Annotated in this window: 39 protein-coding genes and 1 pseudogene; 19 read left to right on the forward strand and 21 right to left on the reverse strand. The window is 71.3% G+C overall.

Annotated elements, in window-relative coordinates; all coding sequences use genetic code 11:
* Together EAO75_RS21090 and EAO75_RS21095 are read right to left on the reverse strand one after the other, a co-directional pair.
* Positions 1 to 1,032, reverse strand: a 1,032-nt coding sequence (locus tag EAO75_RS21090) for a DEAD/DEAH box helicase (protein ID WP_261989369.1), incomplete at its 3' end; no start/stop codon positions are given.
* A 4-nt stretch (positions 1,033 to 1,036) separates the two neighbouring features.
* A complete protein-coding gene (locus EAO75_RS21095; RefSeq protein ID WP_147996616.1) occupies positions 1,037 to 1,876 on the reverse strand; it encodes a class I SAM-dependent methyltransferase in 840 nt (279 codons plus the stop codon).
* Between the two features lie 415 nt (positions 1,877 to 2,291).
* Here EAO75_RS21095 and rpsA point away from each other — a divergent pair, with 415 nt between their 5' ends.
* The 4 genes from rpsA to EAO75_RS21115 all read left to right on the forward strand — a co-directional run bounded on the left by rpsA (position 2,292) and on the right by EAO75_RS21115 (position 6,112).
* Positions 2,292 to 3,797 carry a 30S ribosomal protein S1 gene (rpsA, locus tag EAO75_RS21100; protein ID WP_147996617.1) on the forward strand — a complete coding sequence of 502 codons (1,506 nt, stop codon included), beginning with the start codon at positions 2,292 to 2,294 and terminating at the stop codon, positions 3,795 to 3,797.
* Positions 3,798 to 4,049: 252 nt separating this feature from the next.
* Positions 4,050 to 4,988 carry a PAC2 family protein gene (locus EAO75_RS21105; protein ID WP_147996618.1) on the forward strand — a complete coding sequence of 313 codons (939 nt, stop codon included), beginning with the start codon at positions 4,050 to 4,052 and terminating at the stop codon, positions 4,986 to 4,988.
* Positions 4,989 to 5,045: 57 nt separating this feature from the next.
* Positions 5,046 to 5,681 carry a dephospho-CoA kinase gene (coaE, locus tag EAO75_RS21110; protein ID WP_147996619.1) on the forward strand — a complete coding sequence of 212 codons (636 nt, stop codon included), beginning with the start codon at positions 5,046 to 5,048 and terminating at the stop codon, positions 5,679 to 5,681.
* 50 nt (positions 5,682 to 5,731) lie between these two features.
* Complete coding sequence (locus EAO75_RS21115; protein WP_147996620.1) at positions 5,732 to 6,112, forward strand: tetratricopeptide repeat protein; 381 nt, start codon at positions 5,732 to 5,734, stop codon at positions 6,110 to 6,112.
* Between the two features lie 31 nt (positions 6,113 to 6,143).
* Here the strand turns inward: EAO75_RS21115 and EAO75_RS21120 are convergent, their stop codons facing one another.
* Positions 6,144 to 6,482: a DUF6343 family protein gene (locus EAO75_RS21120; RefSeq protein WP_187284530.1), complete on the reverse strand. Its 339-nt coding sequence runs from the start codon at positions 6,480 to 6,482 to the stop codon at positions 6,144 to 6,146.
* Positions 6,483 to 6,537: 55 nt separating this feature from the next.
* On the opposite strand from EAO75_RS21120, the gene EAO75_RS21125 reads away from it, so the two are divergent.
* On the forward strand, positions 6,538 to 7,449 hold the full coding sequence (locus EAO75_RS21125) for an acyltransferase domain-containing protein (RefSeq protein WP_147996622.1): 912 nt from the start codon (positions 6,538 to 6,540) through the stop codon (positions 7,447 to 7,449).
* 87 nt (positions 7,450 to 7,536) lie between these two features.
* Complete coding sequence (locus EAO75_RS21130; RefSeq protein ID WP_147996623.1) at positions 7,537 to 7,983, forward strand: DoxX family protein; 447 nt, start codon at positions 7,537 to 7,539, stop codon at positions 7,981 to 7,983.
* Positions 7,984 to 8,078: 95 nt separating this feature from the next.
* Here the strand turns inward: EAO75_RS21130 and EAO75_RS21135 are convergent, their stop codons facing one another.
* A complete protein-coding gene (locus tag EAO75_RS21135) occupies positions 8,079 to 8,639 on the reverse strand; it encodes an RNA-binding S4 domain-containing protein (RefSeq protein WP_147996624.1) in 561 nt (186 codons plus the stop codon).
* Between the two features lie 49 nt (positions 8,640 to 8,688).
* Between EAO75_RS21135 and EAO75_RS21140 the strand changes: the two genes are divergently transcribed.
* Together EAO75_RS21140 and pip are read left to right on the forward strand one after the other, a co-directional pair.
* Complete coding sequence (locus EAO75_RS21140) at positions 8,689 to 9,375, forward strand: uracil-DNA glycosylase (protein ID WP_147996625.1); 687 nt, start codon at positions 8,689 to 8,691, stop codon at positions 9,373 to 9,375.
* Positions 9,376 to 9,414: 39 nt separating this feature from the next.
* On the forward strand, positions 9,415 to 10,377 hold the full coding sequence (pip, locus tag EAO75_RS21145; protein WP_147996626.1) for a prolyl aminopeptidase: 963 nt from the start codon (positions 9,415 to 9,417) through the stop codon (positions 10,375 to 10,377).
* On the opposite strand, the gene EAO75_RS21150 is transcribed toward pip, so the two are convergent.
* The gene (locus tag EAO75_RS21150; RefSeq protein WP_147996627.1) at positions 10,374 to 11,033 is read right to left on the reverse strand and encodes a GntR family transcriptional regulator; all 660 of its coding nucleotides are present in this window, start codon (positions 11,031 to 11,033) and stop codon (positions 10,374 to 10,376) included. The two genes, pip and EAO75_RS21150, sit on opposite strands and share 4 nt — an antisense overlap.
* Before the next feature lie 193 nt (positions 11,034 to 11,226).
* Between EAO75_RS21150 and EAO75_RS21155 the strand changes: the two genes are divergently transcribed.
* Both EAO75_RS21155 and EAO75_RS21160 read left to right on the forward strand, forming a co-directional pair.
* Positions 11,227 to 12,693: an NCS1 family nucleobase:cation symporter-1 gene (locus EAO75_RS21155; RefSeq protein WP_147996628.1), complete on the forward strand. Its 1,467-nt coding sequence runs from the start codon at positions 11,227 to 11,229 to the stop codon at positions 12,691 to 12,693.
* Positions 12,694 to 12,698: 5 nt separating this feature from the next.
* A complete protein-coding gene (locus EAO75_RS21160; RefSeq protein ID WP_147996629.1) occupies positions 12,699 to 13,418 on the forward strand; it encodes an aspartate/glutamate racemase family protein in 720 nt (239 codons plus the stop codon).
* Positions 13,419 to 13,420: 2 nt separating this feature from the next.
* Here EAO75_RS21160 and EAO75_RS21165 read toward each other — a convergent pair whose 3' ends face one another.
* Positions 13,421 to 13,879, reverse strand: a complete 459-nt coding sequence (locus tag EAO75_RS21165; protein ID WP_147996630.1) for a GNAT family N-acetyltransferase — start codon at positions 13,877 to 13,879, stop codon at positions 13,421 to 13,423.
* Positions 13,876 to 14,370 (reverse strand): RidA family protein, encoded by a 495-nt coding sequence (locus EAO75_RS21170; protein ID WP_147996631.1) that lies wholly within the window; start codon positions 14,368 to 14,370, stop codon positions 13,876 to 13,878. The genes EAO75_RS21165 and EAO75_RS21170 overlap by 4 nt, the downstream gene beginning before the upstream one ends.
* On the opposite strand from EAO75_RS21170, the pseudogene EAO75_RS21175 reads away from it, so the two are divergent.
* Positions 14,333 to 14,536 (forward strand): annotated as a pseudogene (locus EAO75_RS21175) (VOC family protein); the annotation flags it as partial. The gene EAO75_RS21170 and the pseudogene EAO75_RS21175 overlap by 38 nt on opposite strands.
* A 26-nt stretch (positions 14,537 to 14,562) precedes the next feature.
* On the opposite strand, the gene EAO75_RS21180 reads toward EAO75_RS21175, so the two are convergent.
* From EAO75_RS21180 to EAO75_RS21190, 3 genes are all read right to left on the reverse strand, one after another.
* Positions 14,563 to 15,720, reverse strand: a complete 1,158-nt coding sequence (locus tag EAO75_RS21180) for a glycosyltransferase (RefSeq protein WP_147996632.1) — start codon at positions 15,718 to 15,720, stop codon at positions 14,563 to 14,565.
* Between the two features lie 144 nt (positions 15,721 to 15,864).
* Positions 15,865 to 17,118, reverse strand: coding sequence for a nucleotide sugar dehydrogenase (locus EAO75_RS21185; protein WP_261989370.1), 1,254 nt, complete (start codon positions 17,116 to 17,118; stop codon positions 15,865 to 15,867).
* A 114-nt stretch (positions 17,119 to 17,232) separates the two neighbouring features.
* Complete coding sequence (locus EAO75_RS21190) at positions 17,233 to 18,768, reverse strand: glycosyltransferase family 4 protein (RefSeq protein WP_147996634.1); 1,536 nt, start codon at positions 18,766 to 18,768, stop codon at positions 17,233 to 17,235.
* On the opposite strand from EAO75_RS21190, the gene wecB reads away from it, so the two are divergent.
* From wecB to EAO75_RS21205, 4 genes are read left to right on the forward strand one after another with little or no spacing between them, the layout of a single operon-like run.
* On the forward strand, positions 18,767 to 19,855 hold the full coding sequence (gene wecB / locus EAO75_RS21195) for a non-hydrolyzing UDP-N-acetylglucosamine 2-epimerase (protein WP_147996635.1): 1,089 nt from the start codon (positions 18,767 to 18,769) through the stop codon (positions 19,853 to 19,855). The genes EAO75_RS21190 and wecB overlap by 2 nt on opposite strands.
* The gene (locus EAO75_RS21200) at positions 19,848 to 20,504 is read left to right on the forward strand and encodes a class I SAM-dependent methyltransferase (RefSeq protein WP_147996636.1); all 657 of its coding nucleotides are present in this window, start codon (positions 19,848 to 19,850) and stop codon (positions 20,502 to 20,504) included. The genes wecB and EAO75_RS21200 overlap by 8 nt, the downstream gene beginning before the upstream one ends.
* Positions 20,504 to 22,312 (forward strand): hypothetical protein, encoded by a 1,809-nt coding sequence (locus tag EAO75_RS45995; protein WP_187284531.1) that lies wholly within the window; start codon positions 20,504 to 20,506, stop codon positions 22,310 to 22,312. The genes EAO75_RS21200 and EAO75_RS45995 overlap by 1 nt, the downstream gene beginning before the upstream one ends.
* Positions 22,309 to 24,504: a glycosyltransferase gene (locus EAO75_RS21205; protein ID WP_147996637.1), complete on the forward strand. Its 2,196-nt coding sequence runs from the start codon at positions 22,309 to 22,311 to the stop codon at positions 24,502 to 24,504. Before EAO75_RS45995 ends, EAO75_RS21205 begins: the two co-directional genes overlap by 4 nt.
* A gap of 359 nt (positions 24,505 to 24,863) precedes the next feature.
* Here the strand turns inward: EAO75_RS21205 and EAO75_RS21210 are convergent, their stop codons facing one another.
* Together EAO75_RS21210 and EAO75_RS21215 are read right to left on the reverse strand one after the other, a co-directional pair.
* Positions 24,864 to 26,210 carry an MFS transporter gene (locus EAO75_RS21210; protein ID WP_147996638.1) on the reverse strand — a complete coding sequence of 449 codons (1,347 nt, stop codon included), beginning with the start codon at positions 26,208 to 26,210 and terminating at the stop codon, positions 24,864 to 24,866.
* Between the two features lie 189 nt (positions 26,211 to 26,399).
* Positions 26,400 to 27,065 carry a TetR/AcrR family transcriptional regulator gene (locus EAO75_RS21215; protein ID WP_147996639.1) on the reverse strand — a complete coding sequence of 222 codons (666 nt, stop codon included), beginning with the start codon at positions 27,063 to 27,065 and terminating at the stop codon, positions 26,400 to 26,402.
* 169 nt (positions 27,066 to 27,234) lie between these two features.
* Here EAO75_RS21215 and EAO75_RS21220 point away from each other — a divergent pair, with 169 nt between their 5' ends.
* Positions 27,235 to 28,131, forward strand: coding sequence for a shikimate dehydrogenase (locus EAO75_RS21220; protein ID WP_147996640.1), 897 nt, complete (start codon positions 27,235 to 27,237; stop codon positions 28,129 to 28,131).
* A 149-nt stretch (positions 28,132 to 28,280) separates the two neighbouring features.
* Positions 28,281 to 30,113: a bifunctional sugar phosphate isomerase/epimerase/4-hydroxyphenylpyruvate dioxygenase family protein gene (locus EAO75_RS21225; protein ID WP_147996641.1), complete on the forward strand. Its 1,833-nt coding sequence runs from the start codon at positions 28,281 to 28,283 to the stop codon at positions 30,111 to 30,113.
* Here the strand turns inward: EAO75_RS21225 and EAO75_RS21230 are convergent.
* The 9 genes from EAO75_RS21230 to tkt form a co-directional block, all read right to left on the reverse strand.
* A complete protein-coding gene (locus tag EAO75_RS21230) occupies positions 30,100 to 31,566 on the reverse strand; it encodes a pentapeptide repeat-containing protein (protein ID WP_147996642.1) in 1,467 nt (488 codons plus the stop codon). The genes EAO75_RS21225 and EAO75_RS21230 overlap by 14 nt on opposite strands.
* 52 nt (positions 31,567 to 31,618) lie before the next feature.
* Positions 31,619 to 34,480: a peroxidase family protein gene (locus EAO75_RS21235; protein ID WP_147996643.1), complete on the reverse strand. Its 2,862-nt coding sequence runs from the start codon at positions 34,478 to 34,480 to the stop codon at positions 31,619 to 31,621.
* Between the two features lie 267 nt (positions 34,481 to 34,747).
* Positions 34,748 to 35,335 carry a histidine phosphatase family protein gene (locus EAO75_RS21240; RefSeq protein WP_147996644.1) on the reverse strand — a complete coding sequence of 196 codons (588 nt, stop codon included), beginning with the start codon at positions 35,333 to 35,335 and terminating at the stop codon, positions 34,748 to 34,750.
* A gap of 6 nt (positions 35,336 to 35,341) precedes the next feature.
* On the reverse strand, positions 35,342 to 36,220 hold the full coding sequence (gene gnd / locus EAO75_RS21245) for a phosphogluconate dehydrogenase (NAD(+)-dependent, decarboxylating) (RefSeq protein ID WP_147996645.1): 879 nt from the start codon (positions 36,218 to 36,220) through the stop codon (positions 35,342 to 35,344).
* A 1-nt stretch (position 36,221) separates the two neighbouring features.
* A complete protein-coding gene (pgi, locus tag EAO75_RS21250) occupies positions 36,222 to 37,877 on the reverse strand; it encodes a glucose-6-phosphate isomerase (protein WP_147996646.1) in 1,656 nt (551 codons plus the stop codon).
* Positions 37,870 to 38,805 carry a glucose-6-phosphate dehydrogenase assembly protein OpcA gene (opcA, locus tag EAO75_RS21255; RefSeq protein WP_147996647.1) on the reverse strand — a complete coding sequence of 312 codons (936 nt, stop codon included), beginning with the start codon at positions 38,803 to 38,805 and terminating at the stop codon, positions 37,870 to 37,872. Before opcA ends, pgi begins: the two co-directional genes overlap by 8 nt.
* A complete protein-coding gene (gene zwf, locus EAO75_RS21260) occupies positions 38,802 to 40,346 on the reverse strand; it encodes a glucose-6-phosphate dehydrogenase (RefSeq protein ID WP_147996648.1) in 1,545 nt (514 codons plus the stop codon). The genes opcA and zwf overlap by 4 nt, the downstream gene beginning before the upstream one ends.
* Positions 40,343 to 41,515: a transaldolase gene (gene tal / locus EAO75_RS21265; RefSeq protein WP_147996649.1), complete on the reverse strand. Its 1,173-nt coding sequence runs from the start codon at positions 41,513 to 41,515 to the stop codon at positions 40,343 to 40,345. Before tal ends, zwf begins: the two co-directional genes overlap by 4 nt.
* A gap of 19 nt (positions 41,516 to 41,534) precedes the next feature.
* On the reverse strand, positions 41,535 to 43,610 hold the full coding sequence (tkt, locus tag EAO75_RS21270) for a transketolase (protein ID WP_147996650.1): 2,076 nt from the start codon (positions 43,608 to 43,610) through the stop codon (positions 41,535 to 41,537).
* 195 nt (positions 43,611 to 43,805) lie between these two features.
* On the opposite strand from tkt, the gene EAO75_RS21275 reads away from it, so the two are divergent.
* Together EAO75_RS21275 and EAO75_RS46000 are read left to right on the forward strand one after the other, a co-directional pair.
* Positions 43,806 to 44,696, forward strand: coding sequence for a helix-turn-helix transcriptional regulator (locus EAO75_RS21275; RefSeq protein ID WP_147997999.1), 891 nt, complete (start codon positions 43,806 to 43,808; stop codon positions 44,694 to 44,696).
* A gap of 63 nt (positions 44,697 to 44,759) precedes the next feature.
* A partial coding sequence (locus EAO75_RS46000) for a spore germination protein GerW family protein (RefSeq protein ID WP_261989371.1) occupies positions 44,760 to 45,031 on the forward strand: 272 nt, incomplete at its 3' end.

The following is a 45,031-nucleotide window of genomic DNA, read 5'->3' on the forward strand; positions in this document are numbered from 1 at the left end:
GCTGGGGGCTCTCGGGGACGTCGAGGTGCTCCAGGTGCACGGGCGGGCGCCGGCGGCGGTGCAGGACGCGGTGCTGGCCGGCGGGGAGCGGCGCCGGGTGGTGCTGGCGACATCGGTGGCGGAGTCGACGACCACACGCACCCCGGGGACGGTCAGCGACGACTCCGCCACCGATGTCGCCAGCACCACCCGGCGCCGCTCCCCGCCGGCCAGCACCGCGTCCTGCACCGCCGCCGGCGCCCGCCCGTGCACCTGGAGCACCTCGACGTCCCCGAGAGCCCCCAGCTGCCCGGCCACCCGCGCGATCTCGCCCACGCCGGGCAGGAAACACAGCACGTCCCCCGCCCGCTCGGCCAGCGCCCGCCGCACCGTCGACGCCACATGCGTCAGCAGGGCCGGGTCGACCCGCATGCCGTGCGGCGGCCGTACGGGACGCGTGGGCGGTGCCCACACCACCTCCACGGGGTGCGAGGTGCCCTCGGCCTCGACCACAGGCGCGTCGCCCAGCAGCCGCGCCCACCCCTGCGCGTCCGTCGTCGCCGACGCGGCCACCAGCCGCAGCTCCGGCCGCAGCGTCTGCCGTACGTCGCACAGGAACGCCGCCACCGTGTCCGCGTCCAGATGCCGCTCGTGGCACTCGTCGAGCACCACCACGTCCACGCCCGCGAGCTCCTGGTCGCGCTGAAGGCGCTGGAGCAGCACCCCGGTCGTGACGACCTCCACGCGCGCGTGCCGACCGACGACCCGCTCCCCGCGCACGGTGTAGCCGACGCTCTCACCGACCTTTTCGCCCAGCAGCCACGCCATCCGTCGCGCGGCGGCCCGGGCCGCGATGCGCCGCGGCTCGGCGACGACGACCCGCCGGGCCGTTCCCTCGCCGAGGAGCCCCGCGAGCGCCGGCGGCACGAGAGTCGTCTTGCCGGTGCCGGGCGGCGCCACGAGCACCGCCGCGCCGTGCGCGTCCAGCGCGTCGGTCAGAACGGGCAGGGCGGCGCGTACGGGCAGCGCGTCCAGAGCGTCGTAACGGATCACACGCTCAGTCGCTTCGCTCGCAGACGAAGATCGCCGTCCCCGGAATCAGGTTCCCGCGCAGCGGCGACCAGCCGCCCCACTCCGAGCTGTTCCAGGCCGGCCACTCCGGCTCGACCAGGTCCACCAGCCGGAACCCGGCGGCCACGACGTCCCGCACCCGGTCGCCGATCGTGCGGTGATGCTCGACGTACACGGCGCGGCCCTCGTCGTCCTGCTCCACGTAAGGCGTGCGGTCGAAGTAGGAGGCGGCGACGGACAGGCCCTCGGGACCCGGCTCGTCGGGGAACGCCCAGCGGATGGGGTGGGTGACCGAGAAGACGAAGCGGCCGCCGGGGCGCAGCACGCGGCGCACCTCTTTGAGGACCAGCACCGGGTCGGCGACGAACGGCAGCGCGCCGTACGCCGAGCACGCCAGGTCGAAGGAGGCGTCGGCGAAGGGAAGGGCGCCCGCGTCGGCGCACACCAGGGGGAACGCGCCTCCGATGCGCAACGCGTGCTGGAGCTGGCGGTGGGAGAGGTCCAGGGCGACCGGGCGGGCCCCCTGCGCGGCCAGCCAGCGCGAGCACTGCGCGGCGCCGGCGCCTATCTCCAGGACCTCCTTGCCCTTGAGGTCCTCCGGCGAGCCGAGCAGCTCGGCCTCCACCTCGTCGAGGCCCTCGGGGCACCACACGAAACGGTCGTCGCCGAGGAACGTGCCGTGCTCGATCTGGTACTCGTCCGCGTTGCGGTCCCACCAGCCCCGGTTGGCGCGGGAACTCTCGGCGACATCGGCCTGACGCCGGGTGGCCTCCGGTTCGAAGGAGTCGTCGGAGGTGTCAGTGACGCCGGAGACATCGGCCGACACGTCGGACGCGATCTCGGGCGATACGGGCTCTTGGATGATCGGCTCCCTCGTCGTACTCTTCCGTCACCTGAATGGCGCTGCCCCTCCCGGCGGTGTCACGAAAGGGACTGCCCAAGGCCTACGTGGCCTCTAGAGACAGGTTTTGTGCCGGGAATGGGGCGATCCGCCCCGGGTGTGCGGCTTCGCGCATTGACCCTGTCCGGCTGCCCCCGTATGCTACAAGTTGCGCTGCGGGCCTGCGCACCTCAGACGTAGCAGGTCGCGCTCGCATCTGTTGTATGTCCCCTCGGTTTTCGAGGCGCCACCAGTGGTTTGTGTGGCGCTTCCTTGGCTGTCCGGCTTCTTCAGAGCGAAACGGGCTCCCGGCGTAAGCAGTACCTACGACTTCAATGTCCGTACCGGAGCCCTTTCCCACATGACGAGCAGCACCGAGACCACCGCCACCACCCCGCAGGTAGCGGTCAACGACATCGGTAACGAGGAAGCCTTCCTCGCCGCGATCGACGAGACGATCAAGTACTTCAACGACGGCGACATCGTCGACGGCGTCATCGTGAAGGTCGACCGGGACGAGGTCCTGCTCGACATCGGTTACAAGACCGAAGGCGTTATCCCGAGCCGCGAGCTCTCGATCAAGCACGACGTCGACCCCAACGAGGTCGTCGCCGTCGGTGACGAGATCGAAGCCCTTGTTCTCCAGAAGGAGGACAAGGAAGGCCGCCTGATCCTCTCGAAGAAGCGCGCCCAGTACGAGCGTGCCTGGGGCACCATCGAGAAGATCAAGGAAGAGGACGGGATCGTCACCGGTACCGTCATCGAGGTCGTCAAGGGTGGTCTCATCCTCGACATCGGCCTCCGCGGCTTCCTCCCGGCCTCCCTGGTCGAGATGCGCCGTGTTCGCGACCTCCAGCCCTACGTGGGCAAGGAGCTCGAGGCCAAGATCATCGAGCTGGACAAGAACCGCAACAACGTGGTCCTGTCCCGCCGTGCCTGGCTGGAGCAGACCCAGTCCGAGGTCCGCCAGACGTTCCTCACGACCCTCCAGAAGGGTCAGGTCCGTTCCGGCGTCGTCTCCTCGATCGTCAACTTCGGTGCCTTCGTGGACCTGGGTGGCGTCGACGGTCTGGTCCACGTGTCCGAGCTGTCCTGGAAGCACATCGACCACCCGTCCGAGGTTGTCGAGGTCGGCCAGGAAGTCACCGTCGAGGTCCTCGACGTCGACATGGACCGCGAGCGCGTCTCCCTGTCGCTGAAGGCGACCCAGGAAGACCCGTGGCAGCAGTTCGCCCGGACCCACCAGATCGGCCAGGTCGTGCCCGGCAAGGTCACGAAGCTGGTTCCGTTCGGTGCGTTCGTCCGCGTGGACGAGGGCATCGAGGGTCTGGTCCACATCTCCGAGCTGGCCGAGCGCCACGTGGAGATCCCGGAGCAGGTCGTCCAGGTCAACGACGAGATCTTCGTCAAGGTCATCGACATCGACCTCGAGCGTCGTCGCATCAGCCTCTCGCTGAAGCAGGCCAACGAGTCCTTCGGTGCCGACCCGGCCTCGGTCGAGTTCGACCCGACCCTGTACGGCATGGCCGCGTCGTACGACGACCAGGGCAACTACATCTACCCCGAGGGCTTCGACCCCGAGACCAACGACTGGCTCGAGGGCTACGAGTCCCAGCGTGAGGTGTGGGAGAACCAGTACGCCGAGGCGCAGACCCGCTTCGAGCAGCACCAGCAGCAGGTCATCAAGTCCCGCGAGGCCGACGCCGCTGCTGCGGCCGAGGGCGGCGACGCTGCGGGTGCGGCTCCGGCCGCGGGTGGCGGCGGCGGTGGTTCGTACTCTTCCGAGGGTGCGGACAACTCCGGTGCGCTGGCCTCGGACGAGGCGCTTGCCGCTCTGCGCGAGAAGCTCGCGGGCGGTCAGAGCTGACGCTCACTGAGCAGTAGTTCCTGACTGAGGGGCCGTACCTTTCGAGGTGCGGTCCCTCAGGCGTTTGCGGGTCGCCTTTCGGCCGCGGGACGGTGGGGGCTTGTCGCGCCCACGTGGCGGAGCCGCATACCGATACAGCCCCGCGCCCCTGAAGGGCGTTGTCCGACCCGGCGTGATCATTTGTCCTCCCTTCGGGAATGCCCGCGTGCGTAAGGGCGTTGTGACGTACGGACACGAGGAGGAGCGGTCACAGTGCTTGATCCGCAGGGTTTGTACGCATGGGAGCCGAAGGGCCTCGCCGTGGTGGACATGGCGCTCGCCCAGGAGTCGGCCGGTCTTGTCATGCTCTACCACTTCGACGGATACATCGACGCAGGTGAGACCGGCGACCAGATCGTCGACGGGCTGCTGGACTCGCTGCCCCACCAGGTCGTCGCCCGCTTCGACCACGACCGGCTGGTGGACTACCGCGCCCGCCGACCGCTGCTGACGTTCAAGCGCGACCGCTGGGCCGACTACGAGGATCCCGCCATCGAGGTGCGGCTCGTGCAGGACGCCACCGGCGCGCCCTTCCTGCTGCTGTCCGGGCCCGAGCCGGACGTGGAGTGGGAGCGCTTCGCCGCTGCCGTCAAGGAGATCGTCGAGCGGCTCGGGGTGCGCCTGTCGGTGAACTTCCACGGCATCCCCATGGGCGTCCCGCACACCCGCCCGGTCGGCCTCACCCCGCACGGCAACCGCACCGACCTCGTCCCGGGCCACACCAGCCCCTTCGACGAGGCGCAGGTGCCCGGCAGCGCCGAGTCCCTGGTGGAGTACCGGCTGATGGAGGCCGGACACGACGTCCTGGGTGTCGCCGCGCACGTCCCGCACTACATCGCCCGCTCCCCGTACCCGGACGCGGCCCTGACCGTCCTGGAGGCCGTCACCGCGGCGACCGGACTGGTCCTGCCCGGTATCGCGCACTCCCTGCGCACCGACGCGCACCGCACGCAGAACGAGATCGACCGCCAGATCCGCGAGGGCGACGAGGAGCTCACCAACCTCGTCGAGGGCCTGGAGCACCAGTACGACGCCGTCGCCGGCGCCGAGTCCCGGGGCAACATGCTCGCCGAGCCGGTGGACATCCCCTCGGCGGACGAGATCGGCCGGGAGTTCGAGCGGTTCCTGGCCGAGCGGGAGGGCGACGGCTGAACGGCAGGGCCGGTCCTGCCCGGTGCGCTGTCAGTGGCAGGACCTAAGCTGTCCGTCATGCTGAAGGTGGGCCTGACCGGCGGTATCGGCGCCGGTAAGAGCGAGGTGTCGCGGCTGCTCGTGGAGCACGGCGCCGTGCTGATCGACGCGGACCGGATCGCACGGGAGGTCGTCGCACCGGGCACCCCCGGTCTCGCCTCCGTCGTGGAGGCGTTCGGCGAGGACGTGCTGGCTGCGGACGGCAGCCTGGACCGGCCCAAGCTGGGCTCCATCGTGTTCGCGGACGCCGACCGGCTCGCCGTGCTGAACTCGATCGTGCACCCCCTCGTCGGCGCCCGCTCCCGCGAGCTGGAGGAGGCCGCCGCCGAGGACGCCGTCGTCATCCACGACGTCCCGCTCCTCACCGAGAACGGCCTGGCGCCGCTGTACGACCTCGTGGTCGTCGTCGACGCCGCTCCCGAGACCCAGGTCGACCGCCTGGTCCGGCTGCGCGGCATGACCGAGGCGGACGCACGCGCGCGTATGTCCGCGCAGGCGACGCGTGACCAGCGGCTCGACATCGCGGACATCGTCATCGACAACGACGTACCACTGGAGGAGCTTCAGCGCCGCGTCAAGGACGTATGGGACGAGCTCGTGCGCCGGGCTCACGAGGCACATGAGGACCGGCCCGACCGATCGCCCCAGGAATAGCCCTGCTCCGTTCGCGCGTTGAACCCCCGCAGTGAGGGAAGGACTCTGCCGTGCCCGAGACCAGCGGATCGACCGGACGTACTCCGGAGACGCATGTCATCGACTTCCGCGCCGCCGAGCAGCTGCTCGCCGCGCGGGACCCGCGGGGCGCGGTGAAGCTGCTCGACGAGGTCATCGCCGTGCACCCCGAGAACACCGCCGCCCGGCTGCTGCGCGCGCGTGCCTTCTTCGCCGCCGCGCAACTGCGGCCCGCCGAGCTGGAGTTCACGATCGTCCTGGAGCGTGAGCCGGACAACGCGTTCGCGCACTTCGCGCTCGCCCGCACCTACGAACGGCAGGGCAGGGCCGCACAGGCCCAGCGCCACTTCCGACTGGCGGCCGCGCTCGACCCGAACCCGCAGTACCTGAAGGCGGCACGGTTCGACGGGTGAGCGGCGACTGGGGTGACGGCTCTCGGTGCGGCTAGGGGTGACGGTTCCCCGGCGGCCATTGCCGGCGGTTCTGCGGCGGTGGCCCGGACCGTGGTCCCGGCGGACGGTACGGACGGTTCTCGGGCGGGCGGTACGGCGGGATGTCGCGCCCCGGCTGGTAGTGCGGTCCCTGGTGGATGTGCCGCAGCACCATGGTCATGTCGATCGTGATCACCAGCCACAGCACCCCGCAGGCCACCGCCCAGCCGGGGCGTCCCGCCAGGGCGAACGCGGCGGTACCGAAGATCGCCCAGAGCACGCCCCACACGCACAGCCAGAAACGGGCCCGCAGTGCACTGCGCGCCGTCGTAGGCTCACTGCCCGTACGCATCCGGATCACCACTCCTTCTTGAAACGTACTCCTCGTTCTTCCCGCAGGGGGCCCAGTGCTGCCGGACACCGATGAACTGGCCGAGGTGCTGCTCGACCTCTCCGTACCCCATGAGGACGTCAACGACCTCGTACGGATGGGCCGGCGCGTGACGGACGACCCGGAGCTGCGGCCGTTCCTGGAGCGGTCCGTCGACGAGCTCGTCCGGGGGATGGGCCAGGTCGGCGGCCCGGTCGACCTGCCCGACCTCGACTGGGCCTCGGGTCCCCTGCAACGCTGCTTCCCGGTGTACGTGTTCGTCGCGGCGCTGCCGTACACCCGCGCCTACCACCGCGAGCACGGCATCCCGGCCGACGTCTCCCGGCGCACCCTCGCCGACCTCGGGCGGAACATGGCCGTGCACCGCAGGCGGTACGGCCGGGCCGGCGTGCAGGCGCCGTGGTGGCTCATCCATCATTTCCGCGGGGAGCTGTACCAGCTGGGCCGGTTGCAGTTCGAGCGGGCGCGGCTCGGCCAGCGCGCGGGGACACGGCTCGCGGCGGCCGGGCTCGACGTCGGTCCGGACTCGCTCTGCCTCAATGTGCACATACCCGACTTCCTCGGGCCGATGTCCCCGCCCGCGGTCGACCGTTCCCTGGCGCTGGCCCGGGAGTTCTTCGCGCTGCACTTTCCGCGGGAGCGGTACCGGGTGGCCACGTGCCACTCCTGGCTGCTGGACGACCAGCTCAGGAAGTACCTTCCCGGAGACTCCAACATCGTCCGGTTCCAGGAGCGTTTCCGCCTCACCCGCGAGGACCGCGAGCCGGCCGACACCGAGCCGGTCCAATTCGTCTTCGGCGACCCGGAGTTGCCGATCGAGGGCCTGCCGCGCCGTACGGCTGTGGAGCGGGCCGTCGGGGACCATCTGCGGGCGGGCGGGCACTGGTACATCGGGCACGGCTGGCTGCCGTTCGACGGGAACGGCTGAAATTCCTTCGTGCGGCGATGAGTTCGACAGGGAGTGCCGGTCTACCTCTGTGACAGCACCACGGACCGCTGAACACAGGAGACCCCCATGTCCGAGACCACCGCCTCCGTCACCTCCCGCACCGTCATCGCCGAGTCCGCGACCGCGCGCGGCCGCCGCGCCCGGATCGCCCTGCGCGGCCTTCAGATCCTGCTCGCCCTCTTCTACGCCGTCGCCAGCGCGCTGCCCAAGCTGATCGCGCACCCGTCGGCCGCCGATATGTTCGACGAGCTCGGCTGGGGCAGCGCGGGAATGTACACCATCGGCGCCCTCGAACTGGCCGGTGCGATCGCGCTGTTGATCCCGGTGCTCCAGTCGGTGGCGGCGATGGCGCTGAGCGCGCTGATGGTGGGCGCGTTCGTCGTCTCGATCACCGCCTTCGGCGGCGAGAACGCGGCTACGCCCCTCATCCTGATCGTGCCGCTCGCCCTGATCGCCTGGGCACGGCGGAGCTCGAACGGGGATCTGCTGCGGTTGGTGCGGCGACGCGCGTGACCTGACGGCGTGCGTGACCTGACGGTGTGCGTGACCGACGGTATCGGTGGCGTCCGGCCCGGGCTTTTCAGCCCGCCGGACGCCGCCGTCGTATGTCAGCCTCCGTGGGGGCGTCCCGCGCCGCCGTCCATGAGGCCGCGCAGGCGTTCCAGCTCGCGCCGGTCCCGCTTGGTCGGGCGGCCCGTGCCACGGTCGCGGATGCCGGCCGGGGCGACGGCCTCGCGCGGCGGGGGAGGGGGCGAGTTGTCGACGTAGCACTGGGCGGCCACAGGGGCGCCGACCCGCTTGCGGATGAGCTGCTTGACGATGACGATCCGCTCCCGGTTCTCATGCCGCAGCCGCACCTCGTCACCGACGTGCAGGGTATGGGAGGGCTTCACGTTCTGGCCGTTCACGCGGACGTGTCCGCCCTTGCAGGCGGTGGCGCCCATGGAGCGGGTCTTGACCAGACGTACGGCCCAGATCCAGCTGTCGACCCGCACGGACTCGCCGCTGTGCACAGCGGCGGCCTCGGCCGCGGCCACGGCGGCGGCGATCTCCGGGTCGACGGCCTGATCGGCGTTCGGCCCCTGCGCTTCTTGCGGCCGCTGTGCATCGTCCGGTCGCTGTGTCTCGTCCGCGCGGCCGCTCGTCGCCTCGTCATCCTCGCAAGCCATGCCTCGACCTTAGTCCCCGCACGGATCCGGCAAGGCCTACCGTGGAGCTGTGGACGCCCTCACCGATCTCGACCTGCGGGTTTCGGACTGCCGGGCCTGCCCGCGGCTGGTCGACTGGCGGGAGGAGGTGGCCCGCACCAAGCGCGCCGCCTTCGCCGACCAGACGTACTGGGGCCGCCCGGTGCCCGGCTTCGGCCCGCCGGACGCCCCGCTGCTGATCGTCGGGCTCGCGCCGGCGGCCCACGGCGGCAACCGCACCGGCCGGATGTTCACCGGCGACCGCTCCGGTGACGTGTTGTATCAGGCCCTGTACGACGTGGGCCTCGCCTCGCAGCCCACCTCGGTGGCCGTCGGGGACGGCCTGGAGCTGTACGGCGTCCGCATCACAGCCCCCGTGCACTGCGCCCCGCCCGCCAACAAGCCCACCCCCGGGGAGCGGGAGACCTGCCGCCCCTGGCTCGTGCAGGAGCTGCGGCTGCTGCGGCCGACGCTGCGGGCGGTCGTCGTACTGGGCGCCTTCGGCTGGCAGGCGACCTTGCCCGCGCTGGTGGAGGCAGGGTGGAGCGTGCCCCGGCCGCGGCCCGCGTTCGCGCACGGGGCGAGGGTCGCCCTTGACGGTCTGGCCCTCTTCGGGTGCTTCCACGTCAGCCAGCGCAACACCTTCACCGGGAAGCTCACGCCCGCGATGCTGCGGGAGGTGCTGGGCACGGCGGCGCAGGCGGCGGGGCTGAAATGAGGGGGCGGCAGCGGTCGGAGGGTCGTTAGGGTGCCCGGTATGGGCCGCCTCTACCCCGAGATCGAACCGTACGACCACGGCATGCTCGATGTCGGCGACGGCAACCGCGTCCACTGGGAGACCTGCGGAAACCCGCACGGCAAGCCCGCGCTCGTGCTGCACGGCGGGCCGGGGTCCGGCTGCACCCCCTACTTCCGGCGGCTGTTCGATCCAGCCGCGTACCGGATCGTGCTGTTGGACCAGCGCGGATGCGGGCGCTCGACGCCGCACGCGAGCGCGTACGAGACGGACATGAGCGTCAACACGACGGATCGGATCATCGCCGATCTGGAGCTGCTGCGGCGGCATCTGGGGATCGGGCGGTGGCTCGTGTGGGGTGTGTCGTGGGGGTCGGTGCTGGGGCTGCGGTATGCGCAGACGCACCCGGCGGTCGTGACCGAGCTGGTGCTGACCGGGGTCACGACCGGGTCGGATCCCGAAGTCGCCCTGCTGACAAGGGGATTGGGGCGGCTCTTTCCGGAGGCGTTCGAGCGGTTCGTGGGCGGGGTGCCGGCCGGGGAGCGGGGCGGTGATCTCGCCGCCGCGTACAACCGGCTCATCGAGTCGCCCGACCCTGCCGTGCGGGCGCGGGCGGCGCGGGCCTGGACGGACTGGGAGACGGCGATCATCCCGGCGCCGGCGCGCTCGGTGGAGCGGTTCGAGGACCCGGTGTTCCGCCTGGGCTTCGCCCGGACCGTGACGCATTACTGGGGCAACGGCCATTTCCTGGACGCCGGTGGTGAGGGGGTCGTGCTGCGGGACGCGCATCTGCTGAAGGGCATCCCGGGCACGCTGGTGCAGGGCAGCCTCGACCTCGGGAACCTGCTGGGCATCGTGTGGCGGCTCCATCACGCCTGGCCCGGCAGCGAGTTGGTGATGATCGACGAGGTCGGACACGACGCCGGTGCGCCCAGGGTCGCCGAGGCGCTGGTGGCGGCGACGGACAAGTACGCGGGGCGCTAGCGGGACTCCTCGTCCTCGCCGAAGAGGTGGCGGACCGTCGAGCGGTAGTTGGCCTGCACGTGGCTGAGGGTGTGGGCGCGGGCGCGGGCGGGATCGCCGGAGGCGATGGCCTCGTACAACTCCTGGTGTTCGGTGAGGAGTTGGGGCCATTCCTCGTTCTGCCGGGTGAGCCAGCGCAGGCGGCCGTCGACCGGCTCCATGACCGAGGTCAGCAGGCTGTTGCCCGCCATGGCCAGGATCCTGTTGTGGAACCGGGTGTTGACGTCGGTGATCCGCTCGGCGTCCCCGGCCTCGGTGGCGCTCGCCGCCGTGCGCAGCAGCTCCCGCAGCTCCGCCAGGTCCTCCTGCGTCGCCCGTGACGCCGCGAGCCCGGCCGCGTACACCTCCAACGCCTCGCGCAGTTCGAAGAGTTCCTTGACGTCGGCGGGGGTCAGTCGCCGTACGACCGTGCGGCGGGGCGTCTCGAAGTGGACGAACCCCTCGGCGACCAGCGCCCGGATCGCCTCGCGGACCGGCACCCGGGAGACTCCGAAGCGGTCGGCGAGTTCGCGCTCGACCAGGCGATCGCCCGGACGCAGGCGGCCCGCGATGATGTCCTGCCGCAGCGTGGCCAGGACGCGCTCGCGGATCGCTCCGAGCGGTTCGATCTTCGTCATGGGGCCATCTTCGCCGACGCCGGGCGCGATTTACGAAGCGTTAACAGCAGCGATATCCGTCAGAACGGTTGACGGGAGGACTATGAGCGCAGTTTGGTATACCAAAAGCGCGGCCGAAGGGTCGCTCGACCTGTCGAAGCAGCCAAGCGACCGGAAAGCAGCCCTCCTCCGTCCCCTCGCTCCTGGAGGCCCCGTGTCCCTCGCCGACCGTGCCGAAGCCACCGGCACAGCAACGTATCTCCCCGATCCCCGGCTCACCAACGAAGACCTCGCGCCCGCGGACAAGCGCAACTGGAAGGTCTTCGACCTCTTCGCCCTGTGGATGTCCGACGTCCACAACCTCGGCAACTACACGTTCGCGGCCGGTCTGCTGGTCCTCGGCATGAACGTGTGGCAGGTCTTCACGTCCCTGCTCGTCGGCTTCGTGCTCATCTACATCGGCATGAACTGGATGGGCCGGATCGGCCAGCGCCACGGCGTCCCGTTCCCGGTGGTCAGCCGCATCAGCTTCGGCGTCTGGGGGGCCAACATCCCGGCCCTGATCAGGGCCGTCATCGCCATCATGTGGTACGGCATCCAGACCTATCTGGCCTCCGTCGCCGTGAACGTGATGCTGCTGGCCGCCTGGCCCGGCCTGGAGTCCTGGACGCACAGCTCCTTCCTCGGGCTGCACGCGCTCGGCTGGGTCTCCTTCCTCTCCCTCTGGCTGATCCAGGCGCTGATCATCAGCCGGGGCATGGAGTCCGTACGCAAGTTCCAGGACTTCTGCGGGCCGGCGATCTGGCTGGTCATGATCGCGCTGGCGCTGTGGATCCTCGCCAAGGCCGGCTGGACGATCTCGCTCACGTCCACCCCGCATCCGGTGTCCGTCGGTGAGCAGTGGCGGCAGTGGTTCGGCGCGATCGGCCTGATCCTCGCCACGTACGGCACGCTGATGCTCAACTTCTGCGACTTCTCCCGCTTCGCGCCCGACTACCGCACGGTCCGCAAGGGCAACTTCTGGGGCCTGCCCATCAACTCCACCGCGTTCGTGGTCGTCTCGGTGATCGTCACGGCCGGTTCGCTGGAGGTGTTCGGCGAGGCCATCACGGATCCCGCGGAGCTGGTGGCGAAGGTCGGCAACACCTGGGTGCTGGTCCTGGCCGCGCTGACGTTCGCCATCGCCACCATGGGCGTCAACATCGTCGCGAACTTCGTCTCACCGGCGTACGACCTGGCCAACGTCTGGCCGCAGAAGATCACCTTCAAGGTCGGCGGCATGATCAGCACGGTGGCGGCCCTGGTGGTGACGCCGTGGAACCTCTTCTCGAACCCGACGGTCGTCAACTACTTCCTCGGCGGCCTAGGCGCCTTCCTGGGCCCGCTGTTCGGCGTGATCATGGTCGACTACTACCTCGTGAAGCACGGCAGGGTGGACGTCAACGAGCTCTTTTCCGCCGAGCCGGGTTCGCGCTACTACTACCGCAAGGGCGTCAACCCGAAGGCGCTGTGGGCGTTCCTGCCGGCGGCGGGTGTCGCGGCGGTGCTGGCGCTGGTCAAGACGTTCAGCGATGTGGCGCCGTACTCGTGGTTCATCGGTACGGCCATGGCGGCGGGGCTGTATCTGGTGCTGTGCCGCGGCGAGCGCGAAGCCGCCGGGTCCGTGGCGCGGGAGGTCTGACGGACGTGCGGATCGTCGTCACCAACTGCAACACCACGCAGGAGATGACCGAGGAGATCGTACGAGGTGCCCGGGCCGCGGCAGGCCCGGGCACCACCGTGCTCGGACTGACGCCGCGGTGGGGGCCCGAGTCGGCGGAGGGCTGGCTGGACAGCTATTTGTCGGCGGCAGCCGTGATGGACGTCTTGCGGACGTACGACGGCCCCGCGTACGACGCGGTCGTCATGGCCGGCTTCGGGGAGCACGGGCGTGAGGGCGTCCGGGAGCTGGTGGGCGTACCCGTCGTCGACATCACGGAGGCGGCGGCCCATCTCGCCTGCCTGCTCGGGCGGCGCTACGGGGTGGTGACCACGCTGGAGCGCTCCCGCGGGCAGATCGAGGACAGCCTGGAGACGGCAGGGGTGGGCCGCAACTGCGTCGCCGTGGTCGGCACGGGGCTCGGCGTCCTGGAACTGGAGGACGCCGAGCGCATGGAGGCCGCGTTCCTGGCTGCCGCCGAGCGGGTACGGGACGCGGGCGCCGAGGTCCTGGTGCTGGGCTGCGCCGGCATGACCGGGTTGCAGCGGGCCGTGGGGGAGAAGCTGGGGGTGCCGGTGGTGGACGGAGTGGGCGCGGCCGTGAAACTCGCCGAGTCGCTGGTGGGACTGGGGCTGCGGACGAGCCGGGTCGGGGGCTATGCGGCGCCGTTGCCGAAGCGGCGTGCGTGGGGGCCGGCGCGGGAGTGACCTCAGTGTCCGCCGGGGAGCCYGACGTAGCGCACGTCCGGCTCCCGCTCCTCGTTGCCGCTGCCGTCCGTGTACTCGACGGCCACGAAGCCGTGTCGCTCGTAGAAGCGGTGGGCGGGGTTGTTGACCTGGAAGGTCCACAGGCTCAGCCCCTGCGGACGGCACCGCTTGGCGAGCTCGACGAACCGGTCGCCGATGCCGCGGCCACGCCAGTCGGGGTCGAGGTAGAGCTGGGAGAGCACGTCGCCGTCGAGGACCATGAGGCCGACGACCCGGTCGGCGGCCTCGGCCACCCAGGTCTCCCGCAGCAGCACCACGACCTCCCGGAAGTACGTTCGTACGTCGTCGTCGCAGCGGGGCCGCACGACGGTCGGCAGGGCGGCGGCGAAGGAGCGCAGCCATACGTCGGCGGCGGCACCGGCGTCGGTGGGGAGGGCGCGGCGCAGGGCCACGGCGGTCATGGCTGCGTCCCCTCGGCGGGTTGGTGGGGAACGACGGCAGTGGCGGTGATCTCCACCAACTGCCCCGTGTATCCGAGGCAGGCCACCCCGAGAAGCGTCGACGAGTGAGGCCCGACGCTCAGCCCGGACGCCTCGACGACCTCCCAGACGGCCGACAGCACGGCGGTGTCACCGCTCACGACGTAGACGTCGGTCGACAGCACATGCGCCAAGTCGCTGCCAATGGCGCCCAGTTGCGCCTCAAGGTTGGCGATCACCTGCTGGGCCTGCCGCACGGGGTCCCCCGGGCCGACGATGTTCCCGTCCCCGTCGAGCGGAACCGAACCGGCGAGGAAGGCGATTCTCGTGCCGGCCTCGACGACGGAGGCGTGGGAGTAGGTGGGGGGAGGGAAGAGGTGGGGGGAGGGAAGAGGGGTGGGCGGGTTCGTTGACCAGTTCCAGGTGCCAGTCGGCGTCGAGCCCCGGCCGACCGAGGAGGATCTCCTCGTCATCTACGTCGACGGCCCCGTGCCGGACGACCTGGTGGCCCGGCTGGAGGAACACGGCGGCAAGCGGGTCCAGTCGCCCAATCCGTACTGGAACGAGTGGGGCGTCACGATCGAGGACCCGGACGGGTACCGGCTGGTGCTGTGCAGGCGCGGTTGGTCCAACGCCTAGGCCGGTGATCCGCACTCGATGCACATCTAGGCCCTGTCACCCGCGAGCGGGGTGGCCGGGCCGCCATCCCGCGTCGCGGTCGCCTCCTTCACCCAGGACTCCAGGCACATCACGAAATCGGTGGCATGGTCGGCCCAGTTGAGGTCGGACATCGCCGCCTCCCAGCCCCGGGCGGCGGCGCGACGGCGCATGACGCGGTCGGTGCGCAGGTGCCGTACGGCCATGGCCGCCGTGGCCGGATCCTCGTAGGGCACGACGAGACCGCAGCCGTAGCGTTCGACCAGCTCGGCGGCGAGCGGGGTGGGTGTGGTGACCACGGGGACGCCGTGCGCCATGTACTCCACGGCCTTGGTGGGCCGTGAATGACGGTAGTTGGGCTGGTCCCGCAGCAGGGAGAGACCGGCCAGGCTGCCGGAGAGCAGGCCGAGGGCGCGGTCGTTGGGCAGATACCCGTGCCAGCGCAGTACGCCGTCCCGGTCGGCCTCGGTCAGCGCGCCCCGCATGTCGGGGTCCGCCGCGCCGATCACCTCGACGCGGATGTCGGGCGCCAGCAGCCGTGCCGTTTCGATCAGTTCGAGCGCACCCCGCGCCCGCGACAGATGGCCGAGGTAGACGACCCGGTCGTCGCCCGGCGGCTCGGGCGGCTCCGGCGGCACCGTCGCGAGGTTGGCCACGACGGGATGCGCCCGGCGGAAACGCCGCTGGTAGGCGTCCTCGGCGAGGAGCAGCCGCAGATGCCGTTCCGCCAGCCGCTCCGCGGCCCGTACGGCCAGCCGCAGCGGCGGCCGCAGCGGCCGGGGCAGCCAGCGCTTCATCACCAGCGCCGCCGCCGTGTCCTCGTGCACGTCCCACACGGTGACCGGAACATGTCCCTCGCGCCGCCAACGGCGCAGTGTGCCGGGCAGGGCGAGCAGCAGCTCGGGATCGTGCAGCAGGACGACGTCGGCCTGGGGTCCGCGCTCGGCGAGCAGGGCGCGGGCCGCGCGCAGTGCCAGCCTGCGGTCCCGGCCGGCCGCCCGGGGCAGGTCGACTCCCTCGACGTACGGCCGCGGTGACGCCTGACGTGCCGCGAAGGGGGCGGCGTACACGATCTGGTGGCCGTGCTCGCGCAGGGCGCCGATCTGCCGGTGCAGGATCCGCGCGTCCTCGGGGTGGTGGACGACGGTGACGACGAGTATCCGCATCAGAGCACGCACCTTTCGACTGCCCCGAGAAACCACGGACCCGAGAACGACGGTTCCGCGAGCGATGGACCCGTGGGCAACGGATCCGAGAACGACGGGCCCAGAGCGACGGGCCCACGCGACGGGCCTGGAACGATCAGGACGTCACAGGACCTCGACCCCGGGACGGAAGATCCGCCCGCGGGTGTCGAACAGCAGCCGGGCCACGTCGCCCAGGGCCGGCAGGTCGTAGGCCGAGTGGTCCTGGAGCAGGACCGTCAGGTCGTGCTCGCGCGCCGCCGCCATGACGTCGGTGACACGCGGGATGCTCTCCCCGTCCACGGACCACAGCCGCACATGCGGATCGTGGAAGGAGACCTCGGCCTCCCGCTCCCGCAGCAGCCGTGCCACCGGCACCGCCGGCGACTCCCGCTGGTCCGCCACGTCAGGCTTGTAGGTGACCCCGAGCAGCAGCACCCGCGACCCGTGCAGCGGCCGTCCGGCGGTGTTGAGCAGGTCCTGGGCGCGACGCACCACGTACTCGGGCATCCGCCGGTTGATCTCCTGGGCGAGCTCCACGAACCGGAACTCGTAGCCGAGGGACGAACGCACCTTGTACGACAGGTAGTTGGGGTCGATCGGGATGCAGTGCCCGCCGACGCCGGGGGAGGGCCGGAACGCCTGGAAGCCGAACGGCTTCGTGCCGGCGCAGCGGATCGCGTCCCACAGGTCGACATGCAACTCGTGGCTGATCACGGCCAGTTCGTTGACCAGGGCGATGTTCACGTGCCGGTAGGTGTTCTCCAGCAGCTTGGCCATCTCGGCCTCGCGGGTGCCCTTCGCCTGGACGACGGTGTCGACGAGCTTGCCGTAGAAGGCGACCGCGCGCGCCGCACACGACGGGGTGCAGCCGCCGACGACCTTCGGTGTGGTGCGCAGGCCGTGGGCGGTGTTGCCGGGGTCGATGCGCTCGGGCGAGAACGCCAGCGCGAAGTCCACGCCGGCCTGCAGCCCCGACTCCTCCAGGAGCGGGCGTACGACCTCCTCGGTCGTCCCGGGGTACGTGGTCGACTCCAGGACGACCAGCTGTCCGGGCCGCAGCCGGCGCGCGACCGACTTCGTGGCCGAGGTGACCGCGCCGAGGTCGGGCCCGCCGTCCTTGCCGAGCGGCGTCGGCACACAGATGACGATCGCCTGCGCGCGGGCCAGGCCCGCGTCGTCCGTGGACGCGACGAACCCGGCCGACCGCATCCGGCGGATGTCCTCGTCGGAGACGTCGTCGACATGGGAGTGCCCGGTGTTGAGCGCCTCCACGACCCGTGGGTCGCGGTCCAGCCCCAGGACTCGCAGGCCGATCGACGCGGCCTCACGCGCCAGCGGCAGTCCGACATAGCCGAGCCCGATCACCGCGAGTTCCACGTGGTCGGCCCGTTCTGGCTCTCCGAGCGGTGCACTCTCCCGGAGCGGTTGTCTTTCCCCGAGCGGTTCGCTCGCTTCCCCGAGCTGTCCGGTCTGTTCGGCCTGCATAGGGACTCACCCCGCATCAAGGCTGCCAAGGGCGCGGTACGCCTCACGGGTTGTGGCGGCGACCCGCTTCCAGGTGCGGTCACGCGCGACGGTCGCGCGGGCTGCTGCTCCCCACTCAGCACGCCGGTTTCGACTGTAAAGGAGTATTTCCAGCTCATCAGCCCAGGAATGTGCTGATTCAGGCTGGATTAGCCTCCCGTTCACCTCTGGTTCGACCAGTTCTCTGAGTGCGGGGAGATCGCTCGCGACCACCGGAACACCGCTCGCCATCGCCTCGACCGGCTTCAGCGGAGTCACCAGATGGCACACCCGCTCGTCGGTGCGCGGCACCGCGAACACATCCAACACGGCGTGAAAATCCCGGACTTGGGAATGCGGCACGCGGCCGGTGAACAGGACGGCCCCGTCGTCGAGGCCGAGCCGGGCGGTCAGCCGCTCCAGCGCCGGGCGCTGCGGCCCGTCGCCGACGATCAACAGCCGCAGCGGCACACCACGCCGGCGCAGCTCTTCACCCGCATGGAGCAATGTTTCGATGCCCTCGTGCGGTGCGAGGGTGCCGATCGTGCCGACGACGAACTCCTCCGGAGCGATGCCGAGCCGGGCCCGCATCGGCGCCCCGTCCGGCGGCGGAGCCAGGAAGGCGTCGTCCACGGCGTTCGGCACGATCAGTACCCGCTCCCGCGGCACCCCACGGCCCACGATCTCCGCCTTCATCGCCTCACCCAGCGTCAGCACCAGATCGGCCTCGCGCATGCAGTGCGTCTCCAGGGCGCGTCGCGTCCGGTAGGTCTCGTCGTCCGGGCCACGGCCCGGCGCCTGGGTCAGCCACGTCTCCTCCAGGAAGCCGCGCACCTCGTAGACCACCGGCAGTCCGTAGGTCTCCCGCAGGGCGAGTGCCACGCGCCCGTTGCCGTGGTCGCTCGCGGCATGCAGCACCGCGGGCCGCAGCCGGTCCACCAGGCGAGCGGCCAGTTCGGCGTTGCGGGCCAGCGCGGCGGCCTGTCCGTACGGCAGCCACGGCGGCAGTAGCCGGTGCTGCGGCACCCCGCCCACGTGCTGCTTCGGACGGGCGTCCAGCACCCCACCCGTCACCGGGAAGCCGATCCGCGTCACGACATGCGGGTCGAGGCCGGCCGCCAGCTGGGCCTCGGCGAGCTTCTGCGTGCGCACGGTGTAGCCGGCGTGCCGGAACGGCAGCCCGTTGGTGACCAGATGAAGGACCCGTCCGGGCACGGGTCGATACGGCAGGCCGGCCGGCGCGGGCACCCGAGCGGCGGAAGGCGCCGCCACCGGCCCCGCACTCCGGGCGCGCACCGCCAGCCGCTCCTCCAGCGGCCGCAATCCACGCCGGGCGGGCCCCGGCAGCAGGCGTACGGCGAGCAGTGCGGCCCGCAGCGGATCCTGGCGCAGTTCGCCAACGGCCACCGAGGCAGCCAGACTGAGGGCAAGTAGGACTTTTCGGGACATATCGCCACGATATTCCCGACCGTCGAGCAATGGCCCGCGGGCGGCCACTGTCCCCACGGCACCGGAGGCAACCATGAACGGCTGCGTACTCCATGTGGTCGGCACCCGGCCGAACTTCGTCAAGGCCGCGCCGGTCGTGACCGCTCTCGGCGCGGCGGGCTGCGAGCAGGTGCTCGTCCACACCGGACAGCACTACGACGAGCGGATGTCGGACATCTTCTTCCGGCAACTGGGCCTGCCCGAACCCGACACCGACCTCGGCGTCGGCTCCGGCAGCCACGCCCGGCAGACCGCCGACCTCCTGGTGGCCCTGGAGGGCGAACTGACCGCCCGCGCACCCGCCCTCGTCACGGTGTACGGCGACGTGAACTCGACGCTGGCAGCAGCGCTCGTCGCCGCCAAACTCGGCATCCCCGTGGCGCACGTCGAGGCCGGCCTGCGCAGCTTCGACATGACGATGCCGGAGGAGGTCAACCGGCGTCTGGTCGACCAGCTCGCGCAGCTGCTGTTCGCCACCAGCCCCGAGGCCGTCGGTCACCTCGCCCGTGAGGGAGCCGCCGCCGAGCGGGTGCACCTGGTCGGCAACCCGATGATCGACACCCTGCTCACCCATGTGGACCAGTTCGACCCGGCGAGTGCCAGGAAGTCACTCGGACTGCCCGAGCGCTACGGCGTCGTCACCCTGCACCGGCCCGCCAACGTGGACGATCCGGAGGCCGCCGCGGCCGCCGCCCGCGTCCTGGCCGAGGCCGCCCGCCATCTCGACCTCGCCGTACCGCTGCACCCGCGCGGCCGGGCGGCGCTGCGGGCCGCGGGCCTCGCGGACGCGCCCGGCATCCACCTCCTCGACCCGCTCGGCTACGTCGAGTTCATGAGCCTGGTGCGCGGAGCCGCCGCCGTGATCACCGACTCGGGCGGCGTACAGGAGGAGACGACCGTCCTCGGCGTCCCGTGTCTGACCCTGCGCACCACCACCGAACGCCCCGTCACCGTCACCCACGGCACCAACCGGCTCGTGCGGCACGGAGAACTGGTGCCCGCGCTGCGCAAGCTGCTGGACGGCGGGGGAGCGGCGCCCGCCGAGGGACCGCCCCTGTGGGACGGCAGGGCAGGCGTCAGGATCGCCCGCGTGATCACCACGTGGCTGGAGCGCCATGGCTGACGGCACCCGCATCCGGGTCGGCGAGCGCACGCCCAGGGCGTACTGGGAGGCCCGCCACGCCGAGCACGACGAGCTCGCCTCCGGCGGGCACAGCGGGCTCGACCGCCCCGGCAACGAACTCTTCTACGCCCAGCGGCTCGGCACGCTGCTCACCCTCGTCGGCGACCTCTCCAGCCCCGCCGCCCCGCTGTTCGTGCTGGACGCCGGCTGCGGCAAGGGCTACTTCGCCCGGGCCCTGGCCCGCTGCGGCCACCGGGTCGACGCCTTCGACGCCAGCCGCACGGCCGTCGACCACGCCCGCGCCGAGGGCGGCGGCCCGCGCTACGCCGTCGCCACGCTCGACGAGTGGCGAGCTGCATGGCCGTACGACATCGTCGTCTGCGTGGACGTCCTGTTCCACGTGCTCGACGACCAGGACTGGGCGGCCGGGCTGCGCAATCTCGCCTCCCTCGTCCGCGTCGCCGGCCGACTGATCGTCACCGACGAGGACACCGCTCACCGCACGCCCCGCGGCGCCTACATCGTGCACCGCCCGCTCACCGCCTACCGCGCCGAACTGGAGCCGCTCGGCCTGCGGCACACCCTCTCCAAGCCGTACGGCTTCCGGGAGAACCGGGTCGGCTTCCACGTCTTCACGAGGACCCGCTGATGCGCCTGACCGACCTGCTCCACCCGCACCTCGACCACGTCACGACGGTGGTGGACGCGACCGGCGGCGGCCTGCGTCTGGAGCCCTACCTGCACCTGCCGCCGGGCGTCACCCTGCGCGACGACGACGAACGCCCCATCGCAGAGGGCGAGTTGGCCCTCCTCTCCTACGGACCCCACGCCGCTGGGCACGGCAGGGAGGACGCCTGTCGTGCCGTACTGGCCCGGATGCGGCCCGGTGCGCGCGGGCTGATCGTGTTCGGCCACGGCGGATCCGAACTCCCCTACCACCGGCTCCTCGACCATCTGGTCGCCCACCGCTGCCAGGTCCTGCGCGCCGCCCCCCTCGACTACGTCCATCTGCATGCGGGCGCGGTCATCGCCCGCACCGACGAACTCCTGCCGCCGCACGACTTCTTCGGCCGGCCCGTCCCGTCCGACGGCTATGTCACCGCGCTGCGGATCGCCGACGAGTACGTCTTCGCCGACCTCGCCTCCCGCTCCCTGCGCGCCCGGCTGCTGGACCTCGAAACGGCCGCCGAGGAGACGGAACGCACCCGGGAGGCGACCGGGCAGGACGGCCTCGCCGACCGGCTCGGCGCGGCCGTACGGGAGAAGGAACAGATCGCCGCCGCGCTCAGGGCCGCCCGGGACCGGGTCGAGGTGCTGCAGGCGCGCGTGGCCATGCTGGAGGGCTCGACCTCGCTGCGGGTGGGCAAGGCGCTGGTCACGGCCGCGCGCTCGCCGAAGCGGGGCGCGGCGCGGCTGCCCGGGGAGTTGTACGGACTGTGGCGCGGGCGTCGGCAGGCTGCCGGGCGGGCGCCCGACGGAGCGCCGAAACCCCAGGCCGAGCCGGAGGCCCCCGTCGACGGCCGCCAGCACCTCGCCCATCGCGCCCTGACCGCGGCGCCCCGCGACCGGCTCGTCGTCGCCGGGGTGCTCACCCCCGACACCGCCGCGGACTTCGCGGCGGACGTGGTGGTCAACCGGCTGCTGCCGCACGACGGACGGCTGCTCGTGGAGCGCACCGACCCCGACGTGCTGGTTGTGCAGCTCAGCGCCTGCACCGGCGACGGACCCTGGTGGCTCACCGGCACCGGACTCGCCCCCGACCTGGACCGCACCCTCGCCGAACTCATCGCCGAGCAACGGGTGTCCGGCCGCTCGGCCGTGCTGTGGCGGGACGGCCCCGCTTGCGCCGCACCCGGCCTCATCCGGCTCGCCTGGGACGCCGTCATCGACGCCGACACCGGCGTACGGCTCACCCGGCTCGACCCGGCCGCCGAGGGCAGGGAACGGCTGCGCGAGGTCTTCCGCGCCGACAGCACACGCGTACGGCTGTCGCGGCTCGCGCGGCTGACCGGCGCCCCGGACCCGCTGGACGAGCGGCGCGTCGCCGTGCTGGCCGCGCCCCGGGACCGTACCGACATCGCCCGGCTCGTCGGCCAGGTGCTCGGCCAGCTGCACCGCCCGGTCGAGGTCGTCGTACCCGATCCGGCTGGCCTCGACGAACTCACCGCCGCCGGGGTGACGGTCCGCCGGGGACAGCCCCTGGCGCCCTGGGTCGCCGACTGGACGGACCTCGCCGAGGAGCGGCCGGACACCCTGCTGCTCGACCTGATGTGCGCCCAGGAGTGGTCCGGCGCCGACGCGGTGGGCCACACGCCGACCGCCGACGACTACCTCTTCGTACCGTCGCTGCGGCCGCTGCTGGTACGCCGGTCGCTGCACCTGTCCGGTACGTCGCCGGACAGCTGGGCGGGCCGAGGACACCGACTGTTCGCCGTACGCGGGAAGGAGCCGTCATGAGCCGCACGCTGCGGGCGCTCGTCTACGGCGACGTGGACCTCAACCTCATCGACGGCTCCGCCGTCTGGGCCCAGTCGACGGTGCAGGCGCTGTCCCGGGCGGGCTGCGAGAGCCGCCTTGTCCTCAAGGCCCCCGTCCGTACCGGCCGGTTGACCGATCCGCTGGCCGAACTGCCCCGGGTGGGCCTGGTGTCCCCGCACGAGGAGCGGCTGCTGCCGGGGCTCGCCGACCGGCCCATGTCGCCGGTGCAGGCCGCGTCGGTGCTCGCCCGGCTCGACGAGGAGGAGCCCTGCGACCTGCTGGTGCTGCGCGGCCGGCGGCTGGTCACCCGGATCGTCGCCGACGGGATGTTCGACGGGCGGATCTGGGCCTACCTCACCGACATCCCGCAGTCGGCCGCAGGGATGACCGAGGCGGCCCGCGCGGACCTCGTCCGCATCGCCGAGGCCTCGCACCGACTGCTGTGCCAGACCGAGGAGTTGCGCTGCTTCCTGGAGACCTGGGTGCCCGAGGCGTGCGGCAAGTGCGTCCTCAGCCCGCCCGCCGTGCCCGAGCCCGGCTTCCCGGTGCCCGACCGGGACGGGCCGCACAAGCCGCTGCGGCTCGTCTACACCGGCAAGTTCGCACCCCGCTGGAACACCCTGCCCATGACCCGGCTGCCGCAGCTGCTCGCTGAGCGGGGCGTCCCCGCCGAACTGCACACCGTCGGCGACAAGATCCACGACGACCAGGGCCACCCCGACTTCCAGGCCGACATGGCGCGTGCCCTGGCCGGCACTCCCGGCGTCCAGCACCACGGCGGACAGTCGCGCGAGGAGGCCATGCGCATCGCCGCGGACTGCGACGTCGGCCTCGGCTGGCGCGACCCCGTCCTCGACTCCAGCCTCGAACTGTCCACCAAGGTCCTGGAGTTCGGGGCGCTGGGCCTGCCCGTGGTCCTCAACCGCACCCCGGCGCACGAGGCGCTGCTCGGCACCGACTACCCGCTGTTCGTGCCCGGACGCGCCGGGCCGGACGACGCCGCCGAAGCCGCGGCACGCGTCGTCCGCGAGCCGCAGTCACGGCGGCTGGCCGCCGAGCGCTGCCGTGCGGCCGCCCGCGAGTACACCCTGGACGGAGCGTCCGCCCGCTGGCGCGCCCACCTCGACCGGGCCTTCCCCGCCGCACCCACCGGGGTCACGGACCGCCGGCGGCCCCTGCGCGTGGGCGTCGCCGGGCACGACCTGAAGTTCCTCACCCGGCTGCTCGACCACTTCCGTTCACTGCCCGGCCTGGAGGTACGGGTCGACGCCTGGCCGGCGCTCGCCCGCCACGACCCGGACGTCAGCCGTGAACTCGCCGACTGGGCGGACGTGGTGGTCGTGGAGTGGTGCGGCCCGGCCGCCGTCTGGTACAGCCGCCACAAGCGGCGCGGCAGCCGGCTGATCGTACGGCTGCACCGCTTCGAACTGGACGCGGGGTGGCCCCGGCAGGTCGACATCGACGCCGTCGACCGGGTGGTGTGCGTCAGCCCGTACTACGCCCGCCGCACCCGCCGGCTCACCGGCTGGCCCGCCTCGAAGGTCGTGGTCGTGCCCAACTGGGTCGACACCGACCAGCTCGACCGGCCGAAGGCGCCGGGCGCGCACCACCGCCTCGGCATGATCGGCATCGCGCCCAGCCGTAAACGCCTCGACCTCGGCCTGGACGTACTGGAGGCGCTGCGCGCCCACGACCGGCGCTGGCATCTGTCGGTCAAGTCCAAGCCGCCCTGGGAGTACTGGTGGATCTGGAACAAGCCCGAGGAGCGTGCGCACTACGAGGAAGTGCTGCGTCGGATGCAGACCTCGCCGCTGCTCGAAGGAGCCGTCGTCTTCGACTCGTTCGGGCCGGACGTGGCGGGCTGGCTGCGCCGGGTCGGGCATGTGCTGTCCACCAGCGACGACGAGAGCTTCCACCTCGCGCCCGCCGAGGGCATGGCCTCCGGCGCCGTACCGTCGCTGCTGCCGTGGCCCGGCGCGGACGAGATCTACGACCGGCGGTGGATCCACGACACCCCCGGGGCGATGGCCGAGGCGATCGCCGTGCTGGAGGAGGACGACTGGCGGTCGACTGCCGAGCTGGCCCGCACCCAGGTGAGGGAGGGCTTCTCCCTGGACCGGGTCGCGCAGACCTGGACGGAGCTGCTGTGCGCTCCGCTCGGGGCGCCGTGATCAATCCGCGGGCCGGTGGCGGTTGATCGCGCCCGCGCGGCCGTAGCCGCACATTCGACACAGCCCCACGCCCCTTGCGGGGGCGCCCCACCGCGGCGGACTGCTCGGTGCCGGTGCCGTGCCCGAGTCCCCGGAGCCGTCATGGCGTCCGGGGACCAGGTGGGTCGCGTGTGTCAGGCCGCGACCTTCGCCCTGCGGGCCGGTGGTGGTTGATCGCGCCCGCGCGGCCGTAGCCGCACATTCGACACGGCCCCGCGCCCCTTGCGGGGCGCCCCACCGCGGCGGACTGCTCGGTGCCGGTGCCGTGCCCGAGTCCCCGGAGCCGTCATGGCGTCCGGGGACCAGGTGGGTCGCGTGTGTCAGGCCGCGACCTTCGCCGGCTGCGGGGCCTGCCCGGCCGCCCGCTCGCCGAGCCGCTCCGTCGGGAACTTCGCGGTCTCGCGGGCGGACAGCGCGGCCACGACCGGCGGCACGCACAGGGCCGCCGTGAACAGGGCCACCGCCGACCAGTCGTCGCCGTTCGGGCCCGCGATCTGCGCGGCGAACGTGACCGCGAAACCGGCGACCGCGAAACCGATCTGGGTGCCGATGGCCATGCCGGACAGCCGGACCCGGGTGGAGAACATCTCGCCGTAGAAGGACGGCCAGACGCCGTTCGCCGCGCTGTAGACCACACCGAACGTGACGATGCCCAGCAGCAGGATCAGCGGGTAGGAGCCGGTGGAGATCGCCCACAGGTACCCGAACATCATGACCGCGCTGCCCGCCGCACCGATCAGATACACCGGGCGGCGGCCGATCCGGTCCGACAGCGTGGCCCACAGCGGGATCGCGCCGAGCGCGACCAGGTTGGCGAGGGCGCCCACCCACAGCATGGCGGACCTGTCCATCCCGACCGCGTCGCTCGTGGCGTACGACAGCGCCCACACCGTGAAGATCGTGCTGACCGAGGCGACCAGCGCACCCGCGATCACCCGCAGCACGTCCGCCCAGTGCTCGCGCATCAGCACCGCGAGCGGCAGCTTGACGACGCCCTCGGCGGCGGCCTGCTGCTCGAAGGCCGGGGTCTCGTCGAGTGTGCGGCGGATGACATAGCCGACGACGGCGACCGCGACGCTCATCCAGAACGGGACCCGCCAGCCCCACGACATCAGCTGCTCCTCGGGCAGCGCCGCGATCGGGATGAAGACCAGCGTGGCCAGCAGCTGCCCGCCCTGTGTGCCGCTCAGCGTGAAGCTGGTGAAGAAGCCGCGCCGATGCGGTGGCGCGTGCTCCAGGGTCATCGAGTTGGCGCTGGCCTGCTCGCCGGCCGCCGAGATGCCCTGGAGCACCCGGCACAGCACCAGCAGGACCGGTGCGAGGGTGCCGACCTGGTCGCGGGTGGGCAGACAGCCGATCAGGAACGTCGACACGCCCATCAGGATCAGCGTGAAGACCATGATCTTCTTACGGCCCATCCGGTCGCCGAAGTGACCGAGGAACAGCGCGCCGACCGGCCGGGCGGCGTAGGCCACGCCGAACGTGGCCAGCGACAGCAGGGTGGCCGTCGCCGGGTCGGACTCGTCGAAGAAGACCTCCGGGAAGATCAGCGCGGCCGCGCTGCCGTAGATGAAGAAGTCGTAGTACTCCAGGGCGCTGCCGATCCAGGCGGCCGTGGCCGCCTTCTTCGGCTGTCCGACGGGGGTGTCGGGGACGGGGACGGACACGGCGGCTCCTTCGAGGGGACTCCAACGTCAGCGGAGTGAGCGGGAACGAGGGGAGGGTGAGCGGGCCGGATCCCGGGGTGCCGGAGCGGCTAATTAACTCACTGGGTAGTTAGTGGCGATGGCTAGGGATGTTGCGCCCACGTTTCCCGGGTGTCAAGAGGTGTCGCCGTACGACTTGGGCCGGCCGCTTCAGTCCGCCGCGCGCTCCGCGGTGAGGTAGGCGATCACCATGTCGCCGAGCATCGTGCGGTAGTGCTCGCGCCGGGCCGGATCCACCAGGTCGCGGCCGAACAGGGCGCCGAAGGTGTGCCGGTTGGAGACCCGGAAGAAGCAGTAGGAGCTGATCATCGCGTGCAGGTCGACGGCGTCGACGTCGGCCGTGAACAGCCCGGACTCCTGCCCCGCCTCCAGGATCCGGCGGATCACGTCCAGGGCGGGCGAGCCGATCCTGCCCAGCTTCTCGGACGCGGCGATGTGCTCGGCCCCGTGGATGTTCTCGATGCTGACCAGGCGGATGAAGTCGGGGTGTGCCTCGTGGTGGTCGAAGGTCAGCTCGGCCAGCCGGCGGATCGCGGCGACCGGGTCCAGATGCTCGACGTCGAGCTGCTGCTCGGCCTCCCGGATCGCGCTGTACGCCCGCTCCAGCACGGCCGTGAACAGCTGCTCCTTGCCGCCGAAGTAGTAGTAGATCATCCGCTTCGTGGTGCGGGTGCGGGCGGCGATCTCGTCCACGCGGGCGCCGTCGTAGCCGGCGCGGGCGAACTCCTGCGTGGCGACGTCGAGGATCTCGGCCTGGGTGCGGGCGGCGTCACGGATCCGCCCGTTCGTGCGTGCCGGCTCTTCGACGCTGGTCATCGGCTTCCTTCGGCGAGGGGCGAGTGCGCCCCCGTGGCCCACCCGCGTGCCGGTGATTCTAGAAGCCCGCTCGCTTCGTGTGCCGGGACAGGCCTTCACAAGCTCCGGTGCGCCTGCTATTACTAACTCACCAGTTCGTACATTAGTGAGCCGCTCAGGAGGTCCCCCGGTGGCCAAGGACGCCAAGGACTCGTATCTCGTCGGGCTGATCGGTTCCGGCATCGGTCCCTCGCTCAGCCCGGCGCTGCACGAGCGGGAGGCTGACCGGCAGGGCCTGCGTTATCTGTACCGGCTCATCGACATCGACACGCTGGGCGTCCCGCCGGAAGCGGTGGGCGATCTGCTGCGGGCCGCCCGTGACCTGGGCTTCGACGGGCTCAACATCACGCATCCGTGCAAGCAGCTCGTCATCGAGCACCTGGACGCGCTCGCCCCGCAGGCCGAGGCGCTGGGTGCGGTGAACACCGTCGTCCTCGCCGGCGGCCGGGCCGTCGGCCACAACACGGACGTCACCGGCTTCGCTGCCTCCTTCGCGCGCGGGCTGCCCGACGCACCGCTGGAACGGGTCGTGCAGCTGGGCGCCGGAGGCGCCGGCGCTGCCGTCGCGCACGCCATGCTGACGCTGGGCGCCGAGCGTGTCACCGTCGTCGACGCGCTGGGCGACCGGGCCGCGGGCCTCGCCGGGGCGCTGAACCGGCACTTCGGTGCGGGGCGCGCCGCCGTGGCCGCGCCGGATCAGTTGGCGGGGCTTCTTGCTGCGGCCGACGGCATCGTGCACGCCACGCCCACCGGCATGGCCGCCCACCCGGGCCTGCCCTTCGCCGCCGAACTGCTTCATCCCGGGCTGTGGGTTGCCGAGGTGGTCTATCGGCCGCTGGAGACGGAGCTGCTGCGTACCGCTCGTGCGGTTGGCTGCGCCGCCTTGGACGGGGGTGGGATGGCCGTGTTCCAGGCCGCGGATGCGTTCCGGCTGTTCACCGGGCGTGAGCCGGACAGTGCGCGAATGCTCGCGGATATCGCGGAGTTGGCCGGCGCGGCACAGAGCCCGGCAGGTAAGGCGGTATGACGGCTGCGGGCCGCCTGTGGCCGGTCGCTCCCCCAAGCTCTCGGCTTCGCTCGAGCAGGGGGACCCCCATCGCGGCGGACCGCATATCGATACAGGCCCGCGCCCCCGAAAGGGCGTTGCAGTGCGGCATGTTGAAGGAGCGGGTGTCCATGCGTACGTCCATCGCGACCGTCTCTCTGAGCGGATCCCTCACCGAGAAGCTCACGGCTGCCTCCCGGGCCGGGTTCGACGGGGTCGAGATCTTCGAGAACGACCTTCTCGCGAGCCCTCTCGCCCCTGAGGAGATCCGGGAGCGCTGCGCCGATCTGGGGCTGAGCATCGACCTCTACCAGCCGATGCGGGACATCGAGGCCGTGCCCGCCGAGGAGTTCGCCCGCAATCTGCGGCGCGCCCGGCACAAGTTCGAGCTGATGCGCAGGCTCGGCGCCGACACCGTCCTCGTCTGCTCCAGCGTCCATCCGCTCGCCGTGGACGACGACGCACTCGCCGCGTACCACCTGCGTCAACTCGCTGACCTGGCACAGGAGTTCGGCATCCGGGTGGCCTACGAGGCACTGGCCTGGGGGCGGCACGTCAACACGTACGCCCACGCCTGGCGCATCGTCGAGGCCGCCGACCACCCGGCGCTCGGCACCTGCCTGGACAGCTTCCACATCCTCTCCCGGGGATCCGACCCCAAGGGCATCCAGGAGATCCCCGGCGAGAAGATCTTCTTCCTCCAGCTCGCCGACGCCCCGCTGCTCGCGATGGACGTCCTCCAGTGGAGCCGCCACTACCGCTGCTTCCCCGGTCAGGGCGGCTTCGACGTCGCCGGACTCGTCCGCCACGTCCTGCACACGGGATACGACGGCCCGCTCTCCCTGGAGGTCTTCAACGACGTCTTCCGCCAGTCCGACGCCGGCCCGACCGCCGTCGACGCCCACCGCTCGCTGCTCGTGCTCCAGGAGACGGTCGGCGTCGCCACCCCGCCCGCGCCCGTCGTCCCCACCGGCGTCGCCTTCGCCGAACTTCTCACGCCCGACGCCGAACCGGTCGCGGCCGTACTCGGCGCCCTCGGCTTCGCCCGCACCGCACGCCACCGCACCAAGCCGGTCGACCTCTGGCAGCAGGGCGAGGCCCGCGTCCTGGTCAACACCGCGGGCGCCGCCCGCCGCGACGGCACCGGACTCGCCGCGATCGGCCTCGAATCACCGGACCCGACCGGAGCCGCCCGCCGCGCGGAGGCGCTCCTCGCGCCCGTCCTGCCGCGCCGGCGCACCGCCGAGGACGCCCCGCTCGACGCGGTCGCCGCACCCGACGGCACCGAACTCTTCTTCTGCGCGTCCCCCGAGCTCTCGGCTCCGCCCGAGCAGGGAGGTGCCCCCGTCCGACCCGAACCGCCCAACTGGCGCGCCGACTTCGTGGACGCCGACCACGAGAGCGCGGCCGCGGGCGTCCACCGCATCGACCACCTCGCCCTCACCCAGCCCTGGCACCACTACGACGAGGCGGCCCTCTTCCACCGCAGCGTCCTCGGTCTGCACGCGCAGGAGAGCGTGGACGTCGCCGACCCGTACGGCCTGATGCGCAGCCGGGCCGTCACCAACGCCGACGGCAGCGTCCGCATCGCCCTCGGTGTGGGCGCAGCGCCCACGGACGACACCGTGCACGCCCAGCACATCGCGCTGGCCACGGACGACGTCGTCGCCACGGCCCGCCGCTTCCTCCGGGCGGGCGGACGGCTGCTGCCGATCCCCGCCAACTACTACGACGACCTGGCGGCACGGCACGAGTTCGCCGACGGTGAGCTGGAGACGTACCGCGAGCTCGGCATCCTCTACGACCGTGACGCGCACGGCGAGTTCCGGCACTGCTACACCATGACCGTCGGCCGCGTCTTCTTCGAACTCGTGCAGCGGGACGGCTACCGGGGCTACGGCGCGCAGAACGCGCCGGTGCGGCTGGCCGCGCAGCACACCGCGCGGGCGGTCACTGGCGGCTGACGGTGCGGGTCACACCGGCGACGACCGTGGTGGCCAGGATCCAGCCGATGAGGACGAGCGTGTACGCCAGGGCCTGCTGCCAGCCCCGCGGGGCGAACGCCGGTTCCTGTCCGAAGGAGATCACCGGCAACAGCAGGTCCAGGGTGTAGAAGAACGGATTGAACTGCGGGGCCTCGTCCGCCTTCAGCGCCGGCGGCGTGTGCAGCGCGAACGCGACCGAGCCGACGGCGAGCAGCGACAGCAGCCAGCCGAGCGCACGCATCGGCCGGAAGCCGTAGCCGACGGTCGCGTCCTGGACGTGGCCCCAGAGGCGGCCGTACCAGGGAAGTGTCGTGCGGTGGTGGCGCTGCTTGGCGAGCTGGACCCGGCGGGCGGCGTCGTCGTCGCCGGTACGGCGGTAGGCGGCGGTCAACTGCTCGTACCCGTGCGGGTCGAACGTGTCCTCGTCGCGCTCCAGCATCGGCAGCCGAAGCTCGGGCGGCACATGCGGGGTCAGGGACGTGTAGGTGAGGTCGAGGAGGCGGACCTGGTCCGGGAGCATCTCCGGGTCCAGGTTGAGGTGTTCGATCTGCGAGCGGCGAAGGTTGAGCCTGCCCTGCATCGGCTCGCCCCCGCGCAGCCACACCTCGCCGATGACACAGCTGCTCGCCCGCAGCGCGGTGCCGTCGGGGTTGGACAGCCTGCTGTACAGCAGGTCGAGCCGGCCGGGTATGCGCGCGCCGCGCAGGTCGATACGGCCGTGCGCGGCGAGGCGTCTGCCGAGAAGGTTGGCACCCACTTCGAGAGCCTCGGCGTTGAGGACGAAGGCGCCGGGGTGGCGCAGCTCGGCGTCCTCCAGCCGCAGCGAGCCGCTGACGGAGGCGCCGTTGAGCCGGACCTCGCCCTGTGTACGCAGCCGCGACGCGCACAGGTCCTCCCCGACGGTCACCTGGTGCAGTTGGAGGGCCGGACGCTCGGATCCCTCGGGCGCGGTGACCTCGGTGCGCTCCAGATACAGCGCCCCGGCGATCTGCGCCCCACCGAGCCTTACCGGTCCGGTGAACCGGCAGTCCGTCAGCCGCAGTCCGCCGTCGACCCGGACTCGCGCGGACGCCAGCCCGGGCAGCCGGGACCCGGTCAGATTGAGGTACTTCAGCGACGCGCCGGAGAGATCGGGAACCTCGTCGAAGTGGCAGTGGCTCAGGCGTACGACGCTCTCGACCGTCGCGTACCGCAGGTCCAGCGCGCCGGTGATCCGCGCGCCCGACACCTTGAGGGCGGCCACCTCACCGCTCACCACCGGTCCGTCGAGCAGCAGAGCCTTCAACACCATCGCCCTGACCGTGCGTTGGTCTCCCCAGTCGGTGCCCAGCGCGGCGGTCTCGTCCTGCGTCGTGCGGAAGTCCACGGCCGCGCCCCGGGGAAACGCCTGCCACACCTCGGCTTCGGCCGCCGTCAGCTCGTTGATCTCCATCAGCCGGGACTCTGACGCCGGCCGCCCCACCTGTCAACTCACCTCTGACGGTTCAGGAAGGACCGTTCGTCGGCCGCACCGCCCGCCAGGGTGCGAACGCGCTCGCCCCGCGCGGCAGCAGCGCCGCCAGCTCCGGGCAGTGCCGCTGGATCACGGAGTTCATGCCGCCCCGCTCCACCCAGTCGATGCCCAGCGGCGTGTACACCTCGGGCCGGTAGTCGACGGTGAGGAACCGGTCGGACTGCAGACGCCGGCTCGCCATCAGGATGAACACCCGGAACGCGGTGTCGCTGAAGCCGAACCCGGCCGGCGGGTTCTCCCCGAACAGCCCCACGACGGTGTCGATCTCGTCGACCGAGCTGTAGACCTCCTTCAGCCCGGCCAGCGTCTGCGCGTTCTCCGTCAGTTCCTCGAAGGAGCGGATGCGCGGCTGGTGCAGCCCTGCGCGGAAGTCGTTGTAGCGAGGCACGCCACGCCGCCGCGTCCGCACCAGGTCCACCACCGAAAGGTCGATGATCTCGCCCTCGCGCTCGAACCGCTGAAGCGAGCGCGGGAAGTTGTGCAGGGTGATCGCGCCGGGATGGGCGATGCCGAACGAGTACAGCGTGTTCGCCAGCCCCGTCTTGCGGATCCGTGTCTCGGCCGCGCCGCCCTGGATGTCCAGGAAGCCGACCGTCTCCAGGCGCTGCCCGAAGTGGTGCTCGCGCAGCTCGAACTCGTCGGGGATGAGCGGGTGCATGCGGTAGACGGTGACGAAGTCCTCGGTGAGGGAGTACGGCGCCGTGTGGTGGTCCGGCAGCGTCTTCGGGATGCCGGTGAGCGAGTGCGCCTCGAACAGCCACAGGCCCAGCTGGTTCAGCCAGTTCCTCGGCGGGCCCTGCCAGTTGGTGTGCAGGGCGATGTCGATCGCCTCGGTCGCGAGGATCGCCGGGGTCCACTCCACCGTGTGGATCTTCGCGATCAGCGCCGAGACCACCAGGCGGGCCGTCTGGTAGATCCGCTCCTCGCCCATCGTCGGATACTCGGCGCGCAGCGCGGCGCACACCGCGTTGTGCTCCCGCGCGAACAACGTGTGCATGGCGCTCAGCCCCATCCACCAGCTGTCGCTGAAGCCCGTCAGCGGGATCCCGCCGTTGGCCCCGGACGGCAAGTGCCCGTCCTCCAGCCGGAGTTCGGCGCGGCCCTCGGCCTCGCGCAGAAGGCGGGCGGTCTCCTCGTCGGCGCCGTACACCTCCGAGCCGTCCCACCAGTGCGAGGCGGTGTTGCCGAAGAGGATCGGCGGGCGGCCCGGCACCTGGATGCCCTCGTTCTCCGCGAACCGCATCACCTGCTCGCCCGGCCCGCCCGGCGTGTTGTGCCACGGCCCGCTGCCGGGCGGCAACGGCACCTCGACGCTGAGCTCGCCGGGCTTGTGCCGGCGGTGGTTGACCCAGTCGTGCACCTGGAACTGGATCCAGGCCGCGGCCAGCACGTTCAGCGAGGTCGCGGGCAGGAAGCTCTCGCGGTACAGGAGCCGGCGGCTCACCGTCACCGGGTTCGGGGTGTCGAAGAGGTCGGGACGGTGGTCGGGCCTCAGATTGCGGCCGAAGGCCGAGCCGACGGCGCCCATCCGCGGGTCGGACAGATCGTTGTACGTGCCGTCGTACGACCGCTCGCCGCGCAGTCGCTCCGGGACCGGCTCCGGCACCCGCTGGGCGCGCGGCGGCGCCTCGCGCGGCTCGGTGTCGATCAGGTTCAGCCGGCGCAGCACCCTGCGCAGGAACACCAGGTTCAGCAGGCTGACCTGCACCGGCAGCCGGTGCCAGGGCACATACCGGTTGAGCAGCGCGAACGCCGCCTGCACCGGGCGGCCCAGCACCCTGTTGCGGGCCGGCTCCTCGGTGACGAACCGCAGCCCGAGCCGGTGCGCGCTCGACGCCTGGTACGCGGTCTTGCGGGCCCGGTTGAGATGGCCGAGCGGGCGGAACTCCTCGGTCGTGTACCAGGGGTTGAAGGCGAGGTCCTCGATCCGGCGGGCGCTCGCGCGTGCCTCGGCGCTGTCCAGGTCCTGGCTGGGGATGGTCAGCCGGGCGATGGCGATCGCCGGCGACACACCGTCCTTCCACTCCACCGAGGCGTCCTCGACGGGGGTGCGCCGCTCGTCGACGAACCGCTGCACGCACAGGTCGTACGCGACGTCGCTGCGCGCCAGCCGCCGCGCGAACTCACCGTGCAGGAAATCCGCGTCACTGCGGTCCGGCGTCGGCGCGGGCGGGCTGCCGGGCGCCGGGCGCAGCAGGAACCGCACCGGCCCTGCCGCGCCCCACAGGACCGCGCCCCGGCTCCAATACGTCTCGTGGGCGAGGGAGTTGACGGTGTGCCGCGTCGCCGCCCGCACATTGCGCCGCATGCGGTCCGCCGTCCGCAGCCCCACGGCCAGCGGCAGCTTCACGAACAGTGCGAACGCCTTCTGCAACGGACTGCTGGCGCCCGCCATCGCCTTGGCGAAGGCCACGAACTCCCGGGCGTTGGCTGCGTGCGAGACCGGATGGCTGGTCGCCAGCAGATCGTGGCTCTCCTCCGCCGCCACCCGCACCCTGACGGCCGCCCCGCGCAGATCGGGCGAGCCGTCGCCCTGCCGGATCCCGCTCGCGTTGGACAGCCGGACGGTCGCCGGATAATCGGCGCCCGGCTGGGCGAAGCCGACGCGCAGGGCCGCCGGGAGGTCGTCGTGGAAGCGCAGCCGCGCGTTCTCCACGGCCACTGGCGCCTTGGCGTGGAAGGCCCGGGCGACCTCGCCGCCCCCGGCCCGCCGATTCCTGACCTGCACCGCCATCAGCTCGCGGGCCAGCCGCTCGAACACCAGCCGTTCCGCCCGAGGACTGCCGCCTTCGTACCGTTCGTAGTGCTGCTCGTGCTGCCCTGACTCGGCCATCGGAGGCCTTCCTTCGTACGACTGCGTACGGATCCGTACGGGTACGGGGGCCAGCACGCTACCGACGGCCCACGGCACCCACAGCGAAGGTTCGCGCCGATGTGCTCCCGCATGTTCCCGATGTGAACCATCATGCGGAGAGCGGTAATTGGGCATGTCAGGCTCAGGCGCGGAGGCGGGCGGGCACCGGTTGTCGGTCCCGCCACACCCCAGCATCCCAGCAACCCCACCCGGCCGCATCCGCAGTGGCCGGGGAACGCCGACGTTTCAGGGCCTGCTGTTCCACTCCGCGATCACCGGCCGGCCGTGTTCCGTCGACAGCCGGCTCACCGTGCCCGTCGCCAGCTGGAACAGCCGCCCGTCCGCCGGGGCCAGCCCCAGTCGGCGGGCCGTGACGACGCGCAGGAAGTGGCCGTGCGCCACGAGGACCACATCGCCGTCCGGCAGCGCCGCCGCCACCCGGGACAGCACCCGGTCGGCACGCGCTCCCACCTCGGCCGGCGACTCACCCGGGTGAGCGTCCGGTCCGGGTGCCACTCCGTCGGTCCACAGGTACCAGTCGGGGCGGGTGCGATGTATCTCGACGGTGGTGACGCCCTCGTAGCCGCCGTAGTCCCACTCGTGCAGATCGGGGTCCGGTACGGCCCCCGTCACGCCCGCCAGTTCGGCCGTGCGGACCGCGCGGCGCAGCGGGCTGGTCAGCGCCAGTGAGAAGGTCCTGCCGGACAGCAGCGGAGCCAGGGACTTGGCCTGTTCCTCGCCGTCCTGGGTGAGGGGCAGGTCGGTGAAGCTGGTGTGCTGTCCCGACCTGCTCCACTGCGTCTCACCGTGGCGGACCAGAAGAAGATCCCCCACGGCTCGCTACTCCTTCGACTCGACGGCGTGCCCGCCGAACTGGTTGCGCAGCGCCGCGATCATCTTCATCTGCGGGGAGTCGTCCTGGCGGGAGGCGAACCGCGCGAACAGGGAGGCGGTGATCGCGGGCAGCGGCACCGCGTTGTCGATGGCGGCCTCGACGGTCCACCGGCCCTCACCGGAGTCCTGCGCGAAGCCCTTCAGCTTCAGCAGGTGCTCGTCCTCGTCCAGGGCGTTCACCGCGAGGTCCAGCAGCCAGGACCGGATGACGGTGCCCTCCTGCCAGGAGCGGAACACCTCGCGGACGTTGTCCACCGAGTTGACCTTCTCAAGGAGCTCCCAGCCCTCGGAGTAGGCCTGCATCATGGCGTACTCGATGCCGTTGTGGACCATCTTCGAGAAGTGCCCGGCGCCGACCCGGCCGGCGTGGACATAGCCGTACGGCCCCTCCGGCTTGAGCGCCTCGAAGATCGGCTTCAGCGGCTCCACGTGCGCCTTGTCGCCGCCGACCATCAGCGCGTAGCCGTTCTGCAGGCCCCACACGCCGCCGGAGACACCCGCGTCGACGAAGCCGATGCCCTTGATGCCGAGCTCGGCGGCGTGCTTCTCGTCGTCCGTCCAGCGCGAGTTGCCGCCGTCGACCACCGTGTCGCCCGGGGACAGCAGGTCCTTGAGCTCGTCGATGACGGTCTGGGTGGCGGTACCGGCCGGGACCATCACCCAGATGATGCGCGGCCCGTCGAGCTGCTGGACCAGCTCTTCGAGGCTCTTGACGTCGGAGACGTCGGGATTGCGGTCGTAGCCGATGACGGTGTGGCCGGCGCGGCGGATCCGCTCGCGCATGTTGCCGCCCATCTTGCCGAGACCGATGAGACCGAGCTGCATGTCAGTTCACTTCCTTGAGTTCACGGTAGGCGGCCACGAGGGCGGCGGTGGAGGCGTCCAGACCGGGGACTTCCGCGCCCTCGGTCAGCGCGGGCTCGACCCGCTTGGCGAGGACCTTGCCGAGCTCCACGCCCCACTGGTCGAAGGAGTCGATGTTCCAGATCGCGCCCTGGACGAACACCTTGTGCTCGTAGAGGGCGACCAGCTGGCCGAGGACCGACGGGGTCAGCTCACGGGCGAGGATCGTGGTGGTGGGGTGGTTGCCGAGGAAGGTGCGGTGCGGGACCTGCTCCTCGGGCACGCCCTCCGCGCGCACCTCGTCCGCGGTCTTGCCGAACGCGAGCGCCTGGCCCTGGGCGAAGAGGTTCGCCATCAACAGGTCGTGCTGCGCCTTGAGTTCGTCGCTCAGCTCGGCGACCGGCCGGGCGAACCCGATCAGGTCGGCGGGGATCAGCCGGGTGCCCTGGTGGATCAGCTGGTAGTAGGCGTGCTGCCCGTTGGTGCCGGGCGTGCCCCACACCACCGGCCCGGTCTCCCAGCCCACGGTGTGTCCGTCGCGGTCCACCGACTTGCCGTTGGACTCCATGTCGAGCTGCTGCAGATACGCCGTGAACTTCGACAGGTAGTGGCTGTACGGCAGCACGGCGTGTGACTCGGCGCCGAAGAAGTTGCCGTACCAGATGCCCAACAGGCCCAGGAGCAGCGGGGCGTTGGCCTCGGCGGGAGCGCTCCTGAAGTGCTCGTCGACGATGCGGAAGCCGTCGAGCATCTCCCGGAAGCGCTCCGGGCCGATGGCGATCATCAGGGACAGGCCGATCGCCGAGTCGTACGAGTAGCGCCCGCCGACCCAGTCCCAGAACTCGAACATGTTGTCCGGGTCGATGCCGAAGTCCGTCACCTTCTCGGCGTTGGTCGACAGCGCGACGAAGTGCCGGGCCACCGCCTTGTCTCCGCCGTCGCCGAGGCCGGCCAGCAGCCAGGACCGGGCCGAGGTGGCGTTGGTGATCGTCTCGATCGTGGTGAACGTCTTCGACGCGACGATGAACAGCGTCTCGGCCSGGTCCAGGTCCCGCACGGCCTCGTGCAGGTCGGCGCCGTCGACGTTCGAGACGAACCGGAACGTCAACTCCCGTGCCGTGAACGGGCGCAGTGCCTCGTACGCCATGGCGGGACCGAGGTCGGAGCCGCCGATCCCGATGTTGACGACGTTGCGGATACGGCGGCCGGTGTGGCCGGTCCACTCACCGGAGCGGACACGGTCGGCGAAGGCGCCCATCTTGTCGAGGACGGCGTGCACCTTCGGCACCATGTTCTCGCCGTCCACCTCGACGACCGCGTCCCGCGGTGCCCGCAGCGCGGTGTGCAGCACCGCCCGGTCCTCGGTGACATTGATCTTCTCGCCGCGGAACATCGCGTCACGCAGCCCGAACACGTCGGTGACAGCGGCCAGTTCGCGCAGCATGGCGAGGGTCTCGTCGTTGATCAGGTGCTTGGAGTAGTCGATGCGCAGATCGCCCACGCGCACGACGTACCGCTGCGCACGGGACGGATCCGCGGCGAACAGCTCACGCAGCCGGGGCCGCTGCAGGACGTCCGCGCGGTGGTCCTCCAGGGCCGCCCACTCGGGGCGCCGGATGAGCTTGGGGGTCTCAGACATGAGAGGACGTCTCCTTGGTGGCCTCGCCCCGCAGGGCGATGGCGTACATCTCGTCCGCGTCGAGGCGCCTGAGCTCCTCGGCGATGAGTTCGGAGGTGGTGCGGACCTTCAGCGCGAGGGTGCGGGCCGGCTGGTCCGGCAGGGTCAGCGTGGCCAGCGGGCCCTCGGGACGGTCGATGACGATCTCGCCGTTCTCGGTGCCCAGGCGCACGCCGGTGACCACCGGACCGGCGGTGACGACGCGCTCGGCGATGACGTGGAGGCGGGCCTCCAGCCAGCGGGCCAGCAACTCGGCGGCCGGGTTGTCCGCCTCGGCCTCCACGGCCGCCGAGATGATCGGCACCCGGGCCTGGTCCAGGGCCGCGGCGAGCATCGAACGCCAGGGCGTGAGCCGGGTCCAGGCGAGGTCGGTGTCGCCCGGCGCGTAGGAGCGGGCGCGCACCTCCAGGTCCGACAGCGGCGTCTCGGTGGTGTACAGGTCGGTGATCCGGCGCTGGGCCAGCGCGCCCAGCGGATCCCTCGACGGGTTCTCCGGCGCCTCCACCGGCCACCACACCACGACAGGCGCGTCCGGCAGCAGCAGCGGCAGGACCACCGAGTCGGCGTGGTCGGACACCTCGCCGTACATCCGCAGGATCACCGTCTCGCCGGTGCCGGCGTCGGCGCCCACCCGGACCTCGGCGTCCAGGTGGGAGCGGGTGCGGTCGCGCGGGGTGCGGGCGTGCCGCTTGATCACGACCAGGGTGCGCGCGGGGTGCTCGTGCGAGGCCTCCTCGGCGGCCTTGATCGAGTCGTAGGCGTTCTCCTCGTCCGTGACGATCACCATCGTCAGGACCATGCCCACGGCCGGCGTACCGATCGCGCGGCGGCCCTGCACCAGCGCCTTGTTGATCTTGCTTGCCGTGGTGTCGCTCAGGTCGATCTTCATGGCCTGCGCCAGCTCCGTCCGTCTCGTGCGAGCATCTCGTCGGCTTCCTCGGGTCCCCAGCTCCCGGACGCGTATCGCGCCGGCCTGCCGTGCTTGTCCCAGTACTCCTCGATCGGGTCGAGGATCCTCCAGGACTCTTCCACTTCCTGGTGACGGGGGAACAAATTGGCGTCCCCAAGGAGGACATCCAGGATGAGCCGCTCGTACGCCTCGGGGCTGGACTCCGTGAACGACTCGCCGTACGCGAAGTCCATCGTCACGTCCCGGATCTCCATCGAGGTGCCCGGCACCTTGGAGCCGAACCGCACGGTCACGCCCTCGTCCGGCTGGACGCGGATGACGATCGCGTTCTGGCCGAGCTCCTCCGTGGCGGAGGAGTCGAACGGGGAGTGCGGCGCCCGCTGGAACACGACCGCGATCTCCGTCACCCGACGCCCGAGCCGCTTGCCGGTGCGCAGATAGAACGGCACGCCCGCCCAGCGCCGGTTGTCGACGTTGAGCCGGACGGCGGCGTAGGTGTCGGTCTTCGACTTCGGGTCGATGCCGTCCTCGTCGAGGTAGCCGAGCACCTTCTCGCCGCCCTGCCAGGCGCCCGCGTACTGCCCGCGCACGGTGTGCCGGCCCAGGTCCTCCGGCAGCTTGACCGCCCTGAGCACCTTCAGCTTCTCGGTGAGCAGCGAGGCCGCGTCGAAGGCGGCCGGCTCCTCCATGGCGGTCAGCGCCATCAGCTGGAGCAGGTGGTTCTGGATGACGTCACGGGCCGAGCCGATGCCGTCGTAGTAGCCCGCACGGCCGCCGATGCCGATGTCCTCGGCCATCGTGATCTGCACATGGTCGACGTACGACCGGTTCCAGATCGGCTCGAACATCTGGTTTGCGAACCGCAGCGCCAGGATGTTCTGGACGGTCTCCTTGCCGAGGTAGTGGTCGATCCGGAAGACCTGCTCCGGGTCGAACACGTCGTGCACGATCGCGTTCAGCTCATGGGCGCTCGCGAGGTCGCGGCCGAACGGCTTCTCGATGACCGCCCGCCGCCAGGACCCCTCGGGGGCGTCCGCCAGGCCGTGCTTCTTCAGCTGTTGTACGACCTTGGGGAAGAGCTTCGGCGGTACGGAGAGGTAGAAGGCGTAGTTGCCGCTGGTGCCGCGCGCCTTGTCCAGCTCCTCGACGGTCCCGCGCAGCTGGTCGAACGCCGCGTCGTCGTCGAAGTCGCCCGGGATGAACCGCATCCCCTCGGCGAGCTGCTGCCACACCTCCTCACGGAACTCGGTCCGGGCGTGCTCGCGCACCGAGTCGTGCACGATCTGCGCGAAGTCCTCGTCCTCCCAGTCCCGGCGGGCGAACCCGACCAGCGAGAAGCCCGGCGGCAGCATGCCGCGGTTGGCGAGGTCGTACACGGCCGGCATCAGCTTCTTGCGGGACAGGTCGCCCGTCACCCCGAAGATGACGAGCCCGGACGGGCCCGCGATCCGGGGCAGACGGCGGTCGCGCGCGTCGCGCAGGGGGTTGTCCCAGTCGGGGGTGTCCTGGTCGGAGGTCATTCCGCGTCAGCTCCCTTGCTACCGAGCGACTTCTTGACGGCGTCCAACAGGTCCTGCCACGCCACCTCGAACTTGGCGACGCCCTCGTCCTCCAACCGGGTGACGACCTCGTCGTACGAGATCCCGAGCGCCTCGACGGCGGCCAGGTCGGCGCGGGCCTGCGCGTAGCCGCTCGTCACCGTGTCGCCGGTGATCTCGCCGCCGTCGGCAGTGGCGTCGAGCGTGGCCTCGGGCATCGTGTTGACGGTGCCGGGCGCCACCAGCTCGTCGACGTACAGGGTCTTCTTGTACGCCGGGTCCTTCACGCCGGTCGAGGCCCACAGGGGGCGCTGCTTGTTGGCCCTGGCGCCGGTGAGCGCGGTCCAGCGGTCACCGCCACCTGCCGAGCCGTCGGCAGAGCCGAACACATCCTCGTACGCCTCGTAGGCGAGGCGCGCGTTGGCGAGCGCCGACCGGCCCCTGAGCGTGAGGGCCTCGTCCGTGCCGATCGCCGTCAGCCGCTTGTCGATGTCCGCGTCGACGCGGGAGACGAAGAAGGACGCCACGGAGTGGATACCGGACAGGTCGAGGCCCTTCGCGGCGGCCTTCTCCAGACCGGCCAGGTAGGCGTCCATGACCTCGCGGTAGCGCTCCAGCGAGAAGATCAGCGTGACGTTGACGCTGATGCCGAGGCCGATGACCTCGGTGATCGCGGGGAGGCCGGCCCTGGTCGCCGGGATCTTGATCATCACGTTGGGGCGGTCGACGAGCCAGGCGAGCTGCTTGGCCTCGGCGATGGTGGCCGTCGTGTCGTGGGCGAGGCGGGGGTCGACCTCGATGGAGACCCGGCCGTCCCGGCCGCCGGTGGCGTCGAACACGGGCCGCAGGATGTCCGCGGCGGCACGCACGTCGGCCGTCGTCATCATGCGCACGGCCTCGTCGACCGTGACGCCCCGCACCGCGAGGTCGGCGAGCTGCTCCTCATAGCCCTCGCCGGAGCCGATGGCGGCCTGGAAGATGGACGGGTTGGTGGTGACGCCCACGACGTTCTTGTGCGCGATCAGCTCGGCGAGGTTGCCGGACTCGATCCGCTTGCGCGACAGGTCGTCCAGCCAGATCGAGACGCCCTCGTCGGAGAGGCGCTTCAGGGCTCCCGCGGTCGCGGTCGCTTCGGTGCTCACAGTGATCATCTTCTTTCTGGCGGTCGGATCAACCACGCGCGGCGGCCAGCGATTCCCTGGCGGCGGCGGCGACGTTCTCAGGGGTGAAGCCGTACTCGGCGAACAGGGTCCCGGCGTCGGCGGAGGCGCCGAAGTGCTCCAGGGAGACGATGCGTCCGGCATCGCCCACGAAGCGGTACCAGGTGAGCCCGATCCCGGCCTCGACGGCGACCCGCGCCTTCACGGCCGGCGGCAGAACGCTCTCGCGGTACTCGCGCGGCTGCTGCTCGAACCACTCCACGGACGGCATCGACACCACCCGGGTGCCGATCCCGTCGGCCTCCAACCGCTCGCGCGCGGCGACCGCGAGACGGACCTCGGAGCCGGTCGCGATGAGGACGACCTCGGGGGCCTCGGTGGACGAGTCCCGAAGTACGTAACCACCCTTCGCCGCCTCGGAGTTGGGCGCGTACGTCGGCACGCCCTGGCGGGTCAGTGCGAGGCCGTGCGGGGCCGGGTCGGTGGAGTGCCGGCGCAGGATCTCGGCCCAGACGATCGCGGTCTCGTTGGCGTCGGCCGGACGGACGATGTTCAGGCCCGGGATGGCGCGCAGCGCGGCCAGGTGCTCGACCGGCTGGTGGGTCGGGCCGTCCTCGCCGAGGCCGATGGAGTCGTGCGTCCAGACGTACGTCACCGGCAGCTGCATCAGCGCGGACATGCGCACGGCGTTGCGCATGTAGTCGGAGAACACGAGGAACGTGCCGCCGTAGACACGGGTGTTGCCGTGCAGCGCGATGCCGTTCATCTCGGCGGCCATCGAGAACTCTCGGATGCCGAAGTGGACGGTACGGCCGTACGGGTCGGCCTCGGGCAGCGGGTTGCCCTTCGGCAGGAACGAACTCGCCTTGTCGATGGTGGTGTTGTTCGACCCGGCGAGGTCGGCGGAGCCGCCCCACAGCTCGGGGAGGACCCCGCCCAGGGCCTGGAGCACCTTGCCGGAGGCGGCGCGGGTGGCGACCGACTTGCCCTCCTCGAAGACCGGGATGGAGGACTCCCAGCCCTCGGGCAGCTGACCGGCGACGATCCGGTCGAACAGCCGGGCGCGCTCGGGGTGGGCGGCACGCCAGGTGCCGAGCTGCTTGTCCCAGGCCGCGTGCGCCTCGGCGCCCCGGTCGAGGGCGCGGCGGGAGTGGGCGAGGACTTCGCCCGCGACCTCGAAGGACTGCTCCGGGTCGAAGCCGAGGATGCGCTTCGTGGCGGCGATCTCGTCGGCGCCGAGCGCGGAGCCGTGCGAGGCCTCGGTGTTCTGCGCATTGGGGGCGGGCCAGGCGATGATCGTGCGCATCGCGATGATCGAGGGGCGCTCGGTCTCGGCCTGCGCGGCCTTGAGCGCCGCGTACAGCGCGTGGACGTCGATGTCGCCGCCGAGCTCCGGCTCGATCCGCTGCACATGCCAGCCGTAGGCCTCGTACCGCCCCAGCACGTCCTCGGAGAACGCGGTCGCGGTGTCGCCCTCGATGGAGATGTGGTTGTCGTCGTAGAGGAAGACGAGGTTGCCGAGCTTTTGATGGCCGGCCAGCGAGGACGCCTCGGCGGAGACGCCCTCCTGCAGGTCACCGTCGGAGACGATCGCCCAGATGGTGTGGTCGAACGGGGACTCGCCCTCGGGCGCCTCCGGGTCGAACAGACCGCGCTCGTAGCGGGCGGCCATCGCCATGCCGACGGCGTTGGCGACGCCCTGCCCCAGCGGGCCGGTCGTCGTCTCGACCCCTGCCGTGTGGCCGTACTCGGGGTGACCCGGCGTCTTCGAACCATGGGTCCTGAACGCCTTGAGGTCGTCGAGCTCCAGCTCGTACCCGGCGAGGAACAGCTGGGTGTAGAGGGTCAGCGAGGTGTGCCCGGGGGAGAGGACGAAGCGATCCCGCCCGGTCCACTCGGGGTCCGCGGGATCGTGCCGCATCACCTTCTGAAAGATCGTGTACGCGGCCGGCGCAAGGCTCATCGCGGTGCCCGGGTGGCCGTTACCGACCCGCTGTACGGCATCGGCCGCGAGAAGACGGGCCGTATCGACGGCACGCCGGTCGAGTTCGGTCCATTCGAAACTGTCCGGAGTCTGCGTGCTCATCTTCAAAAAGTCCTCGATCGGAGCGAAGTAGCTGGTCCAACGCGTTCAAAAGTAAAAGTCTGACTTTTACGAGGGAAGGTCGCCGTGTGTCAGGCTGTGGTGAAAGTGGGACACCGCGACGAGCGCCGCGCACGCCTGAGCGGGAGCCGCGCACGAGTGAGACGGCACGAGACGGACATGGCGGGCATGGCGGATATGGCGGACGCGAGGGTTCAACGCGGCGATGCGATACGGACGTTTCCGTTCCCGGTCGATCTGAGCGTCCTCGGCGTCGGCATGCAGGTCGGCCCGATGGGCACCGGCCGCACCTGGCACGCCGCCGACGCACCGTTGGAACGCGTCCACCGCATCGACTTCCACGTCGTGATGCTCTTCAGCGAGGGCCCCGTACGCCACATGATCGACTTTGCCGAGTACGAGGCGCGGGCCGGCGACCTGCTGTGGATCCGCCCCGGCCAGGTCCACCGCTTCTCCGGGACCGGCGCCTACCGGGGCACCGTCCTGACCATGCAGCCCGGCTTCCTGCCCCGCGCCACCGTCGAGGCCACCGGCCTCTACCGCTACGACCTCCCGCCCCTGCTCCACCCCGAAGAGGGCCAGCTCACCGCCCTGCGCTCGGCGCTCGCCCAGCTCCAACGCGAGTACGAGGACACGACGACCCTTCCGCTGAGCCTGCACACCGCCGTCCTGCGGCACTCGCTGACGGCGTTCTTGCTGCGCCTGGCTCATCTCGCCGCGAGCTCGGCGGAGGCGGCGCGCCATCAGGGCGACACGACGTTCACCCTCTTCCGGGACGCGGTGGAGCAGGGCTTCGCCACCAACCACAGCGTCAGCGCGTATGCCGATCAGCTCGGTTACTCCCGGCGCACCCTGGTGCGCGCCGTGCGCGCCGCGACCGGCGAGACCCCCAAGGGGTTCATCGACAAGCGGGTGATCCTGGAGGCGAAGCGGCTTCTGGCCCACACGGACATGCCGATCGGCCGGGTCGGAGTGGCGGTCGGGTTTCCGGACGCCGCGAACTTCTCCAAGTTCTTCCATCAGCACACGGAGATGACACCGGCGGCGTTCCGGGCGGAGCTTCGTTGACGTGACGTCGGGGTTGCGGCGAGGTCCCTTGACAGGGGACTCCCGTGTGCCTACGAAACCTGTATGACAGCCGATAAAGAAGACAATCCGGACTCCGCTTCCGTGTCCCTGCCGCATCCGGACGCCCCGGCAGCCGACGCCTCCGCCACCCTCCTGGAGCGCCTGGCCGACAAGCTCGGTGGTCGAGCCTCCGAGGCGGTCGCCGCCGTCTATGGCGAGCCCGTCACCGTCGACGGCGTCACCGTCATCCCGGTCGCCAAGGTCTCCTTCGGCTTCGGAGGCGGTGCGGGGCGGGCGGCGTCAGCGGACTGGTGGAGGTGCGCCTGGACAGCCGG

Origin of the sequence: Streptomyces sp. UW30 (genome assembly GCF_008042075.1) — a bacterium.
Classification (GTDB): Bacteria; Actinomycetota; Actinomycetes; order Streptomycetales; family Streptomycetaceae; genus Streptomyces.

Coding starts and splice junctions, on each gene's coding strand:
- rpsA (WP_147996617.1), top strand. CDS start 2,292: ATGACGAGCAGCACCGAGACCACCGCCACCACCCCGCAGGTAGCGGTC.
- coaE (WP_147996619.1), top strand. CDS start 5,046: ATGCTGAAGGTGGGCCTGACCGGCGGTATCGGCGCCGGTAAGAGCGAG.
- EAO75_RS21120 (WP_187284530.1), bottom strand. CDS start 6,482: ATGCGTACGGGCAGTGAGCCTACGACGGCGCGCAGTGCACTGCGGGCC.
- EAO75_RS21130 (WP_147996623.1), top strand. CDS start 7,537: ATGTCCGAGACCACCGCCTCCGTCACCTCCCGCACCGTCATCGCCGAG.
- EAO75_RS21135 (WP_147996624.1), bottom strand. CDS start 8,639: ATGGCTTGCGAGGATGACGAGGCGACGAGCGGCCGCGCGGACGAGACA.
- pip (WP_147996626.1), top strand. CDS start 9,415: ATGGGCCGCCTCTACCCCGAGATCGAACCGTACGACCACGGCATGCTC.
- EAO75_RS21150 (WP_147996627.1), bottom strand. CDS start 11,033: ATGACGAAGATCGAACCGCTCGGAGCGATCCGCGAGCGCGTCCTGGCC.
- EAO75_RS21170 (WP_147996631.1), bottom strand. CDS start 14,370: ATGACGAGGAGATCCTCCTCGGTCGGCCGGGGCTCGACGCCGACTGGC.
- EAO75_RS21180 (WP_147996632.1), bottom strand. CDS start 15,720: ATGCGGATACTCGTCGTCACCGTCGTCCACCACCCCGAGGACGCGCGG.
- wecB (WP_147996635.1), top strand. CDS start 18,767: ATGAACGGCTGCGTACTCCATGTGGTCGGCACCCGGCCGAACTTCGTC.
- EAO75_RS21190 (WP_147996634.1), bottom strand. CDS start 18,768: ATGGTTGCCTCCGGTGCCGTGGGGACAGTGGCCGCCCGCGGGCCATTG.
- EAO75_RS21200 (WP_147996636.1), top strand. CDS start 19,848: ATGGCTGACGGCACCCGCATCCGGGTCGGCGAGCGCACGCCCAGGGCG.
- EAO75_RS45995 (WP_187284531.1), top strand. CDS start 20,504: ATGCGCCTGACCGACCTGCTCCACCCGCACCTCGACCACGTCACGACG.
- EAO75_RS21205 (WP_147996637.1), top strand. CDS start 22,309: ATGAGCCGCACGCTGCGGGCGCTCGTCTACGGCGACGTGGACCTCAAC.
- EAO75_RS21215 (WP_147996639.1), bottom strand. CDS start 27,065: ATGACCAGCGTCGAAGAGCCGGCACGCACGAACGGGCGGATCCGTGAC.
- EAO75_RS21225 (WP_147996641.1), top strand. CDS start 28,281: ATGCGTACGTCCATCGCGACCGTCTCTCTGAGCGGATCCCTCACCGAG.
- EAO75_RS21230 (WP_147996642.1), bottom strand. CDS start 31,566: ATGGAGATCAACGAGCTGACGGCGGCCGAAGCCGAGGTGTGGCAGGCG.
- EAO75_RS21235 (WP_147996643.1), bottom strand. CDS start 34,480: ATGGCCGAGTCAGGGCAGCACGAGCAGCACTACGAACGGTACGAAGGC.
- gnd (WP_147996645.1), bottom strand. CDS start 36,220: ATGCAGCTCGGTCTCATCGGTCTCGGCAAGATGGGCGGCAACATGCGC.
- opcA (WP_147996647.1), bottom strand. CDS start 38,805: ATGAAGATCGACCTGAGCGACACCACGGCAAGCAAGATCAACAAGGCG.
- zwf (WP_147996648.1), bottom strand. CDS start 40,346: ATGACCTCCGACCAGGACACCCCCGACTGGGACAACCCCCTGCGCGAC.
- tal (WP_147996649.1), bottom strand. CDS start 41,515: ATGATCACTGTGAGCACCGAAGCGACCGCGACCGCGGGAGCCCTGAAG.
- tkt (WP_147996650.1), bottom strand. CDS start 43,610: ATGAGCACGCAGACTCCGGACAGTTTCGAATGGACCGAACTCGACCGG.
- EAO75_RS21275 (WP_147997999.1), top strand. CDS start 43,806: ATGGCGGACGCGAGGGTTCAACGCGGCGATGCGATACGGACGTTTCCG.